Raw genomic sequence first — 57440 nt, 5'->3', positions numbered from 1 at the left:
TGCCAGAGCCATGAAGCCGATCGACGAGCGCGGCCTGCCGTTCGGCAAGACCGTGATGCTGTTCGATGGCGTGCCGAAAGAGCAGCTCGCCCGCTTTGGCGAAATCCGCAATCCCGGCCTTGCCGACCTGTTCGTTGCGGTCATGAAGGGGACCTACGCATGAATGCACTCACCCACCAAGCTTCTCCCGCCCGCACCTTCGGCTGGCTGCTCAAACGCGAATACTGGGAACACCGTGGCGGCTTCGTCTGGGCGCAAATCATCACTGGCGGCATCGCGGTGTTCTTCGCACTGCTGGGCGCTGTGATCGGTGCGATCAGTGCACGCCGCAACATGATCGGCGACAGCATGACGATGTCGGACATGGCCGAGTACACCCGCACCCTCGGCCAGGTCGGCGACGGCCTGCTGCTGGGCGGCATCGGCATCGCCTCGGTGGTGCTGGCGTTCGTGGTGTTCTTCTATGCACTGGGCAGCCTGTACGACGACCGCCGCGACCGCAGCGTGCTGTTCTGGAAATCGCTGCCGGTGTCCGACGTGCAGACGGTATTGTCCAAGGCCGCCTGGGCGCTGTTGCTGGCGCCGCTGATCGCCATCGCGATCGGCGTACTGGTCGGCCTGGCGCTATGGTTGATCGCCATCGGCGGCGCGTTGATCGCCGGTGTGCCCAATCCATGGGGCTTGGCCACCCACTCGCATCCGTTCTCGTTGTTGTGGCTGATGCTGCAGACCGTGCCGATGAGCTTGCTGTGGTCGCTACCGACCGTGGGCTGGCTGATGTTCTGCTCGGCCTGGGCCACCAGCAAGCCGTTCCTGTGGGCAGTGCTGTTTCCGCTGCTGGCCTGCGTGATGCTGAGCATCCTTTCGGCAATGCCGGGCGTATCGCTGCCGATCGGCTGGATCTGGTACATCGTCGGCTACCGCGGCCTGCTCAGCGCCCTGCCCGGCACCTGGTCGCCGCTTGCAGTCAGCGGCAACCTGGATAGCAGCGCGATGCAGAACCCCAGCGATCTGGTGCAGTGGGTCCTGCAGCACACCGATAGCAGACTGGTCTACGGCAACCCCGACATCTGGATCGGCGCCGCCATCGGCGTAGTGCTGATCGCTGCCTCCATCTATCTGCGCCGTCGGCGCTCCGAAGCCTGAGTGAAGGACACCCCATGCGTTCGCACCTGCATCTGAGTCTGGCCATCTTGTTCGCGTTGCCCGGCGCTGCGTTTGCCCAGGAGCAATGCAAATTCTCCGAGCCGCGCAACCTGGAGCTGAAACTGAGCGGAGTGAAGTCGGTATTGTTCGAGGTCGCCTCCAACGACCTGCATCTGGATGCCTCGCCGGGCAGTAGCGGGCGTCTGAACGGCCGCGCCTGTGCAGCACGCGCCGATCTGCTCAAAGGACTGACCGTCACCCAGAAGCGCGTCGGCGACAAGTTGGTGGTGACGCTGGACGACGACCGCAGCATGCGCATCTCCGTCGGCGACAGCTACGCGTACCTGGATCTGCGCGGCAGCGTGCCCGACACGCTGCTGGTGCAATTCGACGTGGGTTCCGGCGATGCGGAGATCTCCGGTGCGGCAGCGGTCAGTGCCGACGTCGGTTCCGGCGACATGGCCATCCGCCGCACCAAGGGCCGCGTCACCGCCAAGGTCGGCTCCGGCGACATCGAGCTGGAAGACATGGGCGCGTTGCGTGTCTTGGCAGTGGGCTCGGGCGATCTCAAGGCCACGCACGTGCGTGGCGCGGCAGAGGTCGGCAAGGTCGGCTCGGGCGACGTCAAACTGCGCGGCGTTGCCGGCAACGTCAAGCTCGGCACGATCGGCTCCGGCGATGTCGACATCGACGATGTGCAAGGCGATGTGGGCGTGGACGCGGTCAACTCCGGCGCACTGAGCGTGCGCAAGGTGCGCGGCAACGTCAGCGTGGCGCGCAAGGGTAGCGGCGATATCGACGTCAGCGATGTCACCGGCAGCACGCGCGTGCCAACCGGCAACTGATCACTCATTGACGATGTGAGGGGGAACTGCTGATGAAACTGTTGATTTCTGCGGTATTGGCGAGCGCGCTGTTGGTCGGTTGTGGCAAGTCCGAGCCCACGGTCAATGTATCGGGCCAGGCCAACGGGAGTGGCGTGACCTTCAACGGCAAGAGCGTGACGCTCAAGCGTGACGGCCTGCCTGCAGCCACCATCGGTGTGGATGGCGCGCTCAGCATCGATGGCAAGCCGGTCACCTTGAACGCTGCGCAGCAGCAGGCGATGCGCAGCTTCTACGCGCAGATCCAGGGCGTGGCCGAGAAAGGCATCGACATCGGCACCCAAGGTGCAGCGTTTGGCGCGCATGCGGCGGGCGAAGCGCTCAAGGGCGTGCTCAGCGGCAATACCGACCAGATCGGCGACAAGATCGAAGCACAGGCGGACACCTTCAAGCACAAGGCCATGCAGATCTGCGATCAACTGGCCAAGCTGCGCGCCGCGCAGGATGCCGCTGCGCAACTGGTGCCGGCGTTTGCGCCCTACTCCACCCTGACGCAACACGACGTCGACGACTGCCGCAAGTAAGTGCGGCAGTAACAGCCGCGGCGCCGTCGTTGGCAGGCGCAGCGGCTTCCCGAATCGGATGGAGCGCATACCCATGCCGATTCCTGCACGTGAGTTGAGCGCCACCTTGGCCTGCGACATTTTGTCAGCCATGCCATGTAGCCCCGGCCCGGATCGCCTGACCGGGGCGGGATTACACTAGGGCGCTCCCCTCAACCCATCGACCCCATGAACAAGTTCGTGATGCTCTGCATGGCGCTGCTGCTGTGCACCCTGGCCGCGTGTGGCGACCAGTCGTCCCGTCGCGCCGAACGCGGCAAGCCGCGCGTTGCGATCACCACACAATCGGTGATGATCCGCCGCCCACCGGCTGCCAATGCGGAAATCACCCCGGACGGCACACTCAAGATCGACGATATTGCGCTACCGCAGAAAGAGCCGACGCGCGCCAAGCTGCAGCTGTTGTTCGGGCACCTGCAGATGCTGCGTCAGCAGGCCGTCAACGAAGCAGGCTCGGACCCGGAATACAAGTCGATCAAGCTGACGGTCACTCCGGAAATACAGAAGATCAGCGGCGAATTACTCAATGAAATCCCGTCGCTGCAGCCGTATTGCGAGAGCTTCGGCAACGTGCAGGCCGAGCGGCACTGAGTCCTGGCGAAGCCGCGGATTCGCGCAAAGCCGTGTAGGAGCGCACCTGGGCGCGACGGGGCTTTATCGACAACGCCCGTCGCGCCCAGGTGCGCTCCTGCGCACGCACACTTCGGTGGTCAGCCACCGCCGCCAGTGCTGCCGGCCTGGATGCCGCCAAGCGTCAGCGCGGCCGGATCCAGCAAACGCCGCAGATCCGCTTCGCTGAGCCCGCTGTCTTCCAGGGCCACGTCCAGCACCGGGCGCTGCTCCTTGTATGCACGCTTGGCGATTGCGGCGGCCTTCTCGTAGCCGATGATCGGGTTGAGCGCAGTGACCAGGATCGGATTGCGATCCAGCGCCTCGCGCACGCGTTCCTGACGCACCTTCAGTCCGGCGATTGCGGTATCGGCCAGCAGACGCGACACATTGCCCAGCAGGGTGATCGAATCCAGCAGGTTGTAGGCGATCAGCGGCAAGGTCACATTCAACTGGAAGTTGCCGGTCTGCCCGGCCACGGTAATCGCGGTGTGGTGGCCGATGACCTGCGCGCACGCCATCACGGTGGCTTCGGGAATCACCGGGTTGACCTTGCCCGGCATGATCGAACTGCCCGGCTGCAGCGCCGGCAATTCGATCTCGCCCAGCCCCGCCAACGGGCCGGCATTCATCCAGCGCAGATCATTGGCGATCTTGATCAAGGCCACTGCCAGCGCATTGAGCTGGCCGGACAACTCCACCGCATCGTCCTGCGCGGCCAGGCCTTCGAACTTGTTGTCGGCACTCTCGAACTTGAATTTGCTCAGGCTCGACAAGGCCTTGGCCACCTTGCCGCCGAAACGCGGATCGGCATTGATGCCGGTGCCGATCGCAGTACCGCCCAGCGGCAGACGCCGCAAACGCTTGAGCGCGTCGTCGATGCGATCCTGCGCCGAACTCAACTGCGCCGACCATGCGCCAAATTCCTGGCCGAAGGTCAGCGGCATCGCATCCATCAGATGCGTGCGCCCGGTCTTGACCACCTTGCTCAGCCCCTTGGCGCGTTTGTCGATGGTCTTGCGCAGATGCTTGAGCGCGGGCTGCAAGTGCTCCTGCACCGCAAGCAACGCAGACACGCGGATGGCAGTCGGGATCACGTCGTTGGAACTCTGCCCCAGATTGACGTGATCGTTGGGATGCACCGCATCCTTGCCGGCGCGCGTGGCCAACGTGGCAATCACCTCGTTGGCATTCATGTTGGACGAGGTGCCCGAGCCGGTCTGATAGACATCGATCGGAAATTGCGCATCGAAGGTGCCCTCGGCCACCTGCAAGGCGGCGTCCTGCACCGTCTTGGCAATCGACTTGGGCAGCAATCCCAGCTCGGCATTGACGCCGGCGGCGGCGGCCTTGATCAGGCCCAGCGCGCGAATGAAACCACGCGGCATGGGCTGACCCGATACCGGAAAATTCTGCACGGCACGCTGGGTCTGCGCGCCCCACAATGCATCGGCGGGTACCTGCAATTCGCCCATGCTGTCGTGTTCGGTCCTGAAACGTTCGCTCATCTGCACTCTCCGCACATCGTTGGATTTGTGGTCAAGGAAGGGCTGGCAGCGGACGTACCCGGGCTGGCGAGGCTGTCTACGATACTCGCTCGCAGCGTTGCGGCCATGTCGTCGCAAGCCGTGGGCTAGACTGCCCATCGATCAATACGAGGTACCACGCCGACATGGGCGACGACCCTGACTGTAGAAACGCAGCACCTGCGTCTTACTCTTCTGAGCACCGCAGCATCGCTTACGCGCAGCAGATAGCGCATAGACCCATCGCCGATGCACAGCACGCAGGCGGACGCCATGCTCGGTAATGTGCTGCTGCTGTTGGTGGCATTGTTGCTGGTGCTGTTGAATGGCTTCTTCGTTGCCGCCGAATTCGCGCTGGTCAAACTGCGCCACACCCAAGCGGTGGGCCTGGCGCAGAACAACGGTTGGCGCGGGCGTTTGCTGCTCGGGGTGCATGCGCATCTGGATGCGTATCTGTCGGCATGCCAGCTCGGTATTACCCTGGCCTCGCTCGGCTTGGGCTGGGTCGGCGAACCTGCGTTTGCGCATCTGCTGCAGCCGCTGTTCGACCTGCTCGGTCTGTCGCCGGAAGCGGCGCAATTCACCGCATTGGCCATTGCCTTCAGCCTGATTTCGTTTTTGCACATCGTGCTGGGCGAACTGGCGCCCAAGACCATGGCCATTCGCCGTCCGGAGCTGATGTCGCTGTGGACCGCCGCGCCGCTCTACGTCTTTTACTGGGCCATGTATCCGGCGATCTGGGTGCTCAATACCAGCGCCAATCGGTTGCTGCGGGTGCTCGGCTGGGGCGCGGTGGAGCACCAATCGCATCGCTACTCGCGCGAGGAACTGATGCTCATCGTCGGCCGCCAAGATCCGAACGCGGCCACGCCCGATCACGGGCTGGCCTTGATGAGCCATGCGCTGGAATTGCCCGACCTGGTCGCCGGCGACCTGATGCGCCCGCGCGAGCACATGCGCAGCCTGCGCGAAGGCATGACGCTGGAATCGGTGCTAGCCGAGTTCAGCGAGTCGCGCTACAGCCGCTACCCCTGGTTCGATGCCGAGGGCGAGCAGGTCTTGGGCATCCTGCATACCAAGGACCTGCTGGTGGCGATGGCGCGCGGCCAGGACCTGGACGATCTGCGCCCGCTGCTGCGCCCGGCCACCCTGCTGACCCTGGAAACCCCGATCCCCAGTGCGCTGGAGCAGTTCCGCACCGGCGCCACCCATCTGGCGCTGTGCGTAGAGGACCAGGGCCGCATCCTGGGCTTCTTCACCCTGGAAGACCTGCTGGAAGTGATGGTCGGCGAGATCGAGGACGAGCATCGCCACGTGGTGCGCGATGCGCCGATCCGCAGCCAGGACGGCTCGCTGCTGGTGGCCGGCAGCACCTCTATCTTCCGCCTGGAACGCCTGCTCGGCCGGGATCTGAGCGCGCCGGACCACGTCAATTCGGTCGGCGGGCTGATCGTGCACAGGCTGCAGCGGCTGCCCGAAGAAGGCGAAACCCTGCAGCTGGACGGCCACGCGCTGACCGTGCGGCGCATGGACGGGCACCGGATCCAGGCGGTCACCGTCCGCCCGATCGGCGAAGCGAGCGCCGGGGCGGCGTAGAATACCCACCCCCGCCAGCCTCCCAGTGCCCTGCCCATGTCGGATTCCGCCCTGCTCGCCCTGTCCCCGCTCGACGGCCGTTACGCCTCCAAGGTGGATGCGCTGCGCCCGATCTTTTCCGAATACGGCCTGATCAAGGCGCGGGTCAAGGTCGAGATCGAATGGCTGCTGGCACTGGCCGCCGAGCCGGGCATCGCCGAACTGGCGCCGTTCTCGGCCGCTGCCACGCAGACCCTGCGCCGCCTGGCCGACGACTTCAGCGTGGCCCACGCCGCACGCGTCAAGCAGATCGAGCGCACCACTAACCATGACGTCAAGGCGGTGGAATACTTCATCAAGGAACAGCTCAAGGACGACACCGAGCTGGGCCCGGCGCTGGAATTCGTGCATTTCGCCTGCACCAGCGAGGACATCAACAACCTCAGCTACGGCCTGATGCTGGACCAGGCGCGCCGCGAGGTGCTGCTGCCGACGCTGGACGGCATCGCCGCCAGCCTGCGCAGCCTCGCCCATGCCCAGGCCGGCCAGCCGATGCTGTCGCGCACGCATGGCCAGACCGCCTCGCCCACCACGCTGGGCAAGGAAATCGCCAACGTGGTCGCGCGCCTGGAGCGCCAGCGCAAGCAGATCGCCGCGGTCGAACTGACCGGCAAGATCAACGGCGCGGTCGGCAACTACAACGCGCACCTGGTGTCGTATCCGGACCTGGATTGGGCCGCATTCGCGCAGCGATTCGTCGAAAGTCTGGGCCTGGTGTTCAACCCCTACACCACCCAGATCGAGCCGCACGACAACGTGGCCGAAATCGGCGATGCCAGCCGTCGCGTCAACACCATCCTGATCGATCTGTCGCGCGACATCTGGGGCTACATCTCGCTGGGCTACTTCAAGCAAAAGCTGAAAGAAGGCGAAGTCGGCTCCTCGACGATGCCGCACAAGGTCAACCCGATCGACTTCGAAAATGCCGAAGGCAATTTCGGTATTGCCAATGCACTGTTCGAGCACTTTTCCGCCAAGCTGCCGATCAGCCGCTGGCAGCGCGACCTCACCGACTCCACCGTGCTGCGCGCACTCGGCACCGCGTTTGGCCACACCCAGGTGGCGCTGGATTCGCTGGCCAAGGGCCTGGGCAAGCTGACCGTCAACCCGGAGCGTTTGAACGCCGATCTGGACGCTGCCTGGGAAGTGCTGGCCGAAGCCGTGCAGACCGTGATGCGCCGCCACGGCCTGCCCAATCCGTACGAACAATTAAAGGCACTGACCCGCGGCCAGGGCATCACCGCCGCCTCGATGCAGGCGTTTGTGGAAAGCCTGCAACTGCCGGAAGAAGACAAGCAGCGCCTGCGTGCGTTGACCCCGGGAGCCTATACCGGCCTGGCCGAGCAATTGGCGCGCGCCATCTGACCTGACTGCCGCACCCGATCTGGCCGCATTGCGGCGACCCGCATCATTGCGTTGTATCCAGCTGTCAGGAGTATTGCCATGGCATTGCGCTCGCTGCTGTATGTGTCCCTGCTCGCGTTGGTGGCCTGCGGAAAGCAGGCCGCTCCCGAGTCTGCCGCTGCCGCGCCGCAAGCGCCGGCAGCCTCTTCGATCGCACCGGTTCCATCGGTGCCTTCCGTGCCATCGGTCCCGAGCATGGACGGCGCCACCCAGGTCGCCAGCACGGGCGAGCGGCCGACGCTGATGGTCACCTCGACCAGCGGCACGGTCAGCTGCGACGGGCATAACGTCGACCTGACCGGACAGAACGCCAATCTGACCTTCAAGGGCGATTGCGGCACGATCGCGGTGCTGGGTGAGCATGCGATCGTCCAGATCGAGCGCGCCGAAGCGGTGCGCATCGTTGGCGACGCTGCCCAGATCACCCTGGCCAGCGATGCCAAGACCATCGAGCTATTCGGCCGCAAATCCACGCTCAAGGCCGGACGCATCGACACGCTGCGGGTGCCTGGCGACGACAATCAGGTGCAGGCGCAGGTGATCGCTGCAGTCACGCTGCACGGCCGCGGCAACCGCATCACCCAGCAGTCCGGCACCGCCGTGGTCAACGACTACGGCAGCGACAACCAGATTTCCACCCGCTAAACCGCCGATACCCGCCAGCAACCAGCACGTTCCGGCGATGCCTCGCGTGGCTGTGACTGCACTGAAACCTTAGTGCAACACGCCAGCAAGGCATCGCGCAGCGGGCTGGGCGACAATAGGCCACTTCGCCGGCCGCACAGCGCCGGCTTTTCCCAGTCGGACCCGTCACACCATGAAAAAGACCGCCGCAAAAAAGACCGTCGCCAGAAAGGGCGCGCCGCTGCCGTTCGAGATCCATGCCACCCGCGAGCAGCCGCTTGGCATGCCGGTCGAGCGCTTCCTGCGCAACTACTGGCACAAGCACCCGCTGCTGATCCGTAACGCGTTCCCGGACTTCCAGTCGCCGCTGCAGCCCGAAGATCTGGCCGGCCTGGCCTGCGAAGACGGCGTGCTGGCGCGACTGATCAGCCACGACCGCGCCACCGACGACTGGAATGTGCGCACCGGCCCGTTCCAGGAAACCGACTTCCCCGGCCTGCCCGATCACGACTGGACCTTGCTGGTGCAGGACGTGGACAAGTGGGACGCCGATGTGCGCACCTTGCTGGAGCAGTTCCGCTTTCTGCCGCGCTGGCGTATCGACGACATCATGATCAGCTTCGCCGCCACCGGTGGCTCGGTCGGTGCGCATGTCGACCATTACGACGTGTTCCTGCTGCAGGGCCAGGGCCACCGCCGCTGGCAGATCGACGCGCGTGCGCAACAGGGCCGCAAGGCCGCGCCGCTGGCGTTCCGCGACGATGTCGAGCTCAAGCTGCTCAGTACCTTCAAGCCCACCCACGATTGGGTGCTGGGCCCGGGCGACATGCTGTACCTGCCGCCGCTGGTGCCGCACCACGGCGTGGCCGAAGATGCCTGCCTGACCTTCTCCATCGGCACCCGCGCGCCGTCCTCGGCCGAGCTGATCGGCGACTATCTGGACACCTTGATCGCCGACGCCGACGAGGCCGTGCGCTATCAGGACGCAGACCTCAAGGTGCCGGCCGATCCGTACGAGATCGACGTTACCGCGATGAACCGCGTGGTCGAAGCGCTCAACGCGCTGCGCATGAACGACCCGGATCGCCTGGGTGACTGGTTCGGCCGCTTCATGACCACCTACCGCGCCTCCGGCGACGTGGTGCCGGCGCCAGAACCCATCCCGCGCGAGGCGGTCGAGCAGGCGCTGGAAGAAGGCGTGTTGCTGCATCGCCACCCCTGGTCGCGACTGGCCTGGCGGCGTGCCAAGCGTGGCGCCACGCTGTTCTGCAGCGGGCTGGAATTTGCGTTGTCGGCCAAGGACGCCGCGCGCCTGGCCGCCGCCGAAGAAATCGACGGCGCGCTGTATGCGCAGTTGTCGGTGCGCGGCCGCGAGGTGGTGCTGGAACTGCTTGCGCAGGGCCATTACCAGCGCGCTCACGAGGAGAACGACGACGACTTCGAGGACATCGCCGACGACCAGGCACACGCACTGAGCCTGTCGGCCGACCACCACGATGCCGAGCCCGACACGCAGGATGCAGACGATGAGATCGACGCCGAGGCCGACGTCGAGCAGGTCGCAGACGCCGCGGACGGCCCGGCCGAAGCCGGTGACGCCGGGCAAGGCGACGACGCCGCTCAGAACGGCGACAGCGACGACGCCGAGGCATCGGACGCTGGCGACGAGGCTGGCGACACCGACGCGTCGCCCAAGCGCGCATGAACCACCACGCCAGGCCGCAGACCGTCTCGCTGGATCCGGCGCTCGACGCCGCGGCCCTGCGTGCGCTGCGCCTGGCGTGCACCACCGGCACCGCTGGCACCACCAGCGATGCCGAATGGGACGCACTGGATCCCCTCAGCCTGCAATTGGCCATGCGCACCGACGACGGCCAACTGATCGCTGCGGTGCGGCTCACACCCGACCGACGCATCGACCGGCTAGGCGTGCTACCCGACTGGCGCCGCCGTGGCATTGCCGACCAAGTGCTCGCCGCCGCAGTGGACACCGCCCGCCAACGCGGCTGGCCCAGCCTGAGCGCACACGTCAACGCACATGCCGAAGCGGTGTTCGCACGTCTCGGTTTTCTGCCCGAAGCCCCCCCCGAACTTCGTCCTGATCGCGCCTTCGATACGGAGGGCGCAGCAGGCACTGCCCTGCACCGCCGCCTCGACGGCCCGATGGCAGTCGAGAATCTGAGCGCAGCCCTGGCTGCCACCACCGGCCTGCTGTGCGCGGCGCGCCGTCAGGTGCTGATCTATACGCGCGCACTGGATCCGCCGCTGTTCGACAACGCTGCGGCACTCGATGCGCTGCGTCGCTTCGCCACAGCCCGGCATGACAAACGCGTGCATGTACTGGTGCAGGACACCGCAAGCGCCAACGCCAGTGGCAGCGCGCTGTTGCGGCTGGCCCAGCGCCTGCCCAGCGTGTTTCGCTTCCGTGCGGTCAGCGATCCGGTCGATGGCAGCTACGCGTCGGCCTATGTGGTGGGCGATGACGCCTACTACTTTCGTCCAACAGGGCATCGCTTCGACGACGGCGAAACCTGGCTGTCGGGCGCCGCGCGCAGTCGTCAGCTGGAGCGCGAATTCGCGCAGATATGGGAGCGCAGCGCGCTTTGGAGCGAACCGCGCGCGCTCGGCATCTGACACCGCAGCGCCCTTCGCACGTAGGTGCGAGGCCGGTCGACCTACCCGTCCGGTCAGCTCGCAGACGCCCTGTCATTAGCGCAAGGGGGTATAATTTTTCGAGATTTGATACCGACCGATAGGGCATCTTGCCCTGCCGCTTCCGCACAATCTCCCCTCACAGCAGACCCGACTTACCATCGTGGATAATCTCCTAAAGCAGTTCGCGCAGTCATCGCAGCTCGCCGGCGGCAACGCCGCCTACATCGAGGATCTATACGAGCAGTACCTCGTCGCCCCGGACAGTGTCGATCCGAAGTGGAAGAGCTATTTCGACGACTTCAAAGGTCGCGATGCCGGGGATGTGCCGCACTCGGCCGCCATCGCCCACATCCTCACTGCCTCCAAGCAGGCAGCCAATGCCGGAACCGGCGCGGGTGCCAGTGACGAGCGCGAGCGCAACGTCGGCCGCCTGATCACTGCCTACCGTGCGCGTGGTCACCTCGGCGCGCAGCTCGACCCGCTCGGCCTCACCCCGCCGGTCAATCCGCCCGATCTGGATCTGCCGTTCCATAGCCTCTCGCAGGCGGACATGGACAGCGAATTCAGCACCGGCGGTGTCGGTGGTCAGCCGCGGATGAAGCTGAAGGACCTGCTGGCCCGCCTGAAGGCGACCTACGCCAGCACCATCGGCGCGGAATTCATGCACATCCAGGAATTCGACCAGCGCCAGTGGATCTACAAGCGCCTGGAAGATGCCGGCGGCAAGATCGCCGGCGACGCGGCCAGCCGCAAGCGCACGCTGGAGCGGCTCACCGCCGCCGAAGGCCTGGAGCGCTACCTGCACACCAAGTACGTCGGTCAGAAGCGTTTCTCGCTGGAAGGCGGCGATGCGCTGATCCCGATGATGGACGAGATCATCCGCCAGTCCGGCAACGATCAGGTCAAGGACATCGTGATCGGCATGGCCCATCGCGGCCGCCTCAACGTACTGGTCAATACGCTGGGCAAGAACCCGCGCAAGCTGTTCGACGAGTTCGAAGGCAAGTTCGAGCACGCCCACGACGACCGCGCCCACACCGGCGACGTCAAGTACCACATGGGCTTCTCGGCCGACATCGCCGTTGGGACCGACAAGCAGGTGCATCTGGCGCTGGCGTTCAATCCCTCGCATCTGGAAATCGTCGACCCGGTCGTGGTCGGCAGCGTGCGTTCGCGTCAGGAGCGCTTCGGCGATGCCGAGCGCAAGACCGTGCTGCCGATCCTGATCCACGGCGATGCGGCATTCGCCGGCCAGGGCGTGGTGATGGAGTTGTTCCAGATGTCGCAGGCGCGCGGTTTCGCTGTTGGCGGCACCGTGCACATCGTCATCAACAACCAGATTGGCTTCACGACCAGCGCCCGCGACGACGCCCGTTCCACGCTGTACTGCACCGACGTGGCCAAGATGATCGGCGCGCCGGTCTTCCATGTGAACGGCGACGACCCGGACGCGGTGATGTTCGTGTCCAAGCTGGCCTATGAATTCCGCCAGCAGTTCAAGAAGGACGTGGTCATCGACCTGGTCTGCTACCGCCGCTGGGGCCATAACGAGGCCGACGAACCGGCAGCGACCCAGCCGGTGATGTACCAGACCATCCGCAAGCACAAGACCACCCGCGAGCTGTACGCCAACAAGCTGGAAAGCGACGGCGTGCTGAGCGCCGACGAAGCCAAGGCGCTGGTCGACGGTTACCGCAACAAGCTCGATTCGGGCGAATACACCACCGAACTGGCCACGCGCAAGCCGGACGAATTCGCCATCGACTGGTCCAAGTATCTGGTCGGCACCGCTGCCGATCCGGTCGATACTCGCGTCAAGCGCGAGCAGCTGGACCGCCTGGCCAAGCTGATCACCACCATTCCGGAAGGCGTGGAGCTGCACGCACGTGTGGCCAAGATCTACGACGATCGCGTCAAGATGGCCGCCGGCCAGCAGGCCGGCGACTGGGGCTTTGCCGAAAACCTGGCCTACGCCACCTTGCTGGCCGAAGGCCACAAGCTGCGTCTGGTCGGCCAGGACGCCGGTCGCGGCACGTTCTTCCACCGTCACGCGATCCTGCATGACCAGAAGAACGACAACTACTACCTGCCGCTGCGTCAGCTGGTCGAAAACCCGGAAGACGCCACCATCATCGATTCGCTGCTCAGCGAAGAAGCGGTGATGGGCTTCGAGTACGGCTACTCCACCACCGACCCGAACGCGCTGTGCATCTGGGAAGCGCAGTTCGGCGACTTCGCCAATGGCGCGCAGGTGGTGATCGACCAGTTCATCGCCGCCGGCGAGGCCAAGTGGGGCCGCATCGCAGGCCTGTCGCTGTTCTTGCCGCACGGCTACGAAGGCCAGGGCCCGGAGCACAGCTCCGCGCGTCTGGAGCGCTTCCTGCAGCTGTGCGCGCTGGAAAACATGCTGGTGTGCGTGCCGACCACCCCGGCGCAGTGCTTCCACATGATCCGCCGGCAGATGCGCATGACCACCCGCAAGCCGCTGGTGGTGATGACGCCCAAGTCGCTGCTGCGCCACAAGCTGGCGGTGTCGAGCCTGGAAGAACTGGCCGAGGGCGAGTTCCAGCATCTGATCCCCGATGCCAAGGCCGATGCCGGCAAGGTCAAGCGCGTGGTGCTGTGCTCGGGCAAGGTCTATTACGACCTGCTCGAAGACCAGACCAAGCGCGATCAGGACGACGTGGCCATCCTGCGCGTGGAGCAGCTGTATCCGTTCCCGCGTGCGCAGCTGGCCGCCGAGCTCAAGGCCTATGCCAACGCCACCGATGTGGTGTGGTGTCAGGAAGAACCGCAGAACCAGGGTGCGTGGTACCAGATTCGCCACCATCTGAACTTCTGCCTGACCGGCGCCCAGAGCCTGCATTACGCTGGCCGTGCCCGCTCGCCCTCGCCTGCCGCCGGCCACATGGCCGACCACATCGTCGAACAGCAGAAGCTGGTCGCCGATGCGCTCCTCAATCCGTTCAACGACCAAGTCGCTGAATAACTCCTCTTCCCCAAAGAACGCACACACTAGGACGCTCCCCGAATGGCCACCGAAGTCAAAGTTCCGGTACTGCCCGAATCCGTTTCCGACGCCACCATCGCCAGCTGGCACAAGAAGGCCGGCGAAGCGGTCAAGCGCGACGAGAATCTGGTCGACCTGGAAACCGACAAGGTCGTGTTGGAAGTTCCTTCGCCCGTCGACGGCGTGCTGAAGGAAATCAAGTTCGAAGCCGGCAGCACGGTCACCAGCAACCAGATCCTGGCAATCATCGAAGAAGGCGCGGTGGCTGCGGCCGCACCGGCCGACGAGAAGAAGGCCGAGGCACCGGCGCCTGCCGCCGCTGCACCTGCAGCTGCGTCCAAGTCGTCTGCCGATGCCCTGCCCCCGGGTGCGCGTTTTGCCGCGATCACCCAGGGCGTGGACCCGGCGCAGGTCGACGGCACCGGCCGTCGCGGCGCGGTGACCAAGGAAGACATCGTCAACTTCGCCAAGGCCGGCGGCGTGGGCAAGGCCTCTGGCGCCCGTCCAGAAGAGCGCGTGGCGATGACCCGCGTGCGCAAGACCATCGCCAAGCGCCTGATGGAGTCCAAGAACTCCACCGCGATGCTGACCACCTTCAACGAGGTCAATCTCGCCAAGGTGTCGGCCGCGCGCAAGGAACTGCAGGACGAATTCCAGAAGGCGCACGGCATCAAGCTCGGTTTCATGAGCTTCTTCGTCAAGGCCGCTGCCAACGCGCTGCAGCGCTTCCCGCTGGTCAATGCCTCGATCGACGGCGATGACATCATCTATCACGGTTACAGCGACATCTCGATTGCGGTGTCGACCGAGAAGGGCCTGGTCACGCCGGTGCTGCGTAACGTCGAGCGCCAGTCGTTCGCTGACGTCGAACAGGGCATCGCCGACTACGCCGCCAAGGCGCGCGCCGGCAAGCTGGGCCTGGACGACCTGCAGGGCGGCACCTTCACCATCACCAACGGCGGCACCTTCGGCTCGCTGCTGTCCACCCCGATCATCAACCCGCCGCAGAGCGCCATCCTGGGCATGCACGCGATCAAGGAACGTCCGATCGCCGAGAACGGCCAGGTCGTGATCGCGCCGATGATGTATCTGGCGCTGTCCTACGACCACCGCATCATCGACGGCAAGGATTCGGTGCAGTTCCTGGTGGACATCAAGAACCAGCTGGAAAACCCGGGCCGGATGTTGTTCGGCCTGTGATGAAAGCCGGGATTGGGGATTCGGGATTGGGGATTGGCGAGAGCCGCCCCTTCCCGAGCGTCCCGCTTTTACGAATCCCCAATCCCCAATTCCCAATCTCGTGAGCGAAGAATGAGCGAACAAGAACAATTCGACGTCGTCGTCATCGGTGCCGGTCCGGCCGGTTATCACGCCGCCATCCGCGCGGCCCAGCTGGGCATGAAGGTCGCCTGCATCGACGCGGCTATCGGTAAAGACGGCAAGCCGGCGCTAGGCGGTACCTGCCTGCGCGTGGGCTGCATTCCGTCCAAGGCGCTGCTGGATTCCTCGCGCCAGTTCTGGAACATGGGCCATCTGTTCGGAGACCACGGCATCAGCTTCAACGACGCCAAGATGGACGTGCCCACCATGATCGGCCGCAAGGACAAGATCGTGAAGCAGTTCACCGGCGGCATCGCGATGCTGTTCAAGGCGAACAAGATCACCCCGTACTACGGCTTCGGCCAGCTGCTGCCGGGCAACATCGTCAAGGTCGCCCAGCACGAAGGCGGCGAGATCGAGCTCAAGGGCACCAACGTGATCCTGGCGCCGGGCTCGGAGTCGATCGAGCTGCCGTTCGCCAAGTTCGAAGGCGACACCATCGTCGACAACGTCGGCGGCCTGGACTTCACCGCCGTGCCCAAGCGCATGGCCGTGATCGGCGCCGGCGTGATCGGCCTGGAACTGGGCAGCGTGTGGAAGCGTCTGGGCGCCGAGGTCACCATCCTCGAAGCGCTGCCGGACTTCCTGGCGCTGGCCGATGCAGAGGTCGCCAAGACCGCCTTGAAGGAATTCAAGAAGCAGGGCCTGGACATCAAGCTCGGCGCCAAAGTCAGCAAGACCGAAATCACCGGCAGCGGCGATGCCAAGCAGGTGGTGGTCAGCTACACCGACGCCGCTGGCGAGCAGACCCTGACCGTGGACAAGCTGCTGGTCGCCGTGGGCCGCAAGGCCGCGACCAAGAACCTGTTGGCCGAGGGCACCGGCGTCAAGCTCAACGAGCGTGGCCAGATCGAAGTGGACGCGCATTGCCACACCGGTGTGGATGGCGTGTGGGCGGTCGGCGACTGCGTGCGCGGCCCGATGCTGGCGCACAAGGGCTTCGAGGAAGGCATTGCGGTGGCCGAACTGATCGCCGGCCTGCCCGGTCACGTCAACTTCGACACCATTCCGTGGGTCATCTACACCGAGCCGGAGATTGCCTGGGTCGGCAAGACCGAGCAGCAGTTGAAGGCCGAGGGCGTCGCCTACAAGGCCGGCAGCTTCCCGTTCGCGGCGATCGGCCGTGCGGTGGCCATGGGCGAGCCGGCCGGCTTCGTCAAGGTGATTGCCGATGCCGAAACCGATCGCGTGCTGGGCATGCACCTGGTGGGCGTGGGCGTCTCCGAACTGGTGCACGAAGGTGTGCTGACGATGGAATTCAACGGCTCGGCCGACGATCTGGCCCGCATCTGCCACGCGCATCCGACGCTGTCCGAAGCGATCCACGATGCCGCGATGGCCGTGAGCAAGCGCGCGATTCATAAGGCGAACTGATCGGGAGTGGTGGATTCGGGATTGGGGATTCGCGAAGGCGGCTCCCGGTCACGACCCCTTCCGGCAATGACATGGCGCCGGGTGAAAACCCGGCGTTATGTTTTTCAAGCCTGGCAAGAACTTCAGACACATCAGCGCGGGCTCTGCCGACAGCACCATGTGCAATCAGCACCGCCTGCGCTTTTACCAATCCCCAATCCCAACTTCCGAATCCCATGAAATCCATCTGCGTCTACTGCGGTTCCAATGCCGGCAACAAACCCGCCTATGCCGAGCGCGCCACTGCGCTGGGTCAGCGCATCGCCGAGCAGGGCTTGCGCCTGGTCTATGGCGGCGGCAACGTCGGCTTGATGGGCACGGTGGCAAATGCGGTGCTGGCGGCCGGCGGCGAAGTCACCGGGGTGATTCCGCAGCAGCTGGCCGATTGGGAAGTGGCCCATCGCGGGCTGACTACGCTGGAAATCGTCGGCTCCATGCACGAGCGCAAGATGCGCATGTTCGAGCTGTCCGATGCCTTCGTCGCCCTGCCCGGCGGCTTCGGCACCATGGAAGAGATCTTCGAGATGCTGACCTGGCGCCAGCTGGGCATCGGCAACAAGCCCTGTGCATTCCTGGATATCGAGGGCTTTTACGCACCGCTGATCGGCATGATCGATCGCATGGTGGAAGAGCGCTTCCTGCATCCGGACCAGCGCACCGACCTGTGGTACGGCAACGATCTGGCGCAGATGCTGGAGTGGATGCAGCACTACACGCCGGCGCAGGCATCCAAGTGGATCGACGAGAAGCGCCGCTCCACACTGGTGTAATCGACTGCTGTCCTTGACCGATGTGATCGGGCCGCACGAGGTGCCTCGTGCAACCGCCTGTACGCGCAAGCTGCCAGCTTGCAACCGTAGTCACACTGACCGCAGCGATAGGCATCACCGGCTCGCATAGAATGGCGACGATGCTCGATACCCTCGCCGCTGACGCGCACCACAGCCTGGACATCAAGCACAGTCGCTTTCTGGCCAACGCTGCTCCATTGGACGCTCCCGCGCATGCGCTGGAGATCGTGCAGCGCGTGTCTGTTGCAGATGCTACCCACAACTGCTGGGCGTACCGGTTTGGGCAGGAGTATCGCTCCAGCGACGACGGCGAACCCAGCGGCACTGCCGGGCGGCCGATCCTGGCCGCCATTGATGGCCAGGGCTTTGATCGCGTGGTGGTGGTGGTCACGCGTTGGTACGGCGGCATCAAGCTGGGCGCCGGTGGGCTGGTACGTGCCTACGGCGGCGCGGCGGCCGAATGCCTGCGGCTGGCGACACGACAGCCATTGATCGCGTTGTCGCTGCTCGACCTGCAGTGCCAGTTCGATGACCTGGGCCTGGTGCATGCCGCACTGAGCGCGTTCCATGCCGACAAGCTGGATGAACATTTCGACGCCAATGGCGCCGCGCTACGTGTGCAATTGCCTGCCGATCAACTGGCCGGCTTGAAAACCCGCCTGTGCGACGCCACTCGCAACCGTGTCCACCTCTCAACACCGGAAGCCGCATGAACCAGCCAGCCGCCGCCAGGCCCAACCCATTGCGGAAGCTCGGCAGCCTGCGCACCTTGTGGCCGTTCGTACAACGCCAGCGTGGGTTGTTCGCCGCCTGGCTGATCGCGCTGGCAGTGTCTTCGGCCGCCACGCTGAGCCTGCCGGCAGCGGTCAAGCAGATGATCGACCACGGTTTCTCCGGCGGTTCGCAGATCAATCAGGCCTTCGCGCTGTTGTTTGCAGTGGCGGTGGTGCTGGCACTGGCCACGGCCGCGCGCTTTTACTTCGTTGCGTTGCTGGGCGAAAAAGTCGTCGCCGATCTGCGTGGCCGGTTGTACGCGCATCTGATCGGGCTGGATGCCGGCTTTCATGATCGCAGCCGCAGCGGCGAATTGGTCTCGCGCCTGTCGGCCGACAGCGAGCTGCTGCGCGGGGTGATCGGCACCACCATGTCGGTAGCCTTGCGCAGCTCGGTGACGGTGATCGGCAGCATGGTGATGCTGTTCGTCACCAGCCCGCGGCTGGCCGGGTTCACACTGATCGGCATCCCGCTGGCGGTGCTGCCGATCGTGCTGGGCGCACGCCGCCTGCAGAAGATCTCACGCGCCAGCCAGGACCGTGTGGCCGACGCCAACACGCTGGCCGCCGAAACGCTGGGCGCGGTGCGCACCGTGCAGGCGCATGCGCGCGAGGGCTACGAAAGCCACCGTTTCAGCCAGGCCTTGTTGGCAGCGATCGAGACCGCGCGGCTGCGCATCCGTACCCAGGCCACCGTCACTGCGGTGGCGATCATGCTGATCTTCGGCGCGATCGTCGGGGTGCTGTGGCTGGGTGCGCACGATGTGATCGGCGGGCGCATGACGCCCGGTACGCTGGGGCAATTCGTGTTGTACGCGTTGATCGGCGGTGGTTCGGTCGGCGCATTGGCCGAGGTCTGGAACGAGTTGCAGCGCGCGGCCGGCGGCATGGGCCGCGTTGGCGAATTGCTCGACGAGCAACCGGCCATCGTCGCGCCGGCCACGCCGCAGCCATTGCCGCAGCCGCTGCGCGGTGCGATCCATTTCGATCAGGTGGTGTTTCATTATCCGCAGCGCCCCGATGCGCCTGCCCTGGATCACTTCGATCTGCATGTCCTTCCGGGCGAAACCGTGGCGCTGGTCGGGCCCTCCGGCGCCGGCAAGAGCACGGTGCTGTCGATGTTGCTGCGTTTCCACGACCCGGTCAGCGGCAAGCTGCGCATCGACGATGTGGATCTGCGCGACACCGATCCGGTGCTGCTGCGCGAACGCATTGCCTTGGTGCCGCAGCAACCCACCCTGTTTGCCGCCAGCGCTGCCGACAACATCCGTTATGGGCGCCTGGAAGCGAGCGATGCGCAAGTGGAAGCCGCTGCCGTTGCCGCCGAAGCCGATGTCTTCATCCGCGCCCTGCCGCAGGGCTATGCCAGCGAACTGGGCGAACGCGGCGCACGCCTGTCCGGCGGCCAGCAGCAGCGTGTGGCGATTGCGCGTGCATTGCTCAAGGACGCGCCGATCCTGCTGCTGGACGAGGCCACCAGCGCACTGGACGCGCAGAGCGAGCGTGCCGTGCAGCAGGCGCTGGACCGGCTGATGGAAGGCCGCACCACGCTGGTCATCGCCCATCGCCTGGCCACCGTGCTCAAGGCCGACCGCATCGTGGTGATGGATGCCGGCCGCATCGTCGCACAGGGCACGCATGCGCAATTGATTGCCGAAGGCGGCCTGTATGCAGAATTGGCGCGGCTGCAGTTCATCGATCAGTGACGCCTGGATGCGCTGTTGCCTGAGTGACATGGCGGTACGTTTCGCTCACCGGCGCATTGCCGGTGGTGCGCTCCGAGCACTCCCGAAGTAACGCTGTGACGGTAACGAAGTGACGCATGCCCCGCCCTAGAACCACCATCCGCCAGCTCAGTTATTTCGTCGCGCTCGCCGACACCGGAAGCTTCACCCGCGCCGCCGAGCAGATGGGTGTGTCGCAACCCTCGCTGTCGCAGCAGATTCGCGCCTTCGAAACCATCATCGGTGCAGCACTGTTCGAACGCGGCGTACCGGCGATCCTGACGCCGCTGGGACGCGATCTGCTCGACCGCGCGCGCAGCATCCTGCTCGACATCACCGACCTGGAAGAAGTGCGCGCCACCTCGGCCGACACGCTGATCGGCACCATCCGGCTCGGCGTGTCGCCCACGCTCGGCGCGTACCTGATGCCGAGCCTGGTCGCGCGCCTGCACCGCGAGCACCCGGCGCTGCGCGTGCATGTGCGCGAAGGCTTGCCGACGGTGCTGGCCGCAGGCCTGGCCAGCGGTCTGCATGACGTGATCCTTGCGCAATTGCCGGTCGCCGGGCGCGGCCTGCATAGCGAGCGGCTATTCCGCGAACCGCTGCACGTGACCATGGCCGCAGATCACCCGTTGCGTGCCAAAACCTTCATCACACCAGCCGATCTGCGCGGCGCCAACCTGCTGACCCTGATGCCGGAATACCGCCTGGCCGAACAGATTGCCGCGATTGCCATGGACGTCGGCGCCACTGTCCTGCGCGATTACGAAGGCACCAGCCTGGATGCGATCCGTCAGATGGCCGGGATGGGCATGGGTCTTGCACTATTGCCAGACCTGTATGTGCGCCAGGAAATCCGCGAGGGCGACGACGTCGTCGTTCGGCCGATCAAAGGCGGACGCTACTATAGGGAGATCGGGCTGTTGTGGCGGCAAGGCGCAGGACGCGCGCCGGCCTTCGGGTTGATCGCCGATCTCCTGCGTGCGGTGGCCGCATAGGAAAATCCTATGCGTCGAATAAGCGCTGCGGCCTTGTTCGTTACCTGCAACTCGTCAATGCTTCATTGAACTCATTAACGGAAATCGAATGGCGGGCAAGCAGATCGGATGGCGGGAAGCGGGAGCCTGGCTGGCGGAGATCGTCGGGCCGGACATGCCGTATGTGCGTCTGGCCATGGTGTACGGCGTGGCGATCAGCCTGCTGTCGCTGGCCACGCCGATCTCGGTGCAGTTGCTGATCAACAGCGTGGCCAACACCGCGCTGCCCGCGCCGCTGTGGACGCTGTCGAGCCTGCTGCTGGGGCTGTTGCTGCTGGTGGCCGGCCTGAGCGCGATGCGGGTGTGGGTCATGGCGCTGTTCGAGCGCCGCCTGTTCGCACGCGTGGTGTCGGAAATCACGGTGCGCGCGGTGCATGCGCAAAATCCGTTCTTCGCCGATCAGAACCGCGGCGACATGTTCAATCGTTACTTCGATCTGGTGGTGGTGCAGAAAGCCGTGCCGAGCCTGGCGATCGGCGCCTTCACCATCGTGCTGCAATCGGCGGTCGGGCTGATACTCACCAGCTTCTATCACCCGTTCTTTCTCGGTTTCAACGCATTGCTGTTGTTGGTCATCTTCGGCATCTGGATGATCTGGTCGCGCGGTTCGATCCGCACCGCGGTCGATCTGAGCCATGCCAAGCACGAGGCCGCACGCTGGCTGGAAAGTGTCGGCGGCTCGAACGGTTTCTATAAATCCAGCCGCCATCTCAATTTCGCGATGGACCGCTCCGAAGCCGTCACTGCAGCGTATGTCGACCGGCACCGGCGCCATTTCCGCTACAGCTTCACGCAGACGGTGGCGTTTTTGCTGGTGTACGCGGTGGCCAGCGCGGCGTTGCTGGCGCTGGGCGGCAACCTGATCCTGCGCGGCGAGCTGTCGATCGGCCAGCTGGTCGCCGCCGAACTGATCCTCAGCGCGGTCTTCTACGGCATCTCGCAACTCGGTGGCTATCTGGACGCGTTTTACGACCTGGTGGCCAGCTCGGAAGAGCTGTCGCTGCTGTTTGCGATCCCGCAGGAACGCGCCGTGGTCGCGCGTGGCAAAACGCCCGGCAACAGCGCGGTGCGCCTGGATGGTGTGGTGATCGACGGCGCACGTTTCGATTTTTCGCTGGCCGCCGGCGAGCAGCTGGTGACGATCGCCGATGGCGGTGCGGAGCGGCTGCTGGCGATGATCCTCAAGCGCCACGTGGTGCCCGATCGCGGGCTGGTGATGGTGGGCGGCGCAGACATGGCCACCTTCGACATGTATCTGCTGCGCTCGGAAGTGACGGTGCTCGACCGGCCGACCATTGTCGAGGTCACCATTCGCGAATATCTGGCGCTGGCATCGGCCGATGTAACCTCCGAAGCGATGCTGGAAGCGATCGATGCGGTGGGGCTGCGCAGCCGCATCGCCGCACTTCCGCACGGTCTGGATACGCGCCTGGCCGCATCGGGCTACCCGTTGTGGATCGGCGAAGTGATGGCGTTGAAGCTGGCCAACGCGCTGCTGGTGCGCCCGCGCGTGCTGATGCTGGCGCAGTTGTACGATCTGATTCCCGCTGATCGGCTGACCGATGTCTTGCGTCGCCTGAAAGAGGCCGGCACCACGGTGCTGCTGTGCACCGGCCGGCCGGAAGACATCACCCTGGATGGCTGGTTCCACCTGCAGCCGGAGCGGCAGCAGCGCTTTGCCACGCGCGCCGAATTGATCGCATCGACGCAGGAGGCGAACGATGCAGCACGCTCCTGATCGCAACACGCACTTCCCCACCCTGGCGGCGATGCGCCCACCCAGCATCGCCAAGGCGCTGGCGTGGATGCTGCTGATCGGCATTGCCATTGCCAGCGCGATCCTGGCGCTGGCGCCATGGGTGCAGACCGCCAGCGGCAAGGGCCAGGTGGTGGCGCTGGATCCGGGCGACCGCCAGCAACAGGTCACGGCCTTCGTGCCCGGCCGGGTCGAGCGTTGGTATGTGCACGACGGCCAGCATGTCTCGCGCGGCGATCCGATCGCGCGCGTCGGCGATCTGGATCCGGACCTGCTTACTCGCCTGGCCAGCGAACGTGCGCAGGTGCAGGCCGAAATCGCCGCGATCCAGCAATCGCGCGCGGTTGCCAGCATCGACGTGGCACGTAGCAGGCAATTGCTTGCCGAAGGGCTGGCCGGCCGCCGCGACTTCGAGCTGACCCAGATCAAGGTCGCCGAGGCCGACGCCAAGCTGGCCGAATCGCGCGCCAAGCTGACCCGTATCGACATCCAGTTGAACCGCCAGTCTGCGCAGTTGGTGCGCGCACCGCGCGACGGCCGCGTGCAGCAGCTCAACGCCGCCAGCGGCAGCGCGATGGTCTCGCCCGGCACGGTGCTGGCGGTGATCGCGCCGGAGCGGGTGGAGCGCGCGGTCGAGCTGTACATCGACGGCCGCGACGTGCCGCTGATCCGCCCAGGCCGCCCGGTGCGGCTGGAGTTCGAAGGCTGGCCGGCGATCCAGTTCAGCGGCTGGCCGTCGGTGGCGCATGGCATGTTCGACGGCCGCGTGCGCGCGATCGACCCCAACGCCGCGCCCGATGGCTTGTTCCGCATCCTGGTCGAACCGCAGCCGGGCAAGCCCGCCTGGCCGGCGCAGGAATTCGCCCGCCAGGGCGGCAAGGTGCGCGGCTGGGTGCAGGGCGAAACGGTGAAGGTGGGCTACGAACTGTGGCGCCAGCTCAACAACTTCCCGCTGGAATTCGGCCGGCGCCCGGCAGCGGCGACCCAGGATGAGGGCAAAGCCAAACCGGCAGCGTCCAAGGCCGAAGACGACGAGACCGGCAAAAAATGATCTGCCGTCTTGTCTTCTTGCTGATCGCGCTCGCGCCGGGCGCGGCGGCGGCCCAAACCACTGCGCTGACCCTGGACGAAGTGCTGCAGTCCTCGGCTCGCTCTGCGCCGCAGATTGTCGAATCGCTGGCCAAGGTCCGTCAGGCCGAAGGCAAGGGCATCTCGGCCGATGGCGCATTTGACACCGTGTTCGACATCGACGGCCGTTCGCGCGAGGCCGGCTACTACGACGGCAGCGCGGTCGAAAGCACGGTCAAGCGGCCGTTCGATAACAACGGCGGCTATTACTACGGTGGTTACCGCTCCTCGCGTGGTTCGTTCCCGGTCTACGAAGACAAGTCCTACACCGACCGCGGCGGCGAAGTGAAAGTGGGCGCGCTGTATGCGCTGCTGCGCGACCGCGTGGTCGATGAGCGCCGCACCAAGCGCAGCGTTGCCAGCGCCGATATCAATGTCGCCCAGTACGAAGCCGAAATGGTGGCCATTGGCGTGCAGCGACGCGCGGTGGACGCGTACCAGAGCTGGGTCGCGGCCGGCCTGAAACTGCGCGCGTACAACGACCTGCTGCAACTGGCCGAGCAACGCCGCAACGCGATTTCGCGGCAGGTGACGCTGGGCGCGCGGCCGACCATCCTGCTGACCGAAAACGACCAGAACCTGGTACGCCGACGTGCGCTTGTGGTGCGTTCGGAGCAGGACTTCGCCAATGCGGCCAATGCCTTGTCGCTGTATCTGCGCGACGACACCGGCATGCCGCTGATCGTCTCCAGCGAGCGCCTGCCGGCCGATACGTCCGCACTGGAAGGCCTGGCCGGCGCCAGCAAGATCACCGCACCGGTGGAGCGCCCGGATTACCGCGCCGTGCTGACCCGCATCGACCAGGCCACCGCGCGGCTGATGCTGGCGCAGAACGATCTCAAACCCCGCCTGGATGTGAGCCTGGAAGTCAGCAAGGATCTGGGCGAACCCGGCGTCGGCGGCCCGAACCGCTCGCCCACCGATGCCATCATCGGCTTCCGTTTCAGCGTGCCGCTGGAAAACCGTGCCGCCAAGGGCCGCGTTGCCGAAGCGCGCGCCGAGATCGAAGCGCTGGATCAACGCAGCCGTTACCTGCGCGACCAGATCTCGGTGGAGGTCGAGTCGGTGGTCATCTCGCTCAATGCAGCAGAGCGCCTGGCCAAGATCGCCGACGAAGAACGCAGCCTGGCCGATCGTCTCGCCGCGGCCGAGCGGCGCCGCTTCGAGCTTGGGTCGGGCGACTTCTTCCTGGTCAATCAGCGCGAAGAAACCGCCAACGATGCCCGTGTGCGTCTGATCGATGCTCAGGCGCGCATTGCCTCTGCGCGCGCCGAACTGGCGGCCGCGACGGCTGATCGGGATGCGTTGCAGCTGAGTCGTTGAGCCGGCGTCGTTCGAACTTTTCCGCATCGCGCAATGACGCCCGGGTAACACGCGCCTGCGCATGCTCGCCTCCACCGGCCCGGCGCCGGTCGTGCGGTCACCGGTGATTCGCACTGCGACCCTGGAATCTTTCGGAGGTGCGTATGTCTTTTCGGCAATTTCCCGCAGTCGATGCAGATGGCGAGTCTTACGTCATCATCGAGTTCCGCGACGAGCTCGCATCCCCCAACGCGCAGCAATCCCGCACGACCGCGCACGCTGCGCCACGTTACGAACTCCCCGATGGCCGCCACCTGCGACGGCACGGCCAGCGCTTCGTCACCCAGGGTGGCGAGTTGCGGCTTTCGACGTCCTGAGATGGCGCTGGTCATTTTTTGACCACACAAGCCGCAGCCGTTGCAGCGCAATGGCTGCGCGCAGTTATCCACATGCTTGTGCAGATTTCATCCACACCCTGTGTGGATGAAATGTATGTTGTGCGTGCGCGGCATTACGCCAAGCGACAATCAGCCAGGCGACAATCACTTGCGACGTCGATCTATCGCATGCGACTGCAGTCAAACAGCATGTAGTTGCTGCTGACACATCTGCAGCCTGATACCACATCGACACCGGCCAACCACCGCACGCCTACCCTGCACTACCGCTACCCGACGCTACCCAACGCGATCGGAACGCTCCAGCACCCGCCCGATCCCGCTGCGGTCGATCTCGCTGGCAGCTTCCGTCAACGCAACGCGGTCGCTGTTCGGTTCGAACCCAATCCGGAAATGCAGCTCGCCCACCGGCGTGCGCGAGGAATGGATCGACGACAGATTCACCCCATGCTGCTCGAACACATGCAGCAGCGCGCGCAGCGAGCCGGGTTGATCCTCCGGCAGATATACGCTCAGCGTCAGCGGCTCGGTGAGATCGGCCAACAGGTAGCCAACGCGCTCGTAGGTGTAGTTGCCCGCTGCAAGCGACTCGCGTTGCAATGCCTGTGCGTTGTCGTCCAGAAATCGACTGCGAAATTGCATACGCGCGGCGTCGTCGCCTTGCGCGACCAGGGCGCGCAATTCCTGTAGTTGCAGCAGCAGGCGATCGAGCATTTCGCCCACGTACGGATTACCGAACTGGATGTCTTCGTAGATCGACGGATTGAGCGAGAGAATGCGCGCGATCACCGCGGTATCCAGCTCGAACGAGGCAGAGCGATACGGCATCAGCGCGCGCAGTTCGCCGAGCAGCGGCGCGTAGTCACGCAAGGTGCCGGCCTGCGCCAGATGGGTGGCGTGCACCATCGCCTGCACCAGGGCCATCACGCGGTCGTGGTGCTCGGGCGTGGCGTACACGCATTCGGCCTGCAGCGCGCTGTAGAGCGTCTGCACCCACGCCGACCAATGCTGCAGACGCGCCTCGCAAACCACCATCACCCGCCCCTTCAAGGTCGGCGACTTGGGCGGTGCGGTCATCGGATGCAGACCGACGACGTCGGCCTGCGAGGTGAGCATTGCAGCGACCGGCGCCTGCTTGATCGAGGTGACATCCATCCACAACTGCGACGCCGCGCGCGGCCCGGCAAGTTCGACATAGCGTTCGATCAATGCGGCGGTGTGGCGGATCGGCGCAGAAAAAATCAGCACATCCGCACGCTGTGCCAGGCTCGCCTCGTCCATGCCGCCGACCTCGGCCGGATCGAAGCCGATCACCTCCAGCCCCATGCGCACGCGCAGAAACTGCGCCAGCCATCGACCGTAAGCGCCGGCAATGCCGACGATGCCGATCACCGGCTGCGCGATCATGCCAAGCGCTCGAGGGCAAAGCGCGGTGCACCCGCCAGCGCGGCCGGAGCGGCGGCCAGCACATCGAACTCTTCATACCCTGCAGACAATGTCGCTTCCAATGCGCTATGCACACCGCTGAGCGCATGCCCCACCGCCTGCTCGAACGGCACATCGCGCAACAGGAAACCGATCAGCAACGCCATCAACACATCGCCGGTACCGGCAACATCCACCGGCAAATGCAGCGTGGCCCAGCGATACACCGCCGCATTGCTGACCGCCAGCGTCACCAGCTCGCCGGCCGCGCCGGCCACGCTGTGCGCAAGCACCCATTGCGGGCCGCGCGCCAGCAATGCGCGCGCGGCAACGACGGCATCGTCCTGTTCCAGACTCGGCAAACCGGTCAACCGCCCAAGCTCGAAGGCATTCGGCGTCACCAGCCAGGCATGCGGCAACAGCCGCTCGGCGAACACGCGTTCCAATCCGGGTTCGACATACGGGCCGGTGTGCGTGTCGCCGATGACCGGATCCAGGCAATAACGCAGCTGCGGCGCCTGCGGCAAGGTCTGCTCCAGCCAATCGGCAAAGACTTCGCCATTGGCCAGGCTGCCGAAATAGCCCGATACCAGAATGCGCGCGCGTTGCGGCAGCCCACGTTCGCTCGCACCCAGCAACAGATCGGCCAGCCAATCGGCCGGCAGAATACGCCCGCGCAAGGTGGCGTAAAACGGCGCATTGCTCAGCAGCGTGGTGGGCACTTCCGCCACCCGTAGCCCGAGCGCGCGCAACGGCGGTACCGCTGCGCTGTTGCCGGCATGCCCATAGACCAGTTGCGATTGCACCGAGATCACATCGATCGGCGAAGGACCATCCGGGCGCTGACGGCGACCGTGGACGAGGTGACTGTCGGGGGCATTGTTCATCGCCGCATTTTACGCCAGCGCCACCGCGCGCCCAGCGTCGATCGATGCGACCGTCGTCCGCTCGCCACTGCGCGCACCGCCGCCAGATCGGTCTGTGCGCTGGCAGCAGTCGCTATCGCCCTTACCTCTGTGGGCTCCCGCCGCACAAACGTAAATGCCGGCCCCTAGGGCCGGCATTCATAGGGAGAACCTCGCTCAGCCGTGCAAGTCTCCGGGCATTCGGAAGCGGGCGTCCGCTCCCGCGAGTCCCGAATCGCCACGATGGCGTACCATCCCGGCAGGCGCTGCCACGCCGCCCTTACGATTCCCCAATCCCGATTCCCGACTCCCGGCCTCAGGACGTCATCCGATCCCAAAAGCCCTTGACGCCATCAATGAAGGTGGCCGACTTGGGCGAATGCTTGCGCGCATCCTCACCGGTGAAGGTGGACTCGAACTGCTGCAACAACTCGCGCTGATCGGCGGTCAGATTGACCGGCGTTTCGACCACCACGCGGCAGTACAGATCGCCTTCGGTACGACTACGCACCGAACGCACGCCCTTGCCGCGCAGACGGAACAGCTTGCCGGTCTGAGTCTCGGCCGGAATGCGGATTTCCGCCTCCCCACCCAGCGTCGCCACACGCACGGTGTCGCCGAGCGCCGCCTGCGAAATGCGGATCGGCACTTCGCAATGCAGGTCGTCGCCATCGCGCTGAAAGATCGCGTGCTCGCGCACGCGCACTTCCACATACAGATCGCCGGGCGGTGTACCGGCCGGGCCGGCTTCGCCCTCGCCTGCCAGACGGATGCGGTCGCCGGTATCCACACCGGCAGGCACCTTGATCGACAGCACCTTGTCTTCTTCCACACGGCCGGCGCCGTGGCAGATCTTGCACGGATTCTGGATCAGCGTGCCACGCCCATCGCAATGCGGGCAGCTCTGCTGCATCGCAAAGATGCCGCGCTGGATGCGCACCTGGCCACGTCCGTGACAGGTCCCGCACACCTCCACCTTGCCGTCTTCCGACCCGCTGCCGTGGCAGGGATCGCATTCGATCAGGGTCGGAATCTCGATGCGTCGCTCGATGCCGGCAACGGCTTCTTCCAGATCCAGTTCCAGCACGTAACCGACGTCGGCGCCACGTCGCGCAGCGCGCGGACCGGCGGCGCCACCGCCGAAAATATTGCCGAAGATATCGCCAAAGATATCTCCCATGTCCGGGCCACCCGGCCCACCGCCACCACCGCCCATGCCGTGCTCGAACGCAGCGTGGCCATGCGCATCGTAGGCGCGGCGCTTGTTGCCGTCCGACAACACTTCATAGGCTTCCTTGCACTCCTTGAACATCGCCTCGGCAGCAGCGTCGCCCGGATTGCGGTCCGGATGGTGCTTCATCGCACAGCGCCGATACGCCTTCTTCAGCTCCTCGTCGCTGGCGCCACGGGCCACGCCCAGCACTTCGTAGTAATCGCGTTTGCTCATAAGCCGGTATTGGGGATTCGTGATTTGAGATTCGTTGAAACGCAAAAGCGGACAGCATGCGCTGGTCCGCCTTGGCGACGCGACGCGTAGAGGATATCGGGGTGGGGACTCACACGCACGGCGGCGTGCGACTCCCCATTCCCGATTCCCAAATCACGGCTTACTTCTTGTCGTCCTTGACCTCGGTGAACTCGGCGTCCACCACGTCATCGGCCGCCTTGGACGCCTGCGCGTTGCCGCTGGCTGCATCGGCGTTGCCGCCCTGCTCTGCCGCGGCGGCTGCCGCGTACAGCGACTGGCCGGCTTCTTCCAGGGTCTTGCTGCGCGCTTCGATCTGCGCCTTGTCGTCGCCCTTCATGGCCTTTTCCAGATCCGACAGCGCCGCTTCCACCTTGCCGATCACATCGCCGCCGACCTTGCTGCCATGCTCGGTGATCGCGGTGCGGGTGGCGTGGATCAGGCCATCGGCCTGATTGCGGGTCTGCACCAGTTCCTGGAACTTCTTGTCTTCTTCGCGGTTGGCTTCCGCGTCGGCGACCATGCGCTGGATCTCTTCGTCCGACAGACCCGAACCGGCCTTGATCTCGACCTTCTGTTCCTTGTTGGTCTTCTTGTCCTTGGCCGACACGTGCAGGATGCCGTTGGCGTCGATGTCGAAGGACACCTCCACCTGCGGCATGCCGCGCGGCGCCGGCTCGATGCCGGACAGGTCGAACTTGGCCAGCGACTTGTTGAAGCGGGCCTGCTCGCGCTCACCCTGCAACACGTGCACGGTCACGGCCGACTGGTTGTCTTCGGCGGTGGAGAAGGTCTGCGAGGCCTTGGTCGGGATGGTGGTGTTCTTTTCGATGATCTTGGTGAACACGCCGCCCATGGTTTCGATACCCAGCGACAGCGGGGTCACGTCCAGCAGCAGCACGTCCTTGACGTCGCCGGCCAGCACGCCGCCCTGGATCGCGGCACCGACGGCCACGGCTTCGTCCGGGTTGACGTCCTTGCGCGGTTCCTTGCCGAAGAAATCGGCAACCGCCTGCTGCACCTTCGGCATGCGGGTCTGACCGCCGACCAGGATCACTTCGTTGACATCACTGGCGCGCAGGCCGGCATCGTTCAACGCGGTGCGGCACGGCTCGATCGACTTCTTGACCAGGTCTTCCACCAGCGCTTCGAGCTTGGCACGGGTCAACTTGATGTTGAGGTGCTTCGGGCCCGAGGCATCGGCGGTGACGTACGGCAGGTTCACTTCGGTCTGCTGGCTGGTCGACAGCTCGATCTTGGCGCGCTCTGCGGCGTCCTTCAGGCGCTGCAACGCCAACGGATCCTTGCGCAGATCGATGCCCTGATCCTTGTTGAATTCGTCGACCAGATATTCGATGACGCGGTTGTCGAAGTCTTCGCCGCCCAGGAAGGTGTCGCCATTGGTGGCCAGCACTTCGAACTGCTTCTCGCCATCGACTTCGGCGATTTCGATGATCGACACGTCGAAGGTGCCGCCGCCCAGGTCGTACACCGCAATCTTGCGGTCGCCGCCATTCTTGTCCAGGCCATAGGCCAGGGCTGCAGCTGTCGGCTCGTTGATGATGCGCTTGACGTCCAGACCGGCGATGCGGCCGGCGTCCTTGGTGGCCTGACGCTGGCTGTCGTTGAAGTACGCCGGCACCGTGATCACAGCCTCGGTGACCTTCTCGCCCAGGAAATCCTCGGCGGTCTTCTTCATCTTTTCCAGCACGCGCGCAGAGATTTCCTGCGGCGCCATACGCTTGGCATCGCTGGTCTGCACCCAGGCATCGCCGTTGTCGTGGGCGAGGATGCCGTACGGCACGTGCGAGATGTCCTTCTGCACTTCAGCGTCGGTGAACTTGCGGCCGATCAGGCGCTTCACCGCGTAGAACGTGTTCTTCGGGTTGGTGACCGCCTGGCGCTTGGCCGAGGCACCGACCAGCACTTCGCCGTCCTTGGTGTAGGCGACGATCGAAGGCGTGGTGCGATCGCCCTCGGAATTTTCGATGACGCGGGCCTTGCCGCCGTCCATGATCGACACGCACGAGTTCGTGGTGCCGAGGTCAATACCAATGATCTTGCCCATGGATACGCTCCTGATGATTCTGTAGCTGTTTCCGGCGACGCCGGGTCTGGCTGAGATGTGGGGGTGGTGCGCAGGTGTTCAAGCCACCTGTACGAATCTGCGTTCCGCGTCCGCGCCGGCCAGTTCAGCCGGCAGCAGCCTTCAGTCGTGCTTGGCCACGACCACCAGGGCCGGGCGCAGCAGGCGATCGTTGAGCAGATAGCCTTTCTGGAACACCTGCACCACGTGGCCCGGCGCGATGTCCTCGGCCTCGCCCTGGCTGATCGCCTGGTGCTGGTCCGGGTTGAACGGCTGGCCGACCGGATCGAGCAGGGTCAAACCATTGTCGGCGGCCACCTTGAGTAGTTGCTTGTAGGTCATGTCCAGACCATCGCGCAGCGGGCTGGGCTGGCTGCCGGCTGCGGTCAGGCCGGCAGCCAGGCTGTCGAACACCGGCAGCAGCTCGCCCAGCAGCTTCTCGTTGGCGAACTTGCGTGCATTGTCGACATCGCGGGCGATGCGCTTGCGCTGGTTTTCCAGATCGGCGCGCTCGCGCAGGGCGTCGGCCTTGACCAGCGCGATCTCGCTGCGCAGCGATTCGATCTCGGCCTTGAGCGGATCGGTCTCGGGTGGGTTCTGGGACAGGTCTTCGGAGTCGAATTCGGAGTGGTCTTGGTTCATGTGCACAGTTCCCGGGCCGGCGGAACGCCCGCCCCAACGTCACCCCGTATGTGGGCGCGCGCGCGCGTTTCAAGCAAAACGATCGCCCCGATCGACTGCGGTTATCGCGTCGCGGGCGGTTCCATGGCCGCACCCAGCACCTGGGCGGCGGTCTGCACCAGCGGAATCAGGCGGTCGTAGGCCATGCGTTTGGGCCCGATCACCCCCAGCACGCCGAGCACCTGGCCATTGGCGGCATACGGCGCGGTGACCAGCGAGACGTCTTCCAGCGACACCATGCCGGTCTCCTCGCCGATGAAGATGCGCACGCCCGGCGCCTGGATGGTGCGTTCGAGCAGCTGCAGGATCTCGCGCTTGCTGGCGAAAGCCTCGAACAGCTCGCGCAGGCGGTCCAGGTCCGACAGGTCCTGCACGCCCATCAGCCGGGTCTGCCCGGCCATCACCATGTCGTCGGCCTCGGCCGGTACCAGCGCCTCGCTGGCCAGGTCCACGCTGTGCGCCAGCAGCTGCTCCATCTCGTTCTTGGCCATGCGCAGCTCGCGCAGCAGCGAGACGCGAATGTCCGACAGCGCGCGCCCGGCAAACTGCGCATTGAGGTAATTGGCCACCCGCTCCAGCTCGGCGGGCTCGTAAGCGCGGCGCGGCTCGATCACCCGGTTCTGCACCTCGTTGTCGGCAAACACCAGGATCGCCAGCACCCGCCGCGCATCCAGCGGCACGAAATCGATATGCCGGAAGGCGAACTGCTCGCGCCGCGGCGCGCTGACCACGCCAACGAAGTGGCTCATCGCCGACAGCATCTGCGAGGCACTGCCCAGCAACGATTGGGTGCCGTTGCCGCTGGCAAGCTCGGCGCGCAGGCGGCGCACTTCTTCCTCGCCCGGCGGCTGCATCTGCACCAGGCTATCGACGAACACGCGGTAGCCGTGTGCGGTAGGAATACGCCCGGCCGAGGTGTGCGGAGAGCTGAGCAGCCCCACGTCTTCCAGGTCGGCCAGGATATTGCGGATGGTGGCCGGGCTGACATCCAGCCCCGCATGCTGGGCCAGCGTCTTGGAGCCCACCGGCTCGCCGTCGCGGATGTAACGGGCAATCAGCGTCCGTAGCAACTGGCGTGCGCGGGGGTCGAGCGTTGGGGACTGTGACGCGCGCATGGGATCATCCGGTGAGACTGGGCATAGATAATCTCTGGCCCCGTGATTGGCAAGGGTCTCATTCCCTCGCCGCCCCTCCCACCCTAAGCTTGCCCAAAGCGTTCACACTCGATCCCATGCTCAGACACCTCTCCATCAAGGATTTCGCCGTCGTCCGCGCCACCGAACTGGAATTCGGACCGGGCATGACCGTGGTCTCCGGCGAAACCGGCGCCGGCAAGTCGCTGATGGTGGACGCGCTGGGCTTTTTGTCCGGCCTGCGTGCCGACAGCGGCGTGGTCCGCCACGGCGCCGACCGCGCCGAGCTGTCGGCCGAATTCCAGCTGCCCGGCGAACATCCGGGCCTCACCTGGCTGGCCGACAACGAGCTGGACGACGACGCGCAATGCCAACTGCGCCGCATCATCCGCGCCGATGGCGGCTCGCGCGCCTGGATCAACGGACGCCCGGTCACCTCCTCGCAGTTGGCCGAGCTGGCATCAAGGCTGGTGGAAATCCATGGCCAGCACGAACACCAGGCCCTGATGGCCCGCCACAGCCAGCTCACCCTGCTCGACGCCTACGCACGTAACAGCGCGCAGCGCGAACAGGTGCGCCAGGCCAGCCGGCACTGGCAGGCGCTGCTGGACGAGCGCGATGCGCTGTCGGCGCAGGGCGATGTCTCCGACCGCATCGGCTTTCTCGAACACCAGTTGGGCGAACTCGAACGCGAAGACCTGGACCCGGCCGCAATTGCCGCGCTGGACGTCAATCATCGTCGTCAGGCGCACGCCACCGCGTTGATCGGCGCCTGTGAAAGCGTCGCCCAGCAGCTCAACGGCGACGATGGCGCATCGGCGCTGGGCCTGCTGCAAGGCAGCCGCCACGACCTGGCCCGCGTCGCCGAACACGAGCCGCGCCTTGGGGAGGTGGACGCACTGCTGGACAGTGCCGCAATCCAGATCGACGAAGCGCTGGCCCTGCTCGACCGCGTACGCGACGACCTGGACGCCGACCCGGCCCAGTTCGAAGCGATGGAACGCCGGCTCGGCCGCCTGCACGATCTGGCCCGCAAGCACCGCGTGACCCCGGACGAACTGGCCGCGCAGCGCGACCGCATGAGCCAGGAAGTGGAAGGCCTACGCGGCGCAGACGAACGCCTGCAGCAGCTGGACAAGCACATCGCCACCGCAGCCGACGTCTGGCGCAACGCCGCCGCCGCCCTCAGCGCCAGCCGTACCACCGCGGCAGACTCCTTGTCGGCCGCCACCACTACGCTGATCGGCGAGCTGGGCATGGGCGGCGGGCAGTTCCTGATCCAGTTGCAGCCGCAGGACACTTTGCGCCCGGACCCGAACGGCGCCGAGCGGGTCGAATTCCTGGTCGCCGCCAACGCCGGGCAACCGCCGCGCGCGCTGCGCAAGGTCGCCTCCGGCGGTGAGCTGTCGCGGATTTCGCTGGCGATCGAAGTGGCTGCACTGGGGCTGGACAGCGTGCCGACCATGGTCTTCGACGAAGTCGATTCCGGCATCGGCGGCGCGGTGGCCGACATCGTCGGGCAGAAGCTGCGCGCCCTGGGCGAAGAGCGCCAGGTGCTATGCGTCACCCACTTGCCGCAGGTCGCCGCCAAGGGCCACGCCCATTACCGGGTCAGCAAGGCGCCGGTGGACGGCATGACCCAGAGCGCGGTCGAACTGCTCGGCCCGCAGGCCCGTCAGGAAGAACTGGCGCGCATGCTGGGCGGCGTGGAAGTCAGCAAAGAGGCTCGCGCGGCCGCACGGAAGCTGCTGCAGAGCGCGTAATCGGCTCGATTGCCGGGCGACACGCTCGGCGTTGTCGAGGCGGCTACCGTCTGCAAACGCACAAGGCGGCCGAAGCCGCCTTGTCGTTACCGCCGTGCTGCGCGCCGCGTTTAGCGCACACGCTTCTTGCGCACGTACAGCACCAGCGAATGCTCTTCCAGCTCGTAACCGTGCTGAGCGGCGATCTGACGCTGCAGCGCCTCGATCTCTTCGCTTTCGAACTCGATCACGTGGCCGGTATCCACATCGACCATATGGTCGTGGTGGCCACCGCGATCCAGCTCATAGACGGCCTGGCCGCCTTCGAAATTGTGCTTCAGCACCAGGCCGGCAGCCTCGAACTGGGTCAGCACCCGATACACCGTGGCCAGACCGATTTCGTCGCCGTGGTCGAGTAGCTGGCGATAGATGTCTTCTGCGCTGAGGTGGTGGTGATTGCTCTTTTGTTCGAGCAATTCCAGTATCCGCATCCGCGGATGGGTCACCTTGAGCCCGACTTTGCGCAGGTCGTGGGTTTCCATACGTTCTCCGTTCATTGGCGATTTAGCGCCAGCTGCCTTCAAACGGGTCGCGGCGACCGGGGGGAGTGTATCATCGGCGTGATTTCCTCAGCACTTAATCCCCGATGCGCAATCTCCTGCTGGTCGCCGCCGTTGCTCTTTCCACCGCTGGCTGCGGCATCATTTACAAGCAGCCGATCTACCAGGGCAATCTGATCAAACAGAATGCCGTGGAGCAACTCCAGGTCGGCCAGAGCAAGCAGCAGGTCAGCGCGTTGCTGGGCACTCCTTCGATCCCCGACCCGTTCCACGCGCAGCGTTGGGACTACACGTCCACCCAGCGCGTAGACCGTCTGGCGCACACCGAGGTCAAGAACTTCGTCGTGTACTTCGAAAACGAGCAGGTCACCCGTTGGGAGGGCGATTATTTCCCGGCCCAGGACGAGCAGCTCGCCAAGTCGGCACCCAAGCAGTTCGGCCGCAATCTGGCGCGCGACAAGAAGAAGCAGCGCGGCCGTTGATGCGGGTGCTCGGCGATTTTGCGATCGCCTGAGTGTTGGCAGGACCAGAGAACGCATCCCTTTGAACGGATGCGTTTTTTAGTTTTGGCCGGTCGGAAAGACGTGTTCGATCAAGGACTGCAGCGCGGGCCCTGACACCGACTGCGCGTTTTTTGTCGGCTGCGTCGTGTCCACAGGCGCTTGTCCGAACCAACGGCTACGTTCGGCTTTTCAGGACAGTCACCGGAAGAGTTCGCTGTGCCGCACCGTGCGTCGCAGCGCTGGCAAACGACTAGGCGTTGGGACCGGCCTTTTTGCTTGGTCCGGCACGGCGGCGACGCGCCTCTTTCGGATCCATCAACAGCGGCCTGAGCAATTCGACCCGGTCGCCATCGCGCAGCACCTGATCCGGTCGCGCAATTACCCCGTGAATCGCCTGTGCTGCGATTGGCTGATCCACCGCCAGACCAGAGGAGGCAATCGCCTCGGCTACCGTGGCGCCGTCAGCCAGATTCAGTTGCATCGAGCTGTAGCGATCCGGCCAGGCCAGCACCACTTCGACCTGCATGGCTTACACGTCGCCGCGATCGGCGACCCGCACGAAATCGTTGACCATGCGATCGGCCAGCCCCTGAAAGCCCAGCGCCAGCGCCGGACCCAGCAGACGCGAGCTGGTCTCCACTTCCATCGTCAAACTGACCTTGCAGGCGTTTTCGCCGAGCGACTGAAATTCCCACAGCCCTTCCAGACGCTTGAACGGGCCGTCGCGCAGATGCATGACGATACGTTCCGGGCGCTCAAGCCGATTTTCGGTAGTGAACCAGGTGCGGAACGACCCCAGCCCCAGATCCAGGCGCGCCACGATATGCGCCTGGTCCTGCTCAAGCACATGGGCAGCGTCGCACCAGCCGAAACGGCGCGGATAGGCGGCGACATCATTGACCAGATCGAACATGCGGGTGGCGCTGTGTTCGACCAGTGCGCTGCGACGGATGGTAGGCATTCTCTAACTTGTGAAAGACAGAAGATCGTTTGAAGACACCGAATCGGCGACAATAGCGGCATGAGCAAGAAACCAGCCAAGGATAAAGCAAACGGCGCGACGGCCACGAAAACCATCGCGTTGAACAAGCGTGCGCGCCACGAATACCACCTGGAAGAGCGCTACGAAGCCGGCCTGGCCCTGCAGGGCTGGGAGGTCAAGGCGATTCGCGCCGGCCGCGCCAATATCATCGACGGCTACGCGTATGTGCGCTCCGGCGAGATTTTCCTGATCGGCGCGCAGATCACACCGCTGATCCAGGCCTCCAGCCACACCGTGCCGGTGGAACGACGCGACCGCAAGCTGCTGCTGCATCGTCGGGAAATCGACAAGGTGCTGAGCAGCGTCGAACGCGACGGCTACACCCTGGTGCCCACTGCGCTGTACTGGAGCAACAACAAGGTCAAGCTGGAAATCGCACTGGCCAAGGGCAAGCAGAACCACGACAAGCGCGACGCCGCCAAGGACCGCGACTGGCAGCGCGACAAGCAGCGCGTGATGCGGCGGCATAATCGCGATGCGTGAGGGGCCGGGATTGGGGAGTCGGCATTGGGGATTCGTAACCGCAGATGCTGCTTGCTGATTCAGATGTAGCGACGCCCTTGCGCCATCCACACGATGGGAGCCACCAGCGTCCTGAGGTGCTTTTGCCAATCCCCAATCCCGACTCCCGAATCACGTCCTCCCAAGCATCCGCATCAGATTCGGCACCCCCCTGCCCTGCACATAGCGATCGCGTTGCAGGTCGGTACTGGTCTCCAGCAGCAGTTGCTTGACCCGGTCTGGAAAGCCGATGAACTCGCGACGTGCGGAAAGAAATCCGGCCAATACGCCGGAGACATGCGGTGCGGCCATGCTGGTGCCGCTCATCTCCACCATCAGGCTGGCCGCATCGTTCGGGTCGAAGTCGTAATAGGCCGACAGGATCTTTTCGCCTGGTGCGACCACATCGGGCTTGCCGCGGCCATCGGCGGTCGGCCCGCGCGACGAAAAATACGAGACGCCGTAGTTGTGCGGGCTGCTCTTGTGCACCGAGCCGACCACGATGGCGTCTTCCAGATTTCCCGGGTCGCTGATCGACAGATCCATGTTGGCCGGATACGCATCGCCATCGTTACGCATCAACCAGGCCATGCCCTCGTTGCCGGCGGCGACGACAACCAGTACGCCTTGCCGCCATAGCCGGCGTAACTCGTTGCACAACGGCGTAAAACCGCAGCCGTAACTCTCCGGGTCGAAGTAGCCGCCCAGGCTCAGGTTGACCCCGTGGATGACCAACTCGCCGGCGCGCTCGTTGATCGCAGCCACCTGTTGCACCGCCTTGATCATCCACGAATCGCGGCCGTTTCCGGCGTCGTCCAGCACCTTGAATCCATACAACTGCGTGTCGGGCGCCATGCCGGCGAACTCCTGTGGTTTACCGGGATTGCCCTCCACGTCTGCGATCACCGCGCGAGATTGGCCGGCGATGATGCCGGCGATATGGGTGCCGTGCCCATGCCGATCGAGCCTGGCGAATGCATCGCCATCTGCGCGCGTCAATCGCTTAGGCGCGCCACGCCGCGTGCAATCCCATTGCGCCACCACACTGTCACGCTCGCCCTTCACGAAGAAATGCGGATGACTGGCCGCGATGCCGGTGTCCAGCACCGCCCAGCCGATCTGCTGACCGCGCGCGCGATATGCGGTGCGCGCAGCATCGGCATGCAAGACGTTGCCGGAGACGTTGATCAGCGCGCGCTTGCCGGCATCGCGCCACACACGCCGGAATCCGAGTGCCCGGTAGCGATCCTGCAGCGACTCGATCTCGAAGCGTGTCAGCCGCGCCGAGACGAAACGCTGCAAGCCGTCTTCCAGTTCGATCGCCTCATCCAATGCGTCGCCGCTCAAGCCAGTGCTGCGTGCCGCGGTCTCGCGCAACTGCGCCAGCAGCAGCGCACGCGTGGCGGCCGGGTCGTTGCCGAGCAGGCGACGATGCAGTTCGATCAGCACTTCGTGCCGATGCTCGGACCCATGCGCTTCCAACTGCTCGCTGAGATCCTTGATCAGCACCGCGTTGGACACCGGCTGATCGAAGCCCACACCGACGGCCTCGCGCACCGCCGCACGCACCTGCGGAATCGACAGATAGCCCGAGCCCGAATGCGGGTTGTGCTGCCAATCCGGATTCAAGCGTGCGTCCGAGAGGTTTTCGAAACGTCCCTTGGCATTGGCGATGTCGTCGCTGAGATCCGGGTCCAGCGCGATCGGGTCGCGTGTTTCGGTCACGTTGATCCAGCGCCGCACGCACTCGGGAAACGGCAGCTTGCGCGTGCCGGTCCAGCGTTTGAACATGCTGCGCACTTGCGGCAAGCCCAGCGGCGAGCCCAGGGTCAGGAACAAGCTGACCTCGCACTCGGCGGCTTGCAGCTGGCGCAGCACATCGAAGGCGATCATCGAGCCCTGGCTGTGCGCGACCACCACGAGCGGCCCGCCGCCCGAGCGCAACCGCTGCGCCAGGCTTTCGCGCATCAACGCCGCACGCTCGGGCACGAAGAACAGATCGTGCACGTCCTGCAGCAATGCGGCAGAAATCAGCCGAAGCAGCACGCGGTTGATCGCATCGATCGGGCCTTTTGCCTGCACGTCACCAACGGCGGGCGTGGCGGACGCCGTGTCCAGCTCATCCAGCAAGCGATGCAGATCGCTGCGTTCCTGCTCGCTCTGCGCCAAAGTATCGGCCAACAGATGCAGATCCTGCTCGCCCGGCACCAACCCAAGCGTACTCAAGGCACGTTGCACACTCTGGTTGAGCGCAGGGCCAACATCACGCGCATCGCAGTTGCCGGGCTCGGCGACCGGATACCGCTCGCGATTGACCCAGTACGCCAGGCGCGTGCGCTCGCCCATCGGCCGCCCGAACAAGGCCTTGTCCCATTGGCAGCGCAACACCTCGGCCGGCGGCTTGTTGCCGATGCCATGGATGTAGATCACCGTGCGCGCCTTGTCCTGCACGCGGCTCTTCGCCGTCGTCTGCGGCTGCGCGCTGCGTGCTGCACGTTTGCGCGCGGGTCGATCGGCAGTGGCCGCTGGTTTGCGGGGCGCTGCACGCGCCGGCCTTGGACGTGGGGGCTTGCTGGTCGCCATCGCTTCGCTCCTTCGTTTACAGATTGTTCCGTTCGGTACGGGACTGAAGCCACTGTAAGCGCTGCGTATCTCACCACTTGTGACAGGGCGCGCCGATCCCTACACTGGGCAGGTCAGCGTTTTGATGCTTTCCCCGGGGGTGCACTGGTTTCGACGGGGGTCGCGAAGTCGCTTGGCGCATGCCGAGGGGGCAGCTTTCCTCGTTAATCCAGCAGCAAACTTTTAGTTGCCAACGATGACAACTACGGTTCGGACTACGCTATCGCCGCTTAACTGGCTTTAGTTTTAGTTCTACAGCCGCCTAAGGCGAACCCCCGAACCTACTTGTGCCCGTGCTCGTAGATGTAGGGTCATTATCACGGAACCGTCGGTAGTGGCTGCCTGTCAGCTACCGGTTAGATAAAGCAGGCTGGTTTCCAGGTGCGCTTTGCCAACCGTGCTGCCTGGAAATGAGATCTAACGGAGGGCTAAGCATGTAGTGCTGGGGATGGAGTGCTTCCGGACGGCGGTTCGATTCCGCCCACCTCCACCAAACAACGGTCCTAAGACGACCGACTAAGGCCGGGGCTCTCGATGCAGAGGGTTCCCGGCCTTTTTCATGGGCGTTGCAAAGTCGTCGGATCGATGGCCCATCCAATGGAGCACGGCTGTCCACGCTGCGCATTGCGTCAGATAGTGACGTGACCCGTCTGTTCGGAGGCCATGTTCGGCGCGACCGCGATCTGTGGCGAGTTCGCATCCACGGGCAATGCATCGCCGCGCAATCGGTCGAAAAGCTGCAGTAATTCGGTGGCTTCTTGCTGTAGCAGGACCAGGGCGCTCTTGTTGGGCTCTTCCATCTCACGCTCCTCTGGAGACACTCCCCAGCATCTTGATGCAGTGGCAGCAAGCCTCGTGCCAGCGTCGTGGCAGGCAGACGTGTGCTGTATTCGCACCACACAGAATCGGGGACATCAGCGTAGGAGTTGTGGCACCGAGCACCAGCACAATCGATGGGCAGCGGCATCCAACGAGTGACCAGGACGTGTTGGCGGCGCCAATTGCCACGCGATATCGACGGACCGTTCTCGGCACGCGCCTCACTGTCACTACCGGAATTCTGAACGAACGGTCAAACGAGGTGAAGCGTAGGCACGCGCTTTGCATCAATCTCTACCAGACGATCAGTGTTGGGGAACACGGTGTTGACCAAAAAAGCAAAACGCCATGCTGCCGGGGCTTTACTGCTCGGCGGGGTGATCTTCGTGCTGATCGGTTTGGGCGGTTATTTCACCACGCAGCGTTCGCTCTCCGACGCAGGCTGGGTAACGCATACGCAGGAAGTGATCGCCGCCATCAATGAAATCCAGGCCGGCATGCTGTCGGCGGAGTCGTCGGTGCGTGGCTATGTGCTGACCGATAACGAGGCATTTCTGGGCGTGTATGCCGATGCGATCGGACGCCTGCCCGAACGCATCGTGCGCCTGGAAGCGCTGGTACAGGACAACGTGGCGCAGGAGCGCAATGTCGTGCTGCTGCGGCGATTGATGGACACGCGCCTGGTGCAGATCAACGACTTGCTGCACAGCTACCGCGCAAACGGCCTGGGTGGCGCGCGCGCATCGATTGCGCGCGGGGTGTTTCAGACCTCCTCCACGCTGCGTCGCCAGGTGCAGACCATGACCGAGCTGGAACGCCGCCAGTTGGTGACGCGTACCGAGACCAACCAGACCAGCGCGCAGTGGGTGCTGCGTAGCACCGTGATCGGCATCATCAGCGGGCTATTAGTGATGTTGCTTGCCTATCGCCTGCTGTCGCGGGAACTGGAACGACGCGTGCGTGCCGAAGACGAGGCCAGTAGCACAAGCGAGCGGCTGGTGGAGTCGTTCGCCGCACTCGAACGCACCTCTGCCGGGCTGGAGGCGCTGTCGCGCTATTCGGGGCTGCTGCAGAACTGTCGCGACGCCGAAGAAGCGCTGGAAATCACCGCGCGCACGATTGCGCCGTTGATCCCGGGTGCCTCTGGCGCGGTCTACCTGCTGCGCGCCTCGCGCGATCGCGCCGAGCCGGTGGTCACCTGGGGCGCGATGGCTGACGACGACAGTGCCAGCATTGCGCCGCACGACTGTTGGGCGCTGCGTCGCGATCGCACGCATGTGGTGGAAGACACCAGCCAGGGCATGGTCTGCCAACATGCCGGCGCCAATCTTCCGGCGCATGCGAGCACGGTCTGCATTCCGTTGTCGGCGCAAGGTACGCAATTGGGCATGCTGGCGTTGCGCAGCGAGGATCCGCGCGAACTGACCTCGTTGACCGTGGCCGAAGCGGCCGCAGAACAATTGTCGCTGGCGCTGCACAATCTGCGTTTGCGCGAGACGCTGCGTCAGCAATCCATCCGCGATCCGCTGACCGGCCTATACAACCGCCGCTATCTGGAAGAGGCGCTCAACCACGAACTGGCGCGCTGCACGCGTCGGGCGCTGCCGTTGTCGGTATTGATGCTGGACGTGGACCATTTCAAACAGTTCAACGATCTGCATGGGCACAGTGGTGGCGATCGCGTGCTGGCGGCGATCGGCGAGTTCCTGTTGACGCAGATGCGCGGCGAAGACATCTGCTGCCGCTACGGTGGGGAAGAATTGACCATCATCCTGCCGGAAGTGGATCTGTCCACCGCCAGCAGGATGGCCGAAAAACTGCGCGCGGGCATCGAGGCGTTGCAGGTGATGTCCGATGGCGTGTCGCTGCCCAAGGTCACCGCATCGTTCGGTGCGGCAAGCTTCCCCGAACACGCCGGCAATGCCGCGCAGCTGCTGCGCCGGGCCGACGAAGCGCTGTATCGCGCCAAACAGGCTGGACGTAATCAGGTGATCAATGCGGGAACGCCCGCTGACGGAATCTAGACGTAAGCCTAGTGAATGGCCGACGCATGCCGGCTGGCGTTGCGTGCGCACGCTTGCAAGGCGTAGCGCTGCCGGGTGTCGGTCGGCAGCGCGCCTGAGCGTCAGCGATCCGCCAGCGGCACGCTGCCCCACCACAACACTGCATCACTCACAGGCAGGCCCTTCCTCATCGCTTGGGATCAGCCCGGCACCGGCCAGCATGCCATCGACGCGGGTCCGCACGTGGGCGGCATCTTCGGGCGCGACGCTGCTCAGCAGGGCTTCGGCGCGCGCCTGGAAATCGAGATAGTCGAAATCCGCATCTTCATCAGCCGACAGCTGCGGCAATGCATCCTGCAACGCATCCAGGCGTGTCTCGAGTTCTTCGCGGGTAGGCATGGCAGACTCCAACGGCAAAGCGGACACGGTTGCGGCAAGGCCGTCAACAAGGTGCGAAGTCCTGCCCTGCAATGCTTCATCTTCCTACCCGATGCAGCGGCACTGCACGCTCAATTTCCACAGTGCGCAGCCGATAATGATGCCGACTCCTATAGAACCTTCACTGTGATCCTCCACCTGCGGCGGGATTTCCGCCTGGGCATCATCAAGATGCTTGGGCCAATCACCGCGCTGTTGCTCTGCCTCTATGCGGTTTACCTGGCCATGACCGGTCAGGTGGCTGCCTGTCTGATCACCGCAGTGCTCGGTGTGCTTGCGGTATGGCGCGGCTGGCAGATGCGCAGTGCCGAGAACACGGGGGCAGGCGGGGTATGGCTGGCATCGATCAATGTCGGGGGGTGTCTGGTGGCGTGCTGGACAGGCGGCGATGGCGCGCTGCCCTGGCTGTTTCCGGTGCTGGCGACCAATTATTTTCTATGCGGGCCGCAACGTGCGGTGCTGCTCAGCCTGCCGCTGTTGGCGGCACTGTTGTTGTTGCCCGGTTTGATCGTCAGCCCTGGTCAAGGCGTGTCGACGGTCGTGGTGACCTTGGTGACGCTGACGGTGGGGTATGCGTTTTCGCTGCGCATGCAGGACGACCGCGTGCATCTGGAAGAGCTGGCCTCGCTGGATGCGCTCACTGGCTTGCCCAACCGACGCATGCTCGAACGCGCGCTCACCCATCAGATCGATCAGCGGCAACCGCATGATCGGCTCAACAGCCTGATCATTCTGGATCTGGACCATTTCAAGGAGGTCAACGATCTGTACGGGCATGCCGCAGGCGATGCGGCACTCTCGGATCTGGCCACTATCCTGCGTTACGAGGTACGCGATCCGCATCAGGTGTTCCGCTTCGGCGGCGAAGAATTCGTGGTGTTGTTGCGCGCCGGCTCGCTGCAGGAACTGGAAGCGGCGACCGAGCGCCTGCGCAAGGTCATTCGCAATGGCCTGCGCGGCCCGGGTGGACGTATCACGGTGTCGCTGGGTGCGGCCCGCCACGATGGAGAGACGCATTGGCAGGACTGGTTTTCACGCGCCGATGCGGCGCTGTATCTGGCCAAGAACGGCGGCCGCGATAGCGTGCGGGTTGCCGACTGACCCACCGGTTGCGGGGCGACACCTTGGCCGCCCCGCATGCGTGCTTCAACGATTGATCACAGCGACCGGTGCAGCAGGCGCTTCGCCCTGCTTCCAGCCGCCCAGCGCCTTGTACACGCCGACCACACCAACATTCACCGCCGCTTCGGCCTGTGCCAACGCATCGTCTGCGGCCAGTTGGGTGCGTTGTGCATCCAGCAGCGTGAGGAAGTCTTCCGAGCCCTCGCGGTAGCGGATCTGCGCCAACTGTTCGGCACGCCGTGCGGCGTTGGCCTGCTCCACCACGATCGCCAGACGCGCCTGCTGGCGGCCGTAGCCGGTCAGTGCGTTCTCGGTGTCTTCCAACGCCAGCAACACGGCCTGCTGGTATTGCGCCAACGCGCCTTCGGCCTGCGCCTTGCTGGCACGCAGGCGCGCACGCACGGTGCCGAAGTCGAACGCTGCCCAGCTGATCGACGGGGTGATCGACCAGGCCTTGCCACTGCCCTCGGTCAGCCTGGCCGCATCGCCGGACAGGAAGCCGACAAAGCCGCTCACACTGATGCGCGGAAACAGGTCCGCAGTCGCGACGCCAACCTGCGCGGTGGCTGCCGCCAGGCGACGTTCTGCACTGCGCACGTCCGGTCGCTGACGCAGCAGCCCGGCGGTGTCGCCCAGCGGCAACGCACGTGCGAACGCGGGCGTGGTGCGAGGTACCAGGGTGGCATCCAGCGCGTCCGGCGCCTGGCCGAGCAACACGGCCAGACGGTGGCGGTATTGCGCCTCGGCGGTTTCCAGCAACGGAATATCCGCCTCGATCGCCTTCAGCCGCGCCAGGCTGCTCTGCACTTCCAGCTCGCTACCGGCGCCCAGGTCCCAACGCGTCTGCGTGAGTTTCTGGGTGTCGTGCAGGTTGGTGAGCGTGCGCTTGGAGACATCCAGCTGCTTCTGCGTACCGCGCAACTCGAAATAGTTGCGGGCAATTTCGGCTGCGACCGTGACCTGCACGTCGAGCAAACCGGCTTGCTCGGCTTCCAGATCGGCACGTGCCGCTTCCGACGCACGCCGCTGACGACCGAACAGATCCAGCTCCCAGGCCGCATCCAGACCCAGGGTGGTCTGTTCGGTGAGGAAACGCTGATTGCCGGCAATCACCTGCTGTTGTTCGCGCCGATCGAAGCTGCCCTGCGCAGTGATGTGCGGCGCCTGGTCCAGGCGACGTTCGACGAACACCGCACGCGCCTGCTTGACGCGCGAGACGGCGATGCGCAAATCGTGGTTGGCGAACAAGCCATCGCGCACCAGTTGCTCCAGCACCGGGTCGTCGAACTGCGACCACCAGTTGCCGACCGGCGACTCGGCACTGTAGGCCGCGTCCTGCGCGCCCTGCAGCGTCACCGCGGCGGGCGGGTCGGGCCGGTAATCCGGGCCGACCGCACAACTGCTGAGCACCAGCGTGGCCAGTGCCACGCTCAAGAATGTCCTCACCATGGCAACACGTCTCCCAAATACGTAAAGCTGCCGGTGGCGCCGTGCGCGTCGAGCAGCGCCATCTGCACGCTGCTGTGCGCGCCCTGCTCCACTTCGATCTCACCGTTACCAGCGTTCATATCGGTTTTGACGTAGCCCGGATGCACGCTGTTGACCTTGATGGCGGTGTCGCGCAGCTCATAGGCCAGATGCACGGTCCAGCTGTTCAGCGCGCTTTTGGAGGCGTTGTACGCGGGAACCTTGGCGTCGTAGATCGGCGAGCCGGGTTGGCTGTGCAAGGTCAGCGAGCCGAGCTGGCTCGATACGTTGACGATGCGCCCGGCCAGCGAACGTCGCAGCAGCGGCAGGAACGCCTTGGTCACGCCGACCACGGCGAACAGATTGGTGTCGAAGGTGCGCTTCCACACCTCCAGGCTCTGCTGCGACGGCGTGCGCTGCATGTCGTCGATCATGATGCCGGCGTTGTTGATCAGGATGTCCAGGTGGCCGTGACGCTGTTCCACCGTGCCCACTGCTGCGGCGATGCTGATGTCGTCGTTGACGTCGAGCTGGATGGCTTCCACCGGCAGGCCCTCGGCCTGCAGCTTGAGTGCGGCAGCGACCGCGTCATCGCGCTTGCGGCCGGCCAGCAGCGTGTGCACGCCGGCCAGGGCCAATTGCCGAACGGTTTCCAGGCCGATGCCGCGGGTGGCACCGGTGACCAGTGCAATTTTGCTGTTGCTCATTTCAAGATCCTTCGAAGGTATGGAATGCACCGCGGCGCTTACGCCTTGACGGGTTCATGCGAGACGGCAGCCGGCGCGGCGGGTTGTTCGCCACGGGTCACCCACTTGCGCAGCGCCACGTAGAACACCGGGGTCAGGAACAGGCCGAACAAGGTCACACCGAGCATGCCGGCGAAGACGGTGATGCCGGTGACCGAGCGCACTTCGGCGCCGGCGCCATGACCGAACACCAGCGGCACGGTGCCGGCGATGAAGGCGATGGAGGTCATCACGATCGGACGCAGACGCAGGCGGCAGGCTTCCAGCGCGGCTTCGACAATGCCCTTGCCATGCATCTCGAGTTCGCGGGCGAATTCCACGATCAGGATCGCGTTCTTGCACGCCAGGCCCATCAGCACCACCAACCCCACCTGCACGAACACGTTGTTGTCGCCACCGGTGAGCCACACGCCGAACAAGGCGGACAACAAGGTCATCGGCACGATCAGGATCACCGCCAGCGGCAGCGTCCAGCTTTCGTACAAGGCGGCCAGCACCAGGAACGCCAGCAACACCGCCATCGGGAACACGATCAACGCCGAGTTGCCCTGGATGGATTGCTGATAGCTCAGATCGGTCCACTCGATGTTCATGCCGTTGGGCAACACCTTCGGCGCCATGCCGGCCAGCGTCTGCATCGCCTGTGTGGACGAGAGCACGCGCGGATCCGCTTCGCCGATCAGATCGGCAGCCGGATAGCCGTTGTAGCGGATCACCGGGTCCGGGCCGTAGGTCTGGCCCAGCGTGACCATGCTGCCGATCGGCACCATCTGCCCGCGATCGTTGCGGGTGCGCAGATTGGCGATGTCTTCAACACTGTCGCGGAACTGTCCATCGGCCTGGGCGATCACCTGATAGGTGCGACCGAAGCGATTGAAGTCGTTGATGTAGGACGAACCCAGATAGGTCTGCAGCGTGTCGAACAGATTGGTCAGCGGCACGCCCTGTGCTTTTGCCTTGTCGCGATCGACCTTGGCGTCGAGCTGCGGCACGTTGGCCTGATACGTGCCGATCGGGAACTGCATGCCCGGCGTTTGCGAGATCGCACCGGACATTGCATTGACCGCACTCTGCAACTGGCCATAGCCCAGACCGGCACGGTCCTGGATGTACAGCGAGTAGCCCGAGCCCTGCCCCAGACCCAGAATTGGCGGCGGCATGAACGCAAACGCAAAGCCCTGCTGGATCTGGCTGATGCGTGCGTTGATCTCCGCATTGATCTGCTCGGCCGTGCGGCTGCGCTGGCTAAACGGCTTGAGGGTGAGGAACACCGTGCCGGTGTTGGGCGTGTTGGTGAACTGCAGCGGATTCAGGCCCGGGAACGCGATCGCGTGGTCCACGCCTTCGGTCTGCAGCGCGATCTGGGTGATCTGGCGGATCACCTCATTGGTGCGCTCCAGCGATGCGCCTTCCGGCAGTTTGGTACCGGCGATCAGGTACAGCTTGTCCTGGGTCGGAATGAAGCCGCCCGGCACCACCTTGAACATGAAACCGGTGGCCACCAGCAGCAGCAGATACACCATGAACACCGCACCGCGCTTGCCCAGCGCACGCGACACCGCGCCCTGATACTTGTTCGAGCTGGTGTTGAAGAAGCGATTGAACGGACGGAACAACCAGCCGAACAAGCGATCGATCAATCGCGTCGGGCCATCCTTCGGTGCGTCGTGGGCCTTGAGCAACATGGCCGCCAATGCCGGCGACAGCGTCAACGAGTTGATCGCCGAGATCACCGTCGAGATCGCGATGGTCACCGCGAACTGCTTGTAGAACTGGCCGGTCACGCCCGACAGGAACGCCATCGGCACAAACACCGCGCACAGCACCAGCGCGATGGCGATGATCGGCCCGGACACTTCGCGCATCGCCTGATGCGCAGCAGCCAACGGGCTCAGGCCTTCTTCGATGTTGCGCTCGACGTTTTCCACCACCACGATCGCATCGTCGACCACGATGCCAATCGCCAGTACCAGGCCGAACAGGCTCAGCGTATTGATCGAAAAACCCAGCAGATACAGTGCGGCAAACGTACCGACCACCGACACCGGCACCGCCAGCAACGGGATGATCGAGGCGCGCCAGGTCTGCAGGAACAGGATCACCACCAGCACCACGAGCAGCACCGCCTCCAGCAGCGTGCTGACCACCGCACTGATCGAGTCGCGCACGAACACGGTCGGGTCATACGCCGCCGACCACGCCATGTCCTGCGGGAACTGCTTTTCCAGCTCGGCCATCTTGGCGCGTACCGCATCGGACAATTCGATCGCGTTGGCACCCGGCGACTGGAACACGCCCATGCCCACCGCGTTCTGGTTGTCCAGCTGCGAGCGCAAGGTGTAGTTGCCGGCACCCAGTTCCAGACGCGCCACATCCGACAGACGCACGATTTCGCCGCTATTGCCGCTCCGGATCACGATGTTGCCGAACTCTTCTTCGGTGGTGAGGCGGCCCTGCGCATTGATCGACAGCAGGAAGTCGCTCTTGTTGGGCATCGGCTCGGCACCGAGCTGACCGGCGGAGACCTGCACGTTCTGCTCGCGGATCGCGGCGACCACGTCGCTGGCAGTGAGCCCGCGTGCGGCGACCTTGTCCGGATCCAGCCAGATGCGCATGGCGTAATCGCCCGCACCGAAGATCTGGATCTGGCCCACGCCCGGCAGGCGCGACAGCTCGTCCTTGACCTTCAGCAACGCGTAGTTGCTCAGGTACAACGAGTTGTACTTGCCTTTGGGCGAGGTCAGATGCACGACCATGGTCAGCGTCGGCGACTGCTTCTGGGTGGTGACACCCTGGCGCCGCACGTCCTCGGGCAGACGCGCCTGCGCCTGGCTGACGCGGTTCTGCACCTGCACTTGCGCCTGGTCCGGATCGGTGCCGGGCTTGAAGGTCACGGTGACCACCAGCACGCCATCGGAGCCGGCGACCGACTTCATGTACATCATGTCTTCCACGCCGTTGATGGCTTCCTCAAGCGGCGTGGCGACGGTCTCGGCGATGACCTTGGGATTGGCGCCCGGATACACCGCACGCACCTGCACGCTCGGCGGCACCACTTCCGGGTACTCGCTGATGGGCAGCAGCGGCATGGCGATCAGGCCGGCAGCGAAGATGATGATCGACAGCACCGCGGCAAAGATCGGCCGGTCGATGAAAAAACGGGAAAAGTCCATTGGGGTGGTCCTGAAAGAGGTTGCCGCCGGATGGCGGCGCGGCACAGCGACCCCGAACCGGCCTTTTAGAAAGACCGGTGCTCATGGGTGCGATGCAGCGATGAATCAGTGCAGCGGTCGAACCTGCAGCGCAGTCGCACTGCGGACGCGACTGCATGCGAGGTGTGATCGACGCGATTTATTTCGACGCAGTGCGCTTGTCCGAGGTGGGCACCATCGCCACGGCCTTGGCATCGACCGGCATGCCGGGCATGAAGATCTTCTGCACGCCATCGACCACAACGCGGTCGCCGGCCGCCAGCCCCTTGCGCACGATGCGCAGACCATCGGCAGTGCGGCCGAGCTCCACATCGCGCCGCTGCGCCTTGCCGTCCTTCTCCACCACGTACACGTACTTGCGGTCCTGGTCGGTCAGCACCGCTTTTTCGTCGACCAGCATGGCCTTGAACTGGCCGCTGCCCAGCAACTGCACGTGGGCATACAGGCCCGGCGTGAACTGCCGCTGCGCGTTGTCCAGCACCGCGCGCACGCGGATGGTGCCGGTGCTGCGGGTGACCTGGTTATCCAGGAAATCCACGCGCCCGGCATGCGGGAACCCCTGCTCGCCGACCAGGCCGATGCGTACCGGCAACTCGCCGCCACGCGCGTCCGGACGCTCGCCATCGCGGGTCATCTGCGAGTAGCGCAGGAAGGTGCCTTCGTCGGCATCGAAGTAGACGAACATCTTGTCCAGCGACACCAACGTGGTCAGCACGCTGGCACTGTCGCTGGCCGTGACCAGGTTGCCGGCGGTGACCATCGCACGCCCGGCGCGGCCGTCGATCGGTGCGCGCACGCGGGTCCAGTCCAGGTTGAGCTTGGCGGTATCCACTGCGGCCTGCGCGGCCAGCACCTCGGCATCGGCCTGGTCGCCAGCGGCGCGGCGCTGCTCCCAGGTTTCGGTCGAAATGGCCTGCTGCTCGGACAATTTGCGCGCACGTGCCGCTTCGCTGCGGGCCAGATTGGCCTGCGTGCGGGCACGCACCAGCGCTGCATTGGCGCGCGCGAATTCGGCGCGGTAGCTGCGGTCATCGATGCTGAAGAGCACATCGCCCTTCTTCACTTCGGCTCCTTCAACATAGTTGACCTTGTCGATATAGCCGGACACGCGCGGGCGCAGCTCGACGCTTTCCACCGGCTCGATACGGCCGCTGAATTCGTCCCACTGGCTGATTTCCTTGCTCAGCACCGGGGCGACGCTGACGCTGGGCGGCGGCGGTGCACCGGTTTCGGCGGCCTGGCTGCCGCAACCGGCCAACACGACCGCCAGTACGGCGCCCATCAATACGGTACGCAAGGGAAAACGGAACGGGGTGGCGTTCGTAGTCATGGGGAAATCTCTCGGGTGGGGATGGGGAAATGCAGACCTGCCAGCCGGTCCGCCGACGGAGCGGCATGCAGGCGACGACTGACGGTCACGACAGGTTGTCCGGGCTGGCCAGGCCCGACAATCAACGACACGGCGGCGCGACCGACATCCACGGCGCGGATCCACTCCGGACACGCATCCTTGGCACGGCCGGGCGTACACACCGGTTGCTCGATCGACAGCAGGTGGACACGCACGCCCAGCGGCTTGGCTTCTTCGTGCAGCACCTGGGCGAGCATGCGGGTGGCCGCAGCGGCGATGGAAATATCGCCATGCGCGGCCCAGGCGCGCAGCGGGCTGCCGAGCAACAGATAGCGGCCGCCGCCATCGGCCTCGCTCAGCAGCGGCAACAGATGACGGGCAGCAGCCAGATGTGGCAATACGTCGCGCTCCAGGCGGCGACGCAACGCGGTGACCGGGCGGTCCAGCAAGCGGCCGGCCTTGAGCGGGCTGCCCAGGCTGGCGATCACTGCCGCCAACGGATGTGGGCGTTGCGCCAGTTCGGTCGCCAGCGCCTGCGCGGAGGTGTCGTCGGCCACCGAGCCTTGCAGGGTGTCCAACAGAGGAGAGTTGCCGTGCTCCGCGCGTAGCGCATCGAGCTTGGCAGCATCGCGTCCAATCACGAGCACCCGCATGCTGGCGTCGAGCAGCGCGGCGACGATCCCGGCGCCCACATTGCCCGCGCCACCAATGACAGCCGTCTCGGATTGAACCATCCCGGTCATGGGACTTTCACTCCCGACATCGGGACAATTCCGCTCTGCATCCAGCGCGCCGGCAGTCCAGCCCGTTTGGCCGGCGCACCGCCGGCCTGACGCTTCGGCGACGCTGCAAATGTGCGCGAAACACCGGCACGCGGGCTTTTCGCCGACGAAATCACTGGATCGAAGGCACCTTCAATCGCGTTGCGTGAGGTGGAGGACAAACCGAAAACGTCGCACAACCACATGGCCGTGTTCCTGCATGGAGGGGATGACGTACAAGTTAGGCCTCAAAGCAGGACTTGATTAGCCCTGATTTAGGGGAATAATCGTCCCGTAAGCGGTCCAATCCTCCTGACCCCCTGGAAGGCACCCCCATGATCCACGATCTCAACGACACCCTGATCTTCGTCAAGGTGGTCGAGCAAGGTAGTTTCATCGCCGCCGCCAACGCGCTCGGTCTGCCCAAGACCACCGTCAGTCGCAAGGTGCAGGAACTCGAAACCCGGCTCGGCGCGCGCCTGCTGCATCGGACCACGCGCCGGATCGGCCTGACCGAAGCCGGCTCGGTGTATCACGAACATTGCCAACGCATCGCCCGCGAACTGGAAGAGGCCGAAAGCGCGGTCGGGCAATTGCAGTCAGGCCCGCGTGGCTGGTTGCGCTTTACCGTGCCCTACTCGCTGGGCATCACCTGGATCGCACCGTTGCTGGGCGAATTCCATGCACAATATCCGGAGATCCAGCTGGACATGCACCTGGGCAACGAGAAGCTGGACCTGATCGGTGGTGAAGCCGATCTGGCACTGCGTGTCGGTGCGCTGCCGGATTCGAATCTGGTCGCACGCAAACTCGGCAGTCTGCGCACGCAGGTCTTCGCCAGCCCGTCCTATATCGAACGCTATGGCGAACCGCTGCATCCGGACGAGCTGCAATTCCATCGCACGCTGGCACTGCGCAAGAACCGCAACGTGCACAACAACCGCTTCTTCTGGTCGCTCAGCGATGGCAGCGACGTGCGCGATTTTCCGGTCAATCCGCTGATGGTGGCCAACGATCCCGCCGCGCTCAACGGTGCGGTGCTCTGCGGCGAAGGCCTGCTATTGACCGGCGATGTAATGGCCAAACCGTTCGTGCAATCTGGCCTGGTACGCCGCGTGCTCGCCGGTTGGACAGGCCCGGAGGTCGACTTCAACGCAGTGTTTGCCGGCGGCCGTCTGGTCTCGCCAAAAGTGCGCGCCTTCGTGGACTTTCTGGTCACCCGGATGAACTTCGACGCCGACTACATGATGGCGCAGTGCCCGGCGCGTCTGGCAGCGCAGAAAGCAGACAACGATGCGAAAGTGGAGGTGGTCACAGTGGCGAAATTGCGCGCCGAAGGCAAGCGCATCCTGGAAAACGTCACCGCGTAATGCCGAATCAAACAGCCGCCAAACGGAGTGACCCTTCTCCCTCCGGGAGAAGGTGCCCGAAGGGCGGATGAGGGTACATCTGCACGTTTGGATGCAGTCAACATTTAGGTCAAAAGCCTAGCTACAGGTCAAAAGCCTACTCAGTCGAGGGCGCGGTGCCCTCACCGCACCAGAGAGTTAGTCGGTTGCTTTCTTAAAAGCTTGTTGGTGCTCGGCTTGCGTTGGAAAGCTGACCGAACTCACCGTTATCCGAACAATATGCATCGTGCATTGCTTGCACCATGCACACCGACACTCTCGACTGGTCCTTGCCCGCCCACCGTCGCGGGACCTTACGCGGCATGGATGCCGCGTAAGAGCCTACACGGACGTACTTGCGGCGTGTCCCGCGACGGTGGGCGGGCAAGGGCCCTGCAGCAAACCCGAAGATCAGCCGCTCTGCAAGTGATCTATCCGCACTGTCCAGTCACTACAAGACAATCGAGATGTCGATTCGTAGCGTCGTTTAGATGCGATCAAATTCTAAGTCACAAGCCGAGTCGGTTGAGGGCGCGGCACCCTCGCCAGACAGTTGGCAAGTTGCTTTATTGAAAACATGCACGCCGACCATCTCGACCGGCCCTTGCAGCAAACCCGCAGATCAGCCGCTCTTGATCAACAAAATCTTTAACGCAAAAACAGGCCGCTTTCGCGACCTGTTTTTTTTACATCGCGGTTTCGTCAATCGACTCGCCACGATTCACTGAGTCAACTCAACGCATACCCGTGTTGTTACCAGTGCCCTCAGAGCGCAGCGGAATCAAGCGGATTTCCACGCGACGGTTCTGCGCACGGCCGGCATCGGTGTTGTTGTCGGCGATCGGGTAACGCTTGCCGGCGCCCATCGTTTCCATGCGCTCGCGCTGCACGCCTTGTGCGGTCAGATACTGCGCAACTGCGCCGGCACGTTCTTCGGACAGACGCTGGTTCACCGCATCGCTGCCGACGCTGTCGGTATGACCGACCACTTCCACCATGGTCTGGTTGTACTCGCGCAACGTGGACGCCACACCATTGAGCGCACTGTAAAACTGCGGCTTCAACGCCGACTTGCCGAAGTCGAAGGTGATGCCGTCGGGCAGGTTCAAGGTGATGTTGTCGCCCTGGCGCTGCACTTCGATACCGGTGTTGGCGGTACGCTCGCGCAATGCACGCTCCTGACGATCCTGGTACTGACCCACGGCCGCGCCACTCAACGCGCCGATACCTGCGCCGACCATCGCGTGCTGACGGCGCTCGGTGGCGCTGTCGCCGGTGAGCAACCCTGCAGCGACACCAATGGCGGTGCCGATTAGCGCATTGCGGCCGGTGCGGTTCTGCTGTTGGGTCTGATCGCCGTACTGGTCGCGCTGCACATACGAGCCGCCGGTGGCGCAAGCGGACAGCGCAATGGCGCTGGCCAGGGCAACGGCCAGACTCTTGCTAGCTGCTGGGGACATGGTGTTCTCCTGTGGCCGGACCATCCGGCACTCAATCGTGTCGGCGAGGATAAACAGACCAACGCGACTGGCACATGATGAAAGCGGCCGCAGATTGCCTGCGACAGGTACTGCATTCAGGAAAACGGTTACGGTTATCCCCGCGTCTTCGCATACGCCGCCAACGCCGCATCGCGACCTTCGGCCAAGCCAATGATCGGCGTGCGCGGGTACTTCGGTGCGAATCGTGCCAACGATAACGGAGACAACCACGGTGCGAAACGCTCCTTCACCGCAAGCTTGCCCAGCTCCGGTACCCAGCGTGTGATGTAAGCCGCCTGCGGATCGAATTTCTCCGCCTGCGTCACCGGATTGAACACACGAAAATACGGCGCCGCATCCGCGCCGGTACCAGCGACCCATTGCCAACCCAAGGTGTTGTTGGCCAGGTCCGCATCCACCAGCGTTTCCCAGAACCAGCGCGCCCCTTCGATCCAGTGGATACGCAAATGCTTGCACAACAGACTCGCCACGATCATACGCACACGGTTGTGCATCCAGCCGGTGTGCCAGAGCTGGCGCATGCCGGCATCGACAATCGGAATACCGGTGCGGCCGCGCTGCCAGGCCTGCAACGCGACCGGGTCGACCTTGGCCCAATCGAATCCTTCGAAGCGCGGATTGAGATTCTGATTGGTGGTGTCGGGAAAGTGATGCAGCAGGTGATAGGCAAAATCGCGCCAGCCCAACTGGCGGATGTAACCATCGATCTCTGCGCTGTTGCGCGCATTGCGGTTGGCTTCCAGCGTGCTGGCGATCCGCCATGGCGCGATCTCGCCGAAATGCAGATGCGGCGACAGCTGCGAGGTGCCGACCCGATCGGGCCGATCACGGTTTTCGCGATAGCCCGACAGCGCGCCGTCGATGAAAATTTCCAGCATCTCGTGCGCACCAGCCTCACCAGGTTGCCAGTGCTCCCAGAAGCCCTGATCCCAGTCCAGTTTCGGCACTAACCCCAGCGTCTCCAGCGCGGCGCTTTTCAACGTTGCAGGCAGCGCCGGCAAGCTGCGTGGCGCAGCTACTGCAGCGGGCAACTGCAGTTGCGTGAGTGCGTTGCGCCAGTACGGAGTGAAGACCTTGTACGGGCCGCCCTGCTGGGTCGACAACTGCCACGGCTCCATCAACAGCGAGGCATTGCAGCTCTGCACTTCGATGCCGCGCTCACGCAAGCTGCGCTTGATCTGCGCATCGCGCGGTTGGGTGGCCGGTTCGTACTTGCGGTTCCAATACACCGCCACCGCACCGGTCTGCGCGATCATCTCGTCCAGCACCTGCGCGCTATCGCCAGCGCGAATCACCAGGCCGCTACCGAGCGCGCGCAATGCCGCATCCAGGGCAGCCAGCGAGCGATGCCGCCAACTGCGCGACGCCGCGCCAGGCGCCCACTCGCCTTCTTCGTGCGGCGCATCGATATACAGCGGAATCGGGGCATGCCCGGCATCCAGCGCAGCGCGCAAGGCCGGGTTGTCCTGTAGGCGCAGATCGCGACGGAACCAGACGATGGCGTAGGACATACGAACTCGGCAGCGACGATAAGGCTGCGCAGCATAAGCCAGCAGGTGCAACGATGGCGCGATGCAGAGGCGAGCCCCCCTCGCCCGGCTGAGAGCAGCCAACATACCCTCTCGAGCGATGTAGCGATGGCAGCAGCGTGTTGGCCACACCCGCCTTCGTTGACGAGTGAACTGATGTCGGGAATGGCAGCGACATCGATCGGATCGAAAGGAGCCGATCAGACCGCACCGCATCGACCGGCCGCATGCACTGCTGGCAACCATGCACACCGATGCTCTCGACTGGTCCTTGCCCGCCCACCGTCGCGGGACCTTACGCGGCATGGATGCCGCGTAAGAGCTTACAAGGACGTACTTGCAGCGTGTCCCGCGATGGTGGGCGGGCAAGGGCCCTGCAGCCAAGCCACAGATCAATTGCTCCACACCTGATCTATCCGCGCTCTCTGACTACTCAAGACAACCGAGTTATCGAGTCATCGTGTCGTGTGGATGCAGTCAAAAGCTGAGTCGGTCGAGGGCGCGATGGCCTCACCGCTCGCGGGACACGCCGTGAATCCGTCCGTGGAGCAACTGTGTTGTTGGAGTGGCTCTGCCGCTCCGCAAGCCGGGCGCGGTGGTGCTGGCCGCCTGTCGGCAGCCATGGCCCCATCGAGCGCATTGACACTCAGGTCGGGATGGCTTGGGCCTCTCCGGCTTG

General features: G+C 64.6%; 48 protein-coding genes and 1 other RNA gene (1 of these 49 running past the window's edge). 28 read left to right on the top strand and 21 right to left on the bottom strand.

Annotated features, from left to right (window positions below):
• From XcyCFBP4188_RS16840 to XcyCFBP4188_RS16820, 5 genes are all read left to right on the top strand, one after another.
• Nucleotides 1-163: the 3' portion of an ABC transporter ATP-binding protein gene (locus XcyCFBP4188_RS16840; protein ID WP_104592485.1), read on the top strand. It extends 713 nt beyond the left edge of the window; 163 of the gene's 876 nt are visible here — the last part of the coding sequence; its start codon lies beyond the left edge, outside the window; its stop codon occupies nt 161-163.
• Complete coding sequence (locus XcyCFBP4188_RS16835; protein WP_023903563.1) at nt 160-1146, top strand: ABC transporter permease; 987 nt, start codon at nt 160-162, stop codon at nt 1144-1146. Before XcyCFBP4188_RS16840 ends, XcyCFBP4188_RS16835 begins: the two co-directional genes overlap by 4 nt.
• Nucleotides 1147-1160: 14 nt before the next feature.
• Nucleotides 1161-1991, top strand: coding sequence for a GIN domain-containing protein (locus tag XcyCFBP4188_RS16830; RefSeq protein ID WP_104592484.1), 831 nt, complete (start codon nt 1161-1163; stop codon nt 1989-1991).
• A gap of 32 nt (nt 1992-2023) precedes the next feature.
• On the top strand, nt 2024-2554 hold the full coding sequence (locus XcyCFBP4188_RS16825) for a DUF2884 family protein (RefSeq protein WP_074057758.1): 531 nt from the start codon (nt 2024-2026) through the stop codon (nt 2552-2554).
• Nucleotides 2555-2761: 207 nt separating this feature from the next.
• On the top strand, nt 2762-3184 hold the full coding sequence (locus XcyCFBP4188_RS16820) for a hypothetical protein (protein ID WP_104592483.1): 423 nt from the start codon (nt 2762-2764) through the stop codon (nt 3182-3184).
• Nucleotides 3185-3303: 119 nt separating this feature from the next.
• On the opposite strand, the gene XcyCFBP4188_RS16815 is transcribed toward XcyCFBP4188_RS16820, so the two are convergent.
• Nucleotides 3304-4710 carry a class II fumarate hydratase gene (locus tag XcyCFBP4188_RS16815; protein WP_006448699.1) on the bottom strand — a complete coding sequence of 469 codons (1407 nt, stop codon included), beginning with the start codon at nt 4708-4710 and terminating at the stop codon, nt 3304-3306.
• Nucleotides 4711-4977: 267 nt separating this feature from the next.
• Between XcyCFBP4188_RS16815 and XcyCFBP4188_RS16810 the strand changes: the two genes are divergently transcribed.
• From XcyCFBP4188_RS16810 to XcyCFBP4188_RS16735, 16 genes are all read left to right on the top strand, one after another.
• On the top strand, nt 4978-6324 hold the full coding sequence (locus tag XcyCFBP4188_RS16810; protein WP_006448698.1) for a hemolysin family protein: 1347 nt from the start codon (nt 4978-4980) through the stop codon (nt 6322-6324).
• A 36-nt stretch (nt 6325-6360) separates the two neighbouring features.
• Nucleotides 6361-7728 carry an adenylosuccinate lyase gene (gene purB / locus XcyCFBP4188_RS16805; RefSeq protein WP_104592482.1) on the top strand — a complete coding sequence of 456 codons (1368 nt, stop codon included), beginning with the start codon at nt 6361-6363 and terminating at the stop codon, nt 7726-7728.
• 78 nt (nt 7729-7806) lie between these two features.
• Entirely contained in the window at nt 7807-8412 is a 606-nt protein-coding gene (locus tag XcyCFBP4188_RS16800) for a DUF3060 domain-containing protein (protein WP_043907235.1), read from the top strand.
• 172 nt (nt 8413-8584) lie between these two features.
• Nucleotides 8585-10096, top strand: coding sequence for a JmjC domain-containing protein (locus XcyCFBP4188_RS16795; RefSeq protein ID WP_104592481.1), 1512 nt, complete (start codon nt 8585-8587; stop codon nt 10094-10096).
• Entirely contained in the window at nt 10093-11025 is a 933-nt protein-coding gene (locus XcyCFBP4188_RS16790) for a GNAT family N-acetyltransferase (protein ID WP_104592480.1), read from the top strand. Before XcyCFBP4188_RS16795 ends, XcyCFBP4188_RS16790 begins: the two co-directional genes overlap by 4 nt.
• Nucleotides 11026-11206: 181 nt before the next feature.
• On the top strand, nt 11207-14035 hold the full coding sequence (locus XcyCFBP4188_RS16785; protein WP_006448692.1) for a 2-oxoglutarate dehydrogenase E1 component: 2829 nt from the start codon (nt 11207-11209) through the stop codon (nt 14033-14035).
• Between the two features lie 42 nt (nt 14036-14077).
• Complete coding sequence (gene sucB, locus XcyCFBP4188_RS16780; RefSeq protein ID WP_104592479.1) at nt 14078-15256, top strand: dihydrolipoyllysine-residue succinyltransferase; 1179 nt, start codon at nt 14078-14080, stop codon at nt 15254-15256.
• Nucleotides 15257-15367: 111 nt separating this feature from the next.
• On the top strand, nt 15368-16810 hold the full coding sequence (gene lpdA, locus XcyCFBP4188_RS16775; protein WP_104592478.1) for a dihydrolipoyl dehydrogenase: 1443 nt from the start codon (nt 15368-15370) through the stop codon (nt 16808-16810).
• A 215-nt stretch (nt 16811-17025) separates the two neighbouring features.
• On the top strand, nt 17026-17619 hold the full coding sequence (locus XcyCFBP4188_RS16770) for an LOG family protein (protein WP_006449471.1): 594 nt from the start codon (nt 17026-17028) through the stop codon (nt 17617-17619).
• Nucleotides 17620-17750: 131 nt separating this feature from the next.
• Complete coding sequence (locus tag XcyCFBP4188_RS16765; protein WP_074057767.1) at nt 17751-18353, top strand: IMPACT family protein; 603 nt, start codon at nt 17751-17753, stop codon at nt 18351-18353.
• The gene (locus XcyCFBP4188_RS16760; RefSeq protein WP_006449469.1) at nt 18350-20119 is read left to right on the top strand and encodes an ABC transporter transmembrane domain-containing protein; all 1770 of its coding nucleotides are present in this window, start codon (nt 18350-18352) and stop codon (nt 20117-20119) included. Before XcyCFBP4188_RS16765 ends, XcyCFBP4188_RS16760 begins: the two co-directional genes overlap by 4 nt.
• A gap of 116 nt (nt 20120-20235) precedes the next feature.
• Nucleotides 20236-21135, top strand: coding sequence for a hydrogen peroxide-inducible genes activator (locus XcyCFBP4188_RS16755; protein ID WP_006449468.1), 900 nt, complete (start codon nt 20236-20238; stop codon nt 21133-21135).
• 88 nt (nt 21136-21223) lie between these two features.
• A complete protein-coding gene (locus XcyCFBP4188_RS16750; RefSeq protein ID WP_006449467.1) occupies nt 21224-22912 on the top strand; it encodes an ATP-binding cassette domain-containing protein in 1689 nt (562 codons plus the stop codon).
• The gene (locus XcyCFBP4188_RS16745; protein WP_095574623.1) at nt 22896-23981 is read left to right on the top strand and encodes an efflux RND transporter periplasmic adaptor subunit; all 1086 of its coding nucleotides are present in this window, start codon (nt 22896-22898) and stop codon (nt 23979-23981) included. The genes XcyCFBP4188_RS16750 and XcyCFBP4188_RS16745 overlap by 17 nt, the downstream gene beginning before the upstream one ends.
• Nucleotides 23978-25381, top strand: a complete 1404-nt coding sequence (locus XcyCFBP4188_RS16740; RefSeq protein WP_006449465.1) for a TolC family protein — start codon at nt 23978-23980, stop codon at nt 25379-25381. The genes XcyCFBP4188_RS16745 and XcyCFBP4188_RS16740 overlap by 4 nt, the downstream gene beginning before the upstream one ends.
• Before the next feature lie 143 nt (nt 25382-25524).
• On the top strand, nt 25525-25737 hold the full coding sequence (locus XcyCFBP4188_RS16735; protein ID WP_104592477.1) for a hypothetical protein: 213 nt from the start codon (nt 25525-25527) through the stop codon (nt 25735-25737).
• A gap of 300 nt (nt 25738-26037) precedes the next feature.
• On the opposite strand, the gene XcyCFBP4188_RS16730 is transcribed toward XcyCFBP4188_RS16735, so the two are convergent.
• The 6 genes from XcyCFBP4188_RS16730 to hrcA form a co-directional block, all read right to left on the bottom strand.
• A complete protein-coding gene (locus tag XcyCFBP4188_RS16730; RefSeq protein WP_074057771.1) occupies nt 26038-27165 on the bottom strand; it encodes a prephenate dehydrogenase in 1128 nt (375 codons plus the stop codon).
• Nucleotides 27162-28070 (bottom strand): pyridoxal kinase, encoded by a 909-nt coding sequence (pdxY, locus tag XcyCFBP4188_RS16725; RefSeq protein WP_104592476.1) that lies wholly within the window; start codon nt 28068-28070, stop codon nt 27162-27164. Before pdxY ends, XcyCFBP4188_RS16730 begins: the two co-directional genes overlap by 4 nt.
• A 334-nt stretch (nt 28071-28404) precedes the next feature.
• Complete coding sequence (gene dnaJ / locus XcyCFBP4188_RS16720) at nt 28405-29535, bottom strand: molecular chaperone DnaJ (protein ID WP_104592475.1); 1131 nt, start codon at nt 29533-29535, stop codon at nt 28405-28407.
• Between the two features lie 160 nt (nt 29536-29695).
• Nucleotides 29696-31621, bottom strand: coding sequence for a molecular chaperone DnaK (dnaK, locus tag XcyCFBP4188_RS16715; protein WP_006449460.1), 1926 nt, complete (start codon nt 31619-31621; stop codon nt 29696-29698).
• Nucleotides 31622-31762: 141 nt separating this feature from the next.
• On the bottom strand, nt 31763-32281 hold the full coding sequence (grpE, locus tag XcyCFBP4188_RS16710) for a nucleotide exchange factor GrpE (RefSeq protein ID WP_104592474.1): 519 nt from the start codon (nt 32279-32281) through the stop codon (nt 31763-31765).
• A gap of 101 nt (nt 32282-32382) precedes the next feature.
• Nucleotides 32383-33435, bottom strand: coding sequence for a heat-inducible transcriptional repressor HrcA (hrcA, locus tag XcyCFBP4188_RS16705; protein WP_104592473.1), 1053 nt, complete (start codon nt 33433-33435; stop codon nt 32383-32385).
• A 116-nt stretch (nt 33436-33551) separates the two neighbouring features.
• Here hrcA and recN point away from each other — a divergent pair, with 116 nt between their 5' ends.
• The gene (recN, locus tag XcyCFBP4188_RS16700) at nt 33552-35216 is read left to right on the top strand and encodes a DNA repair protein RecN (RefSeq protein WP_006449457.1); all 1665 of its coding nucleotides are present in this window, start codon (nt 33552-33554) and stop codon (nt 35214-35216) included.
• Nucleotides 35217-35326: 110 nt separating this feature from the next.
• Here the strand turns inward: recN and fur are convergent, their stop codons facing one another.
• On the bottom strand, nt 35327-35737 hold the full coding sequence (fur, locus tag XcyCFBP4188_RS16695) for a ferric iron uptake transcriptional regulator (protein ID WP_006449456.1): 411 nt from the start codon (nt 35735-35737) through the stop codon (nt 35327-35329).
• 104 nt (nt 35738-35841) lie between these two features.
• Here fur and XcyCFBP4188_RS16690 point away from each other — a divergent pair, with 104 nt between their 5' ends.
• On the top strand, nt 35842-36237 hold the full coding sequence (locus XcyCFBP4188_RS16690; RefSeq protein ID WP_006449455.1) for an outer membrane protein assembly factor BamE: 396 nt from the start codon (nt 35842-35844) through the stop codon (nt 36235-36237).
• Nucleotides 36238-36508: 271 nt separating this feature from the next.
• On the opposite strand, the gene XcyCFBP4188_RS16685 is transcribed toward XcyCFBP4188_RS16690, so the two are convergent.
• Both XcyCFBP4188_RS16685 and XcyCFBP4188_RS16680 read right to left on the bottom strand, forming a co-directional pair.
• Complete coding sequence (locus XcyCFBP4188_RS16685) at nt 36509-36784, bottom strand: RnfH family protein (RefSeq protein ID WP_006449454.1); 276 nt, start codon at nt 36782-36784, stop codon at nt 36509-36511.
• 3 nt (nt 36785-36787) lie between these two features.
• Nucleotides 36788-37219 carry a type II toxin-antitoxin system RatA family toxin gene (locus tag XcyCFBP4188_RS16680; protein ID WP_006449453.1) on the bottom strand — a complete coding sequence of 144 codons (432 nt, stop codon included), beginning with the start codon at nt 37217-37219 and terminating at the stop codon, nt 36788-36790.
• A 60-nt stretch (nt 37220-37279) separates the two neighbouring features.
• Between XcyCFBP4188_RS16680 and smpB the strand changes: the two genes are divergently transcribed.
• Entirely contained in the window at nt 37280-37783 is a 504-nt protein-coding gene (smpB, locus tag XcyCFBP4188_RS16675) for an SsrA-binding protein SmpB (protein ID WP_006449452.1), read from the top strand.
• Between the two features lie 150 nt (nt 37784-37933).
• On the opposite strand, the gene XcyCFBP4188_RS16670 is transcribed toward smpB, so the two are convergent.
• Nucleotides 37934-40384, bottom strand: coding sequence for a S8 family serine peptidase (locus XcyCFBP4188_RS16670; protein ID WP_104592472.1), 2451 nt, complete (start codon nt 40382-40384; stop codon nt 37934-37936).
• 135 nt (nt 40385-40519) lie between these two features.
• Here XcyCFBP4188_RS16670 and ssrA point away from each other — a divergent pair.
• Nucleotides 40520-40916: a transfer-messenger RNA gene (ssrA, locus tag XcyCFBP4188_RS16665) on the top strand.
• Between the two features lie 136 nt (nt 40917-41052).
• Here ssrA and XcyCFBP4188_RS22900 read toward each other — a convergent pair.
• The gene (locus XcyCFBP4188_RS22900) at nt 41053-41223 is read right to left on the bottom strand and encodes a hypothetical protein (protein ID WP_006449450.1); all 171 of its coding nucleotides are present in this window, start codon (nt 41221-41223) and stop codon (nt 41053-41055) included.
• A gap of 342 nt (nt 41224-41565) precedes the next feature.
• Between XcyCFBP4188_RS22900 and XcyCFBP4188_RS16660 the strand changes: the two genes are divergently transcribed.
• Nucleotides 41566-43266 (top strand): sensor domain-containing diguanylate cyclase, encoded by a 1701-nt coding sequence (locus tag XcyCFBP4188_RS16660; RefSeq protein ID WP_043907765.1) that lies wholly within the window; start codon nt 41566-41568, stop codon nt 43264-43266.
• A gap of 144 nt (nt 43267-43410) precedes the next feature.
• On the opposite strand, the gene XcyCFBP4188_RS16655 is transcribed toward XcyCFBP4188_RS16660, so the two are convergent.
• The gene (locus XcyCFBP4188_RS16655) at nt 43411-43716 is read right to left on the bottom strand and encodes a hypothetical protein (protein WP_043907759.1); all 306 of its coding nucleotides are present in this window, start codon (nt 43714-43716) and stop codon (nt 43411-43413) included.
• A gap of 93 nt (nt 43717-43809) precedes the next feature.
• Between XcyCFBP4188_RS16655 and XcyCFBP4188_RS16650 the strand changes: the two genes are divergently transcribed.
• The gene (locus XcyCFBP4188_RS16650) at nt 43810-44784 is read left to right on the top strand and encodes a GGDEF domain-containing protein (RefSeq protein ID WP_104592471.1); all 975 of its coding nucleotides are present in this window, start codon (nt 43810-43812) and stop codon (nt 44782-44784) included.
• 45 nt (nt 44785-44829) lie between these two features.
• Here XcyCFBP4188_RS16650 and XcyCFBP4188_RS16645 read toward each other — a convergent pair whose 3' ends face one another.
• The 6 genes from XcyCFBP4188_RS16645 to XcyCFBP4188_RS23680 form a co-directional block, all read right to left on the bottom strand.
• On the bottom strand, nt 44830-46254 hold the full coding sequence (locus XcyCFBP4188_RS16645; protein WP_104592470.1) for an efflux transporter outer membrane subunit: 1425 nt from the start codon (nt 46252-46254) through the stop codon (nt 44830-44832).
• Nucleotides 46248-46979: an SDR family oxidoreductase gene (locus XcyCFBP4188_RS16640; RefSeq protein ID WP_074057849.1), complete on the bottom strand. Its 732-nt coding sequence runs from the start codon at nt 46977-46979 to the stop codon at nt 46248-46250. The genes XcyCFBP4188_RS16645 and XcyCFBP4188_RS16640 overlap by 7 nt, the downstream gene beginning before the upstream one ends.
• Before the next feature lie 38 nt (nt 46980-47017).
• Complete coding sequence (locus XcyCFBP4188_RS16635) at nt 47018-50191, bottom strand: efflux RND transporter permease subunit (RefSeq protein WP_074057850.1); 3174 nt, start codon at nt 50189-50191, stop codon at nt 47018-47020.
• Between the two features lie 178 nt (nt 50192-50369).
• On the bottom strand, nt 50370-51560 hold the full coding sequence (locus XcyCFBP4188_RS16630; protein WP_006451894.1) for an efflux RND transporter periplasmic adaptor subunit: 1191 nt from the start codon (nt 51558-51560) through the stop codon (nt 50370-50372).
• Nucleotides 51557-52324, bottom strand: a complete 768-nt coding sequence (locus XcyCFBP4188_RS16625; RefSeq protein WP_104592469.1) for an SDR family NAD(P)-dependent oxidoreductase — start codon at nt 52322-52324, stop codon at nt 51557-51559. Before XcyCFBP4188_RS16625 ends, XcyCFBP4188_RS16630 begins: the two co-directional genes overlap by 4 nt.
• Nucleotides 52321-52548 (bottom strand): hypothetical protein, encoded by a 228-nt coding sequence (locus XcyCFBP4188_RS23680; RefSeq protein ID WP_085462307.1) that lies wholly within the window; start codon nt 52546-52548, stop codon nt 52321-52323. The genes XcyCFBP4188_RS16625 and XcyCFBP4188_RS23680 overlap by 4 nt, the downstream gene beginning before the upstream one ends.
• 129 nt (nt 52549-52677) lie before the next feature.
• Here XcyCFBP4188_RS23680 and XcyCFBP4188_RS16615 point away from each other — a divergent pair, with 129 nt between their 5' ends.
• Complete coding sequence (locus XcyCFBP4188_RS16615; protein WP_006451896.1) at nt 52678-53712, top strand: XC_2801 family transcriptional regulator; 1035 nt, start codon at nt 52678-52680, stop codon at nt 53710-53712.
• Nucleotides 53713-54464: 752 nt separating this feature from the next.
• Here the strand turns inward: XcyCFBP4188_RS16615 and XcyCFBP4188_RS16610 are convergent.
• Nucleotides 54465-55190: a YiaD family glycine zipper/OmpA-like lipoprotein gene (locus XcyCFBP4188_RS16610; protein ID WP_043910313.1), complete on the bottom strand. Its 726-nt coding sequence runs from the start codon at nt 55188-55190 to the stop codon at nt 54465-54467.
• A gap of 134 nt (nt 55191-55324) precedes the next feature.
• The gene (locus XcyCFBP4188_RS16605; protein WP_104592468.1) at nt 55325-56743 is read right to left on the bottom strand and encodes a cryptochrome/photolyase family protein; all 1419 of its coding nucleotides are present in this window, start codon (nt 56741-56743) and stop codon (nt 55325-55327) included.
• Nucleotides 56744-57440 lie beyond the last annotated feature (697 nt).

Origin of the sequence: Xanthomonas hortorum pv. cynarae (assembly GCF_002939985.1) — a bacterium.
Lineage (GTDB): Bacteria > Pseudomonadota > Gammaproteobacteria > Xanthomonadales > Xanthomonadaceae > Xanthomonas > Xanthomonas hortorum_D.
Note: the sequence above shows the minus strand (reverse complement) of the source record. Positions and strands in the feature narration are given on the sequence as shown.

Coding starts and splice junctions, on each gene's coding strand:
- XcyCFBP4188_RS16835 (WP_023903563.1), top strand. CDS start 160: ATGAATGCACTCACCCACCAAGCTTCTCCCGCCCGCACCTTCGGCTGG.
- XcyCFBP4188_RS16830 (WP_104592484.1), top strand. CDS start 1,161: ATGCGTTCGCACCTGCATCTGAGTCTGGCCATCTTGTTCGCGTTGCCC.
- XcyCFBP4188_RS16825 (WP_074057758.1), top strand. CDS start 2,024: ATGAAACTGTTGATTTCTGCGGTATTGGCGAGCGCGCTGTTGGTCGGT.
- XcyCFBP4188_RS16820 (WP_104592483.1), top strand. CDS start 2,762: ATGAACAAGTTCGTGATGCTCTGCATGGCGCTGCTGCTGTGCACCCTG.
- XcyCFBP4188_RS16815 (WP_006448699.1), bottom strand. CDS start 4,710: ATGAGCGAACGTTTCAGGACCGAACACGACAGCATGGGCGAATTGCAG.
- XcyCFBP4188_RS16810 (WP_006448698.1), top strand. CDS start 4,978: ATGCACAGCACGCAGGCGGACGCCATGCTCGGTAATGTGCTGCTGCTG.
- purB (WP_104592482.1), top strand. CDS start 6,361: ATGTCGGATTCCGCCCTGCTCGCCCTGTCCCCGCTCGACGGCCGTTAC.
- XcyCFBP4188_RS16800 (WP_043907235.1), top strand. CDS start 7,807: ATGGCATTGCGCTCGCTGCTGTATGTGTCCCTGCTCGCGTTGGTGGCC.
- XcyCFBP4188_RS16795 (WP_104592481.1), top strand. CDS start 8,585: ATGAAAAAGACCGCCGCAAAAAAGACCGTCGCCAGAAAGGGCGCGCCG.
- XcyCFBP4188_RS16790 (WP_104592480.1), top strand. CDS start 10,093: ATGAACCACCACGCCAGGCCGCAGACCGTCTCGCTGGATCCGGCGCTC.
- sucB (WP_104592479.1), top strand. CDS start 14,078: ATGGCCACCGAAGTCAAAGTTCCGGTACTGCCCGAATCCGTTTCCGAC.
- lpdA (WP_104592478.1), top strand. CDS start 15,368: ATGAGCGAACAAGAACAATTCGACGTCGTCGTCATCGGTGCCGGTCCG.
- XcyCFBP4188_RS16770 (WP_006449471.1), top strand. CDS start 17,026: ATGAAATCCATCTGCGTCTACTGCGGTTCCAATGCCGGCAACAAACCC.
- XcyCFBP4188_RS16765 (WP_074057767.1), top strand. CDS start 17,751: ATGGCGACGATGCTCGATACCCTCGCCGCTGACGCGCACCACAGCCTG.
- XcyCFBP4188_RS16760 (WP_006449469.1), top strand. CDS start 18,350: ATGAACCAGCCAGCCGCCGCCAGGCCCAACCCATTGCGGAAGCTCGGC.
- XcyCFBP4188_RS16755 (WP_006449468.1), top strand. CDS start 20,236: ATGCCCCGCCCTAGAACCACCATCCGCCAGCTCAGTTATTTCGTCGCG.
- XcyCFBP4188_RS16750 (WP_006449467.1), top strand. CDS start 21,224: ATGGCGGGCAAGCAGATCGGATGGCGGGAAGCGGGAGCCTGGCTGGCG.
- XcyCFBP4188_RS16745 (WP_095574623.1), top strand. CDS start 22,896: ATGCAGCACGCTCCTGATCGCAACACGCACTTCCCCACCCTGGCGGCG.
- XcyCFBP4188_RS16740 (WP_006449465.1), top strand. CDS start 23,978: ATGATCTGCCGTCTTGTCTTCTTGCTGATCGCGCTCGCGCCGGGCGCG.
- XcyCFBP4188_RS16735 (WP_104592477.1), top strand. CDS start 25,525: ATGTCTTTTCGGCAATTTCCCGCAGTCGATGCAGATGGCGAGTCTTAC.
- XcyCFBP4188_RS16730 (WP_074057771.1), bottom strand. CDS start 27,165: ATGATCGCGCAGCCGGTGATCGGCATCGTCGGCATTGCCGGCGCTTAC.
- pdxY (WP_104592476.1), bottom strand. CDS start 28,070: ATGAACAATGCCCCCGACAGTCACCTCGTCCACGGTCGCCGTCAGCGC.
- dnaJ (WP_104592475.1), bottom strand. CDS start 29,535: ATGAGCAAACGCGATTACTACGAAGTGCTGGGCGTGGCCCGTGGCGCC.
- dnaK (WP_006449460.1), bottom strand. CDS start 31,621: ATGGGCAAGATCATTGGTATTGACCTCGGCACCACGAACTCGTGCGTG.
- grpE (WP_104592474.1), bottom strand. CDS start 32,281: ATGAACCAAGACCACTCCGAATTCGACTCCGAAGACCTGTCCCAGAAC.
- hrcA (WP_104592473.1), bottom strand. CDS start 33,435: ATGCGCGCGTCACAGTCCCCAACGCTCGACCCCCGCGCACGCCAGTTG.
- recN (WP_006449457.1), top strand. CDS start 33,552: ATGCTCAGACACCTCTCCATCAAGGATTTCGCCGTCGTCCGCGCCACC.
- fur (WP_006449456.1), bottom strand. CDS start 35,737: ATGGAAACCCACGACCTGCGCAAAGTCGGGCTCAAGGTGACCCATCCG.
- XcyCFBP4188_RS16690 (WP_006449455.1), top strand. CDS start 35,842: ATGCGCAATCTCCTGCTGGTCGCCGCCGTTGCTCTTTCCACCGCTGGC.
- XcyCFBP4188_RS16685 (WP_006449454.1), bottom strand. CDS start 36,784: ATGCAGGTCGAAGTGGTGCTGGCCTGGCCGGATCGCTACAGCTCGATG.
- XcyCFBP4188_RS16680 (WP_006449453.1), bottom strand. CDS start 37,219: ATGCCTACCATCCGTCGCAGCGCACTGGTCGAACACAGCGCCACCCGC.
- smpB (WP_006449452.1), top strand. CDS start 37,280: ATGAGCAAGAAACCAGCCAAGGATAAAGCAAACGGCGCGACGGCCACG.
- XcyCFBP4188_RS16670 (WP_104592472.1), bottom strand. CDS start 40,384: ATGGCGACCAGCAAGCCCCCACGTCCAAGGCCGGCGCGTGCAGCGCCC.
- XcyCFBP4188_RS22900 (WP_006449450.1), bottom strand. CDS start 41,223: ATGGAAGAGCCCAACAAGAGCGCCCTGGTCCTGCTACAGCAAGAAGCC.
- XcyCFBP4188_RS16645 (WP_104592470.1), bottom strand. CDS start 46,254: ATGGTGAGGACATTCTTGAGCGTGGCACTGGCCACGCTGGTGCTCAGC.
- XcyCFBP4188_RS16640 (WP_074057849.1), bottom strand. CDS start 46,979: ATGAGCAACAGCAAAATTGCACTGGTCACCGGTGCCACCCGCGGCATC.
- XcyCFBP4188_RS16635 (WP_074057850.1), bottom strand. CDS start 50,191: ATGGACTTTTCCCGTTTTTTCATCGACCGGCCGATCTTTGCCGCGGTG.
- XcyCFBP4188_RS16630 (WP_006451894.1), bottom strand. CDS start 51,560: ATGACTACGAACGCCACCCCGTTCCGTTTTCCCTTGCGTACCGTATTG.
- XcyCFBP4188_RS16625 (WP_104592469.1), bottom strand. CDS start 52,324: ATGACCGGGATGGTTCAATCCGAGACGGCTGTCATTGGTGGCGCGGGC.
- XcyCFBP4188_RS23680 (WP_085462307.1), bottom strand. CDS start 52,548: ATGTGGTTGTGCGACGTTTTCGGTTTGTCCTCCACCTCACGCAACGCG.
- XcyCFBP4188_RS16615 (WP_006451896.1), top strand. CDS start 52,678: ATGATCCACGATCTCAACGACACCCTGATCTTCGTCAAGGTGGTCGAG.
- XcyCFBP4188_RS16610 (WP_043910313.1), bottom strand. CDS start 55,190: ATGTCCCCAGCAGCTAGCAAGAGTCTGGCCGTTGCCCTGGCCAGCGCC.
- XcyCFBP4188_RS16605 (WP_104592468.1), bottom strand. CDS start 56,743: ATGTCCTACGCCATCGTCTGGTTCCGTCGCGATCTGCGCCTACAGGAC.